This is a genomic window from Rhodococcus sp. HM1 (genome assembly GCF_023218075.1).
Taxonomy (GTDB): Bacteria; Actinomycetota; Actinomycetes; order Mycobacteriales; family Mycobacteriaceae; genus Rhodococcus.
Window position 1 is genome coordinate 173015 of the sequence record NZ_JALPTB010000001.1, and the last position, 56557, is coordinate 229571.

Annotated in this window: 58 protein-coding genes and 2 riboswitches (1 of these 60 only partly in view); of the genes, 42 read left to right on the forward strand and 16 right to left on the reverse strand. The window is 68.6% G+C overall.

The features are described 5' to 3' along the window. On the reverse strand, nucleotides 1-459 hold the 5' end (the start) of the coding sequence (locus tag M1M07_RS00785) for an FAD-dependent oxidoreductase (protein ID WP_248672982.1). The gene continues 939 nt to the left of window position 1, outside the view; only the first 459 of its 1398 coding nucleotides appear in the window; the start codon lies at nucleotides 457-459; the stop codon falls past the left edge of the window. Nucleotides 460-752: 293 nt separating this feature from the next. Here M1M07_RS00785 and M1M07_RS00790 point away from each other — a divergent pair, with 293 nt between their 5' ends. The 13 genes from M1M07_RS00790 (at nucleotide 753) to M1M07_RS00850 (ending at nucleotide 14230) form a co-directional block, all read left to right on the forward strand. Further along, nucleotides 753-1184 (forward strand): nuclear transport factor 2 family protein, encoded by a 432-nt coding sequence (locus M1M07_RS00790; protein ID WP_248672983.1) that lies wholly within the window; start codon nucleotides 753-755, stop codon nucleotides 1182-1184. Nucleotides 1185-1233: 49 nt separating this feature from the next. Then, on the forward strand, nucleotides 1234-1644 hold the full coding sequence (locus tag M1M07_RS00795) for a rhodanese-like domain-containing protein (protein WP_197250330.1): 411 nt from the start codon (nucleotides 1234-1236) through the stop codon (nucleotides 1642-1644). Beyond that, nucleotides 1641-2864: an O-succinylhomoserine sulfhydrylase gene (locus M1M07_RS00800; protein ID WP_248672984.1), complete on the forward strand. Its 1224-nt coding sequence runs from the start codon at nucleotides 1641-1643 to the stop codon at nucleotides 2862-2864. Before M1M07_RS00795 ends, M1M07_RS00800 begins: the two co-directional genes overlap by 4 nt. Nucleotides 2865-2885: 21 nt before the next feature. Further along, nucleotides 2886-3021: riboswitch (cobalamin riboswitch) on the forward strand. Between the two features lie 86 nt (nucleotides 3022-3107). Continuing rightward, nucleotides 3108-4007 carry an ABC transporter substrate-binding protein gene (locus M1M07_RS00805; protein ID WP_248673023.1) on the forward strand — a complete coding sequence of 300 codons (900 nt, stop codon included), beginning with the start codon at nucleotides 3108-3110 and terminating at the stop codon, nucleotides 4005-4007. Nucleotides 4008-4069: 62 nt separating this feature from the next. Beyond that, complete coding sequence (locus M1M07_RS00810) at nucleotides 4070-5032, forward strand: iron ABC transporter permease (RefSeq protein WP_231609838.1); 963 nt, start codon at nucleotides 4070-4072, stop codon at nucleotides 5030-5032. Further along, on the forward strand, nucleotides 5029-5808 hold the full coding sequence (locus M1M07_RS00815; protein WP_197250327.1) for an ABC transporter ATP-binding protein: 780 nt from the start codon (nucleotides 5029-5031) through the stop codon (nucleotides 5806-5808). The genes M1M07_RS00810 and M1M07_RS00815 overlap by 4 nt, the downstream gene beginning before the upstream one ends. Then, a complete protein-coding gene (gene cobU / locus M1M07_RS00820) occupies nucleotides 5808-7148 on the forward strand; it encodes a bifunctional adenosylcobinamide kinase/adenosylcobinamide-phosphate guanylyltransferase (protein ID WP_197250326.1) in 1341 nt (446 codons plus the stop codon). The genes M1M07_RS00815 and cobU overlap by 1 nt, the downstream gene beginning before the upstream one ends. Before the next feature lie 328 nt (nucleotides 7149-7476). Then, nucleotides 7477-8106, forward strand: a complete 630-nt coding sequence (locus M1M07_RS00825) for a SipW-dependent-type signal peptide-containing protein (RefSeq protein WP_248672985.1) — start codon at nucleotides 7477-7479, stop codon at nucleotides 8104-8106. Nucleotides 8107-8172: 66 nt separating this feature from the next. After that, a complete protein-coding gene (locus M1M07_RS00830; RefSeq protein ID WP_248672986.1) occupies nucleotides 8173-8751 on the forward strand; it encodes a signal peptidase I in 579 nt (192 codons plus the stop codon). A gap of 41 nt (nucleotides 8752-8792) precedes the next feature. Then, nucleotides 8793-10877, forward strand: coding sequence for a hypothetical protein (locus tag M1M07_RS00835; RefSeq protein ID WP_248672987.1), 2085 nt, complete (start codon nucleotides 8793-8795; stop codon nucleotides 10875-10877). A 25-nt stretch (nucleotides 10878-10902) separates the two neighbouring features. Next, nucleotides 10903-11598, forward strand: coding sequence for a hypothetical protein (locus M1M07_RS00840; protein ID WP_248672988.1), 696 nt, complete (start codon nucleotides 10903-10905; stop codon nucleotides 11596-11598). Nucleotides 11599-12683: 1085 nt separating this feature from the next. Next, nucleotides 12684-13433: an MspA family porin gene (locus tag M1M07_RS00845; RefSeq protein ID WP_197250322.1), complete on the forward strand. Its 750-nt coding sequence runs from the start codon at nucleotides 12684-12686 to the stop codon at nucleotides 13431-13433. A gap of 65 nt (nucleotides 13434-13498) precedes the next feature. Continuing rightward, nucleotides 13499-14230 (forward strand): MspA family porin, encoded by a 732-nt coding sequence (locus M1M07_RS00850; protein WP_248672989.1) that lies wholly within the window; start codon nucleotides 13499-13501, stop codon nucleotides 14228-14230. A 99-nt stretch (nucleotides 14231-14329) separates the two neighbouring features. Here M1M07_RS00850 and M1M07_RS00855 read toward each other — a convergent pair whose 3' ends face one another. Then, nucleotides 14330-15088, reverse strand: a complete 759-nt coding sequence (locus tag M1M07_RS00855; RefSeq protein ID WP_197250354.1) for an HAD-IIA family hydrolase — start codon at nucleotides 15086-15088, stop codon at nucleotides 14330-14332. Between the two features lie 85 nt (nucleotides 15089-15173). Then, complete coding sequence (locus M1M07_RS00860; protein WP_231609820.1) at nucleotides 15174-15422, reverse strand: hypothetical protein; 249 nt, start codon at nucleotides 15420-15422, stop codon at nucleotides 15174-15176. 31 nt (nucleotides 15423-15453) lie between these two features. On the opposite strand from M1M07_RS00860, the gene M1M07_RS00865 reads away from it, so the two are divergent. After that, nucleotides 15454-16440 carry an AvrD family protein gene (locus M1M07_RS00865; RefSeq protein WP_248672990.1) on the forward strand — a complete coding sequence of 329 codons (987 nt, stop codon included), beginning with the start codon at nucleotides 15454-15456 and terminating at the stop codon, nucleotides 16438-16440. A gap of 159 nt (nucleotides 16441-16599) precedes the next feature. On the opposite strand, the gene M1M07_RS00870 is transcribed toward M1M07_RS00865, so the two are convergent. After that, on the reverse strand, nucleotides 16600-17373 hold the full coding sequence (locus M1M07_RS00870) for a sulfite exporter TauE/SafE family protein (RefSeq protein ID WP_197250320.1): 774 nt from the start codon (nucleotides 17371-17373) through the stop codon (nucleotides 16600-16602). A 369-nt stretch (nucleotides 17374-17742) separates the two neighbouring features. Here M1M07_RS00870 and M1M07_RS00875 point away from each other — a divergent pair, with 369 nt between their 5' ends. From M1M07_RS00875 to M1M07_RS00900, 6 genes are read left to right on the forward strand one after another with little or no spacing between them, the layout of a single operon-like run. Then, nucleotides 17743-18714: an amino acid ABC transporter permease gene (locus M1M07_RS00875; protein WP_197250319.1), complete on the forward strand. Its 972-nt coding sequence runs from the start codon at nucleotides 17743-17745 to the stop codon at nucleotides 18712-18714. Beyond that, nucleotides 18711-19493 carry an amino acid ABC transporter ATP-binding protein gene (locus M1M07_RS00880; RefSeq protein ID WP_197250318.1) on the forward strand — a complete coding sequence of 261 codons (783 nt, stop codon included), beginning with the start codon at nucleotides 18711-18713 and terminating at the stop codon, nucleotides 19491-19493. Before M1M07_RS00875 ends, M1M07_RS00880 begins: the two co-directional genes overlap by 4 nt. A 34-nt stretch (nucleotides 19494-19527) precedes the next feature. Further along, on the forward strand, nucleotides 19528-20499 hold the full coding sequence (locus tag M1M07_RS00885; protein ID WP_197250317.1) for an ABC transporter substrate-binding protein: 972 nt from the start codon (nucleotides 19528-19530) through the stop codon (nucleotides 20497-20499). Between the two features lie 19 nt (nucleotides 20500-20518). Further along, nucleotides 20519-21649: an N-methyl-L-tryptophan oxidase gene (gene solA / locus M1M07_RS00890; RefSeq protein WP_197250316.1), complete on the forward strand. Its 1131-nt coding sequence runs from the start codon at nucleotides 20519-20521 to the stop codon at nucleotides 21647-21649. Beyond that, on the forward strand, nucleotides 21646-22134 hold the full coding sequence (locus M1M07_RS00895; RefSeq protein ID WP_197250315.1) for a GNAT family N-acetyltransferase: 489 nt from the start codon (nucleotides 21646-21648) through the stop codon (nucleotides 22132-22134). The genes solA and M1M07_RS00895 overlap by 4 nt, the downstream gene beginning before the upstream one ends. A 40-nt stretch (nucleotides 22135-22174) precedes the next feature. Further along, complete coding sequence (locus M1M07_RS00900; RefSeq protein ID WP_197250314.1) at nucleotides 22175-22543, forward strand: STAS/SEC14 domain-containing protein; 369 nt, start codon at nucleotides 22175-22177, stop codon at nucleotides 22541-22543. A gap of 179 nt (nucleotides 22544-22722) precedes the next feature. Here the strand turns inward: M1M07_RS00900 and M1M07_RS00905 are convergent, their stop codons facing one another. Next, the gene (locus M1M07_RS00905; RefSeq protein ID WP_231609835.1) at nucleotides 22723-23082 is read right to left on the reverse strand and encodes a transposase; all 360 of its coding nucleotides are present in this window, start codon (nucleotides 23080-23082) and stop codon (nucleotides 22723-22725) included. A gap of 12 nt (nucleotides 23083-23094) precedes the next feature. Then, nucleotides 23095-23304, reverse strand: a complete 210-nt coding sequence (locus M1M07_RS00910) for a hypothetical protein (RefSeq protein WP_231609818.1) — start codon at nucleotides 23302-23304, stop codon at nucleotides 23095-23097. Between the two features lie 146 nt (nucleotides 23305-23450). Here M1M07_RS00910 and M1M07_RS00915 point away from each other — a divergent pair, with 146 nt between their 5' ends. The 14 genes from M1M07_RS00915 (at nucleotide 23451) to M1M07_RS00980 (ending at nucleotide 39232) form a co-directional block, all read left to right on the forward strand. Further along, nucleotides 23451-25079 carry an ABC transporter substrate-binding protein gene (locus M1M07_RS00915; protein ID WP_197250353.1) on the forward strand — a complete coding sequence of 543 codons (1629 nt, stop codon included), beginning with the start codon at nucleotides 23451-23453 and terminating at the stop codon, nucleotides 25077-25079. Between the two features lie 3 nt (nucleotides 25080-25082). Next, nucleotides 25083-26096: an ABC transporter permease gene (locus tag M1M07_RS00920; RefSeq protein WP_197250313.1), complete on the forward strand. Its 1014-nt coding sequence runs from the start codon at nucleotides 25083-25085 to the stop codon at nucleotides 26094-26096. Nucleotides 26097-26166: 70 nt separating this feature from the next. Next, the gene (locus tag M1M07_RS00925) at nucleotides 26167-26985 is read left to right on the forward strand and encodes an ABC transporter permease (protein ID WP_248673024.1); all 819 of its coding nucleotides are present in this window, start codon (nucleotides 26167-26169) and stop codon (nucleotides 26983-26985) included. Further along, complete coding sequence (locus M1M07_RS00930) at nucleotides 26982-28577, forward strand: ABC transporter ATP-binding protein (protein WP_197250311.1); 1596 nt, start codon at nucleotides 26982-26984, stop codon at nucleotides 28575-28577. The genes M1M07_RS00925 and M1M07_RS00930 overlap by 4 nt, the downstream gene beginning before the upstream one ends. After that, complete coding sequence (locus tag M1M07_RS00935; protein WP_197250310.1) at nucleotides 28567-29673, forward strand: LLM class flavin-dependent oxidoreductase; 1107 nt, start codon at nucleotides 28567-28569, stop codon at nucleotides 29671-29673. The genes M1M07_RS00930 and M1M07_RS00935 overlap by 11 nt, the downstream gene beginning before the upstream one ends. A gap of 13 nt (nucleotides 29674-29686) precedes the next feature. Continuing rightward, complete coding sequence (locus tag M1M07_RS00940) at nucleotides 29687-31057, forward strand: NtaA/DmoA family FMN-dependent monooxygenase (RefSeq protein ID WP_248672992.1); 1371 nt, start codon at nucleotides 29687-29689, stop codon at nucleotides 31055-31057. Next, nucleotides 31054-31857 carry a DUF1684 domain-containing protein gene (locus M1M07_RS00945; RefSeq protein WP_197250308.1) on the forward strand — a complete coding sequence of 268 codons (804 nt, stop codon included), beginning with the start codon at nucleotides 31054-31056 and terminating at the stop codon, nucleotides 31855-31857. Before M1M07_RS00940 ends, M1M07_RS00945 begins: the two co-directional genes overlap by 4 nt. A gap of 2 nt (nucleotides 31858-31859) precedes the next feature. Beyond that, nucleotides 31860-33008 carry an LLM class flavin-dependent oxidoreductase gene (locus M1M07_RS00950; RefSeq protein WP_248672993.1) on the forward strand — a complete coding sequence of 383 codons (1149 nt, stop codon included), beginning with the start codon at nucleotides 31860-31862 and terminating at the stop codon, nucleotides 33006-33008. A 47-nt stretch (nucleotides 33009-33055) separates the two neighbouring features. Continuing rightward, the gene (locus M1M07_RS00955; protein ID WP_248672994.1) at nucleotides 33056-33532 is read left to right on the forward strand and encodes a cupin domain-containing protein; all 477 of its coding nucleotides are present in this window, start codon (nucleotides 33056-33058) and stop codon (nucleotides 33530-33532) included. A 43-nt stretch (nucleotides 33533-33575) separates the two neighbouring features. Continuing rightward, nucleotides 33576-34322 carry a hypothetical protein gene (locus tag M1M07_RS00960; RefSeq protein ID WP_197250305.1) on the forward strand — a complete coding sequence of 249 codons (747 nt, stop codon included), beginning with the start codon at nucleotides 33576-33578 and terminating at the stop codon, nucleotides 34320-34322. Then, entirely contained in the window at nucleotides 34319-34780 is a 462-nt protein-coding gene (locus tag M1M07_RS00965) for an RDD family protein (RefSeq protein ID WP_197250304.1), read from the forward strand. The genes M1M07_RS00960 and M1M07_RS00965 overlap by 4 nt, the downstream gene beginning before the upstream one ends. A 70-nt stretch (nucleotides 34781-34850) precedes the next feature. Further along, entirely contained in the window at nucleotides 34851-35864 is a 1014-nt protein-coding gene (gene fgd, locus M1M07_RS00970) for a glucose-6-phosphate dehydrogenase (coenzyme-F420) (RefSeq protein WP_197250303.1), read from the forward strand. A 68-nt stretch (nucleotides 35865-35932) separates the two neighbouring features. After that, nucleotides 35933-38011, forward strand: coding sequence for a phosphate acetyltransferase (gene pta, locus M1M07_RS00975; RefSeq protein ID WP_248672995.1), 2079 nt, complete (start codon nucleotides 35933-35935; stop codon nucleotides 38009-38011). A gap of 3 nt (nucleotides 38012-38014) precedes the next feature. After that, nucleotides 38015-39232 (forward strand): acetate kinase, encoded by a 1218-nt coding sequence (locus M1M07_RS00980; protein ID WP_248672996.1) that lies wholly within the window; start codon nucleotides 38015-38017, stop codon nucleotides 39230-39232. Nucleotides 39233-39331: 99 nt separating this feature from the next. Here the strand turns inward: M1M07_RS00980 and M1M07_RS00985 are convergent, their stop codons facing one another. Genes M1M07_RS00985 through M1M07_RS00995 form a run of 3 tightly spaced genes read right to left on the reverse strand, consistent with a single transcriptional unit; the run spans nucleotide 39332 to nucleotide 44036 of the window. Beyond that, nucleotides 39332-41686 carry a serine/threonine-protein kinase gene (locus tag M1M07_RS00985; RefSeq protein ID WP_197250301.1) on the reverse strand — a complete coding sequence of 785 codons (2355 nt, stop codon included), beginning with the start codon at nucleotides 41684-41686 and terminating at the stop codon, nucleotides 39332-39334. 11 nt (nucleotides 41687-41697) lie between these two features. Beyond that, entirely contained in the window at nucleotides 41698-42642 is a 945-nt protein-coding gene (locus M1M07_RS00990) for a glutamate ABC transporter substrate-binding protein (protein WP_197250352.1), read from the reverse strand. Nucleotides 42643-42659: 17 nt separating this feature from the next. Then, entirely contained in the window at nucleotides 42660-44036 is a 1377-nt protein-coding gene (locus tag M1M07_RS00995) for a hypothetical protein (protein ID WP_197250300.1), read from the reverse strand. A gap of 128 nt (nucleotides 44037-44164) precedes the next feature. Here M1M07_RS00995 and M1M07_RS01000 point away from each other — a divergent pair, with 128 nt between their 5' ends. Beyond that, a complete protein-coding gene (locus tag M1M07_RS01000) occupies nucleotides 44165-45013 on the forward strand; it encodes an NUDIX hydrolase (protein ID WP_248672997.1) in 849 nt (282 codons plus the stop codon). A 4-nt stretch (nucleotides 45014-45017) separates the two neighbouring features. On the opposite strand, the gene thiE is transcribed toward M1M07_RS01000, so the two are convergent. Continuing rightward, nucleotides 45018-45707, reverse strand: coding sequence for a thiamine phosphate synthase (gene thiE / locus M1M07_RS01005; RefSeq protein WP_248672998.1), 690 nt, complete (start codon nucleotides 45705-45707; stop codon nucleotides 45018-45020). 26 nt (nucleotides 45708-45733) lie between these two features. After that, nucleotides 45734-45848, forward strand: a riboswitch (TPP riboswitch). Between thiE and thiO the strand changes: the two genes are divergently transcribed. The 5 genes from thiO to M1M07_RS01030 all read left to right on the forward strand — a co-directional run bounded on the left by thiO (nucleotide 45846) and on the right by M1M07_RS01030 (nucleotide 49682). Next, entirely contained in the window at nucleotides 45846-46907 is a 1062-nt protein-coding gene (thiO, locus tag M1M07_RS01010) for a glycine oxidase ThiO (RefSeq protein ID WP_248672999.1), read from the forward strand. Its footprint overlaps the riboswitch before it by 3 nt. Further along, a complete protein-coding gene (thiS, locus tag M1M07_RS01015) occupies nucleotides 46907-47122 on the forward strand; it encodes a sulfur carrier protein ThiS (protein WP_197250297.1) in 216 nt (71 codons plus the stop codon). Before thiO ends, thiS begins: the two co-directional genes overlap by 1 nt. Further along, complete coding sequence (locus M1M07_RS01020) at nucleotides 47115-47900, forward strand: thiazole synthase (RefSeq protein WP_307845972.1); 786 nt, start codon at nucleotides 47115-47117, stop codon at nucleotides 47898-47900. The genes thiS and M1M07_RS01020 overlap by 8 nt, the downstream gene beginning before the upstream one ends. A gap of 76 nt (nucleotides 47901-47976) precedes the next feature. Continuing rightward, nucleotides 47977-48906 carry an ABC transporter ATP-binding protein gene (locus M1M07_RS01025; protein WP_248673000.1) on the forward strand — a complete coding sequence of 310 codons (930 nt, stop codon included), beginning with the start codon at nucleotides 47977-47979 and terminating at the stop codon, nucleotides 48904-48906. Continuing rightward, on the forward strand, nucleotides 48906-49682 hold the full coding sequence (locus M1M07_RS01030; protein WP_248673001.1) for an ABC transporter permease: 777 nt from the start codon (nucleotides 48906-48908) through the stop codon (nucleotides 49680-49682). The genes M1M07_RS01025 and M1M07_RS01030 overlap by 1 nt, the downstream gene beginning before the upstream one ends. Before the next feature lie 54 nt (nucleotides 49683-49736). Here the strand turns inward: M1M07_RS01030 and M1M07_RS01035 are convergent, their stop codons facing one another. After that, a complete protein-coding gene (locus M1M07_RS01035) occupies nucleotides 49737-50399 on the reverse strand; it encodes an enoyl-CoA hydratase-related protein (protein WP_197250294.1) in 663 nt (220 codons plus the stop codon). Further along, nucleotides 50396-51031 carry a helix-turn-helix domain-containing protein gene (locus tag M1M07_RS01040; protein WP_248673002.1) on the reverse strand — a complete coding sequence of 212 codons (636 nt, stop codon included), beginning with the start codon at nucleotides 51029-51031 and terminating at the stop codon, nucleotides 50396-50398. Before M1M07_RS01040 ends, M1M07_RS01035 begins: the two co-directional genes overlap by 4 nt. A gap of 86 nt (nucleotides 51032-51117) precedes the next feature. On the opposite strand from M1M07_RS01040, the gene M1M07_RS01045 reads away from it, so the two are divergent. Beyond that, nucleotides 51118-52587: a M28 family metallopeptidase gene (locus tag M1M07_RS01045; protein ID WP_248673003.1), complete on the forward strand. Its 1470-nt coding sequence runs from the start codon at nucleotides 51118-51120 to the stop codon at nucleotides 52585-52587. A 4-nt stretch (nucleotides 52588-52591) separates the two neighbouring features. Here M1M07_RS01045 and thiD read toward each other — a convergent pair whose 3' ends face one another. Then, complete coding sequence (gene thiD, locus M1M07_RS01050) at nucleotides 52592-53434, reverse strand: bifunctional hydroxymethylpyrimidine kinase/phosphomethylpyrimidine kinase (RefSeq protein ID WP_248673004.1); 843 nt, start codon at nucleotides 53432-53434, stop codon at nucleotides 52592-52594. A gap of 256 nt (nucleotides 53435-53690) precedes the next feature. Between thiD and M1M07_RS01055 the strand changes: the two genes are divergently transcribed. Then, complete coding sequence (locus M1M07_RS01055; protein WP_197250290.1) at nucleotides 53691-54041, forward strand: GNAT family N-acetyltransferase; 351 nt, start codon at nucleotides 53691-53693, stop codon at nucleotides 54039-54041. A gap of 33 nt (nucleotides 54042-54074) precedes the next feature. Here M1M07_RS01055 and M1M07_RS01060 read toward each other — a convergent pair whose 3' ends face one another. Genes M1M07_RS01060 through M1M07_RS01070 form a run of 3 tightly spaced genes read right to left on the reverse strand, consistent with a single transcriptional unit; the run spans nucleotide 54075 to nucleotide 56501 of the window. Further along, the gene (locus tag M1M07_RS01060; RefSeq protein WP_248673005.1) at nucleotides 54075-54878 is read right to left on the reverse strand and encodes an exodeoxyribonuclease III; all 804 of its coding nucleotides are present in this window, start codon (nucleotides 54876-54878) and stop codon (nucleotides 54075-54077) included. Between the two features lie 9 nt (nucleotides 54879-54887). Then, nucleotides 54888-55895: a GNAT family N-acetyltransferase gene (locus tag M1M07_RS01065; protein WP_248673006.1), complete on the reverse strand. Its 1008-nt coding sequence runs from the start codon at nucleotides 55893-55895 to the stop codon at nucleotides 54888-54890. Between the two features lie 9 nt (nucleotides 55896-55904). Further along, a complete protein-coding gene (locus tag M1M07_RS01070; protein WP_197250287.1) occupies nucleotides 55905-56501 on the reverse strand; it encodes a peptide deformylase in 597 nt (198 codons plus the stop codon). Between the last annotated feature and the right edge of the window lie 56 nt (nucleotides 56502-56557).

The window sequence follows — 56557 nt, forward strand, 5'->3', positions numbered from 1 at the left end:
CGCGACCTTCTCGGCCTCGAGCGGCCACTCGCGCGGCACGTCCGGGTGGCCGTCGTACCAGGACACGAAGTCGGCGGCGCCGTAGCTGCCGTCGAGGTCGATGCCGGGGATGTTCAGGGCCCGGTCGGCGTTGGCGCCGGTGGAGAAGATCACCGCGTCGTAGAACCGCTTCAGGTCCTCGAGGGTGAAGTCGGTGCCGTAGTCGAGGTTGCCGAGCAGGCGGACCTGCGGCTTGTCGAGCACCTTGTGCAGGGCGGTGATGATGCCCTTGATGCGCGGGTGGTCCGGGGCCACGCCGTAGCGGATCAGGCCGAACGGCGCCGGCATGCGTTCGAACAGGTCGATGCTGACCCCGGGATCCTGCGCAGTGTCGGACTTCATGAGCGCATCGGCGGCGTAGATACCGGCGGGGCCGGCACCGACGATGGCGACGCGAAGGGGACGAGTCTGATCGGTCATCAGGGGTCAACTACCTCTTCGGAGAACGGACGGACGTGATTCAGCTTAATTTAGGTTGCCCTCTGATGGGCCGACACGGTGCCGCGGCAGACGGGCGGCGAGTGCGTGCAGAACGCAGCTGGGTGGGGAATCGCTTCAGCGACAACACATATGGGCAGACACACGACAGAGGTCGACGGCGAGACGTCGAACGAGGTGTGCGTAGGCCATGAACCAATTCCTACCTCGAGAGGGTTTATTGAGGCAAATGCGCCCCGACCGGCGGCAATCGACCTCCACCTAGGATCGGGGGCATGGCAGACAAGCGACCCGCACCCGAACCGGACCCCGACGAGCCCGAACGCAGCACCGCCGGACCGTTCCTCGGGGCCCTCGCCGTCGTGGTCGTGCTCATCCTCGTCGTCGTCGCCGGGCAGGTCTTCGGACCGTCCGACGAGTCCCTGAGCGACTCCGATCTGGTGTCCCGGACGGTCGACGACTACGTGCGAGCGCACAACGCCGACGACGACGATGCGATGACGCGGCTTCGCTGCGCCGAGCTGCCCGCCGATCAGGCTCCGCTCGCCGACGTCGACGGGGAGGCCACGATCGACAAGTTCGGCACCGTCGACATCGAGGGAGACCGGGGCCGCGTCGAGACCCGCACCACCGTCGACGGAGAGCAGGACACGGTCGTCTGGTCGTTGACGCGCGTCGACGGCGACTGGCGGATCTGCACCGCCTGATTCCCCGCCCGCCTCGCAGGCCCCGACACGTCTGTGGAAAGCTGGTGCGGTGAGCTACGCAGGTGATATAACGCCGCAGCAAGCCTGGGAGCTGCTGCAGGAAAACCCGGATGCCGTGCTCGTCGATGTGCGTACCGACGCCGAGTGGAAGTACGTCGGGGTCCCCGAGACCTCGTCCATCGGTCGCCGCACCGTCTTCGTCGAATGGGTCGGCTACCCGAACGGTGCGCCCAACCCCCGGTTCGTCGACGAACTGCGCGAGGCCGGCATCGAAAAAGGGCCGGTCGTCTTCCTGTGTCGCTCGGGGCAGCGTTCCATCGGTGCCGCCGTCGCGGCGACCGCTGCGGGCCTGACCCCGTCCTACAACGTTCTCGAAGGATTCGAAGGCGCCCTCGACCCCGAGGGTCATCGCGGCGCCCAGGGCTGGCGGGCCGCGGGCCTGCCGTGGAGGCAGTCGTGAGTGCAATTCCCCAGGGTGGCGCGTTCCAGCGGCCACTGCCCGATTCGGTGCGCCCTGCCACGGTCGGTGTCCGCGGCGGCCTGCTGCGCTCCGGATTCGAGGAGACCTCCGAGGCGCTGTACCTCAACTCCGGCTTCGTGTACGAATCGGCCGAGGCCGCCGAGCAGGCCTTCACCGGTGAGGTCGACCACTTCGTCTACTCCCGGTACGGCAACCCGACCGTGAAGATGTTCGAGGAGCGGCTGCGGCTGCTCGACGGCGCGGAAGGCGCGTATGCCACCGCCAGCGGCATGTCCGCGGTGTTCACCGCGCTCGGTGCGCTGCTCGGCCAGGGCGACCGCCTCGTCGCGGCCCGCAGCCTGTTCGGTTCGTGCTTCGTGGTGTGCAACGAGATCCTGCCCCGGTGGGGTGTGGAGACCGTGTTCGTCGACGGCGAGGACCTCGACCAGTGGGAGCAGGCACTGTCGGTGCCGACCACCGCGGTGTTCTTCGAGACCCCGTCGAACCCGATGCAGACCCTCGTCGACGTCCGCAAGGTCTCGGAGATGGCACACGCTGCCGGCGCGAAAGTGGTGCTGGACAACGTGTTCGCCACCCCGCTGCTGCAGCGCAGCCTCGACCTCGGCGCCGACATCATCGTCTACTCCGGCACCAAGCACATCGACGGCCAGGGCCGCGTGCTCGGCGGTGCCATCCTCGGCCCGAAGGACTACATCGACGGGCCCGTGCAGCAGCTCATCCGCCACACCGGTCCGGCGCTGAGCCCGTTCAACGCCTGGACGCTGCTCAAGGGCCTCGAGACGATGCCGCTGCGCGTGCAGCGCTCGGTGGACACCGCGCTCGAAATCGCCCGGTTCCTCGAGACGCAGGACGCGGTGAACTGGGTCAAGTACCCGTACCTCGAATCGCATCCGCAGTACGAACTCGCCCGGTCGCAGATGAGCGGCGGCGGAACCGTCGTCACCTTCGAGCTCGCCGCCGCCGAGGGCGAAGGCAAGAAGAAGGCGTTCGAGCTGCTCAACAAGCTGCGGATCGTCGACATCTCCAACAACCTCGGTGACGCGAAGTCGCTCATCACGCACCCGGCGACGACGACGCACCGCGCGATGGGCCCGGAAGGGCGCGCCGCGATCGGCCTGGCCGACGGGGTGGTGCGCCTGTCCGTGGGACTGGAGGATCCCCAGGATCTCCTCGAGGATCTCCAGCAGGCGCTGTCCTGACCTGGTAAGCCGTGGGCTACGCTGCGGGTGTCCTGTCACGCCGACAGGGCACCCGCTGCGTTTTCGGTGAAGCCGGTGCGAGTCCGGCGCTGTCCCGCAACTGTGAATCCCGTACCTCGGGTGAGCCAGGTCAGCCGGCGTCGCGGGCCGTACGTACTGGTCCTCGGACGAAGGACGGTGGCGTGCCGCAACGCATCCGTTGCAGCCGTGCTGTTTTCGTCCTCCGAGCAACGGAGGATGGCTGTGCCCCTCGACAACACCCGACGGTTGTGCGCCGCCGGCATCACGGTATTCGCCCTCTTCGCCGCCGGGTGCTCCGGTGGCGACGACACCTCACCCGCCGGTGAGACCGACTCGGCTTCCGCCGACGTCCCGCAGGCCATCGTGTCGTTGAGCCCGACCAGCACCGAGATGCTCTACGCCATCGGCGCGGGCGACCAGGTGATCGCCGTCGACGACCGGTCCGACTACCCGGCCGAGGCACCCGTCACCGACCTGTCGGGCTTCACCCCCAACGTCGAGGCGATCCTCGGATACGAACCCGACCTGGTGGTCTCCAACGCCGACACGGCGGATCTCGTCGCCGGACTCGAACAGGCCGGGGTCGAAACCCTGATCCTTCCGGCCGCAGAGGACTTGGACGACACCTACGACCAGATCGAGCAGCTCGGCGCCGCCACCGGACACGTCGGCGAAGCGGCCGAACTCGTCGCGCAGATGAAGACGGACATCGACGAGACCCTCGCCGGCCTCCCCGAACGGGAAACTCCGCTCACCTACTACCACGAGCTCGACAACACCTTCTACAGCGTCACCGACGACACCTACATCGGGCAGATCTACGGGATGCTCGGCCTCAGGTCCATCGCCACCGGTGGCGACGGCTACCCGCAGCTGTCGAACGAGTTCATCCTCGAACAGAACCCCGACGTCGTGTTCCTCGCCGACGGGCAATGCTGCGGCGTGACGCCGGAAGTCGTCGCCGCGCGCGCCGGCTGGAACGAACTCAGCGCCGTGCGCGACGGTCGCGTCTACGTCCTCGACGAGGACATCGCCAGCCGATGGGGTCCGCGCGTCGTGGATCTCGTGCGCGAACTCGCCGCGATCGTCGCGGCAGCACCGGCAGCCCAGCCCACACCGTGACATCGACGCCGCGCCGCCGCGCCCTCGTGCTGGGTGGCGCGGCGCTCGTTCTCCTCGCCGCGATGCTCCTCGGGATCCTGGTCGGTCCCGCGGGGCTCACCGCGCGCGGCGTCCTGCTCGACATGGCCGATGCGCTGCCGTTCGTCGACGTCGACTCCGGGTTGTCCACGCGCCAGCAGGCGATCCTGTGGAACATCCGCATGCCGCGCGTGGTTCTCGGTGCCGTGGTCGGCGCGATGCTCGCGATCGCCGGAGCCGCCTACCAGGGCGTGTTCCGCAATCCGCTCGCCGACCCCTACCTTCTCGGAGTGTCGAGCGGTGCGGGTCTCGGGGCGACCCTCGCCATCGTCGTCGGCGGCGCAGCCGGATTCGCCGGGGTGCCCATGGCCGCATTCGCAGGCGGTTTGCTCGCGGTGGCCGCCACGTACATGCTCGGACGCTCCGTCGGCACCGGGCGCACCGAAGTGGTCATCATCCTCGCCGGTGTGGCCGTCGCTGCGTTCGCCAACGCCATCCAGACGTTCTTCATGCAGCTGCACGACGACACGCTGCGTCAGGTGTATTCGTGGATGCTCGGTCGCCTGTCCACCGACGGCTGGTCCGACGTCCTGACAATCCTGCCCTACGTGATCGTGTCGGTCGCTGTCATCGCGCTGCACCGGCGGACTCTCGACGTCATGTCGGTCGGCGACGTCGAAGCGTCGAGTCTCGGCATCGACCCGGCCCGCGTCCGTCTGGTTCTGGTGGGCGTGGCCACTCTCGGCACCGCCGCCGTGGTGTCCGCCAGCGGGCTCATCGGATTCGTCGGCATCGTCATCCCGCACGCGGTGCGCCTCGTCGTGGGTCCCGGCCACCGACTGTTGCTGCCGCTGTCGCTCATGGTGGGTGCGGCCTTCATCGTTCTCGCCGACATCGTCGCTCGCACCGCGATGTCACCGGCCGAACTTCCCATCGGTGTCGTCACCGCCGCGATCGGCGCGCCGTTCTTCCTGTTCGTCCTGCGTCGCAGCCGGGGTGTCGCATGACCGTGACGTGTAAGTCTGTGTCGGCCAAACGCGGAGGAGTCGAGGTCCTCCACGACATCGACCTCGTCGTGTCCGCCGGAACGTGGGTGTCGCTCGTGGGCCCCAACGGTTCGGGCAAGACGACACTGCTGCATTCGATCGCCGGACTGGTCGCCGCGACCGGCGACATCACCGTCGCCGGCGTGACGCCCCGCAAGTCCGGTCGACGCGCGGTGGCGCGGGCGGTCGCGTTGATGCCGCAGCGGCCGATCGTTCCCGAAGGGGTCACGGTGCGGGAACTGATCCGGCTCGGACGCACCGCCCACATTCCGCGTTTCGGCAGCGAGAAGCCGCATGATCTGGAGATCGTCGACCGGGTCATCGCCCGGCTCGAACTCGAAGACTTCGCGCCCCGCTCGGCAACCGAGTTGTCCGGCGGAGAACTGCAACGAGTGGTGCTGGCGCGCGCACTGGCGCAGCAACCCGACGTGCTCCTGCTCGACGAACCCACCAGTGCCCTCGACATCGGTCACCAACAGCAGGTGCTCGACCTCGTCGATTCCATGCGGTGCGAGGAGAACCTGACGGTGATCGCCGCGATGCACGATCTCACGTCCGCGGCCCAGTACGGCCAGCGCCTGGTCCTCCTCGACCGAGGACGCATCGTCGCCGACGGACCGCCCGCCGAGGTGCTCACCGCCGACCGGATCGCGCAGGTGTACGGGGCGCGGGTCGAAGTGCTCGACCGTCGTGACGGCCGGGCGGTACTGCCCCTGCGGGAACGGGAGGACGCGTGATGGAGGTCGTACTCCTCGGGACGGGTGCCGCCGACGGGTGGCCCAACCCGTTCTGCCGTTGCCTCTCGTGCCTCGACGCGGAGCGGCGCGGTGAAATCCGCGGGCAGACAGCGGCTCTCGTCGACGACGTGCTGATGCTCGACTGCGGGCCCGAAGCGCCGCGGGCGGCGGTGCGCGCGGGCCGGACGCTGGCCGGGGTGCGGCACCTGCTGCTCACCCATTCGCACGCCGACCATCTGGGACCCCAGGTGTTGTTGTTCCGGTCGTGGATCGAGGCGGGGCACGAACTCGAGGTGATCGGTCCGGTCGATGCGCTGGACGTGTGCCGTCCCTGGGTGGGGCCGGACGATCCGGTGCGCTTCGTCCCGGTGGCGGCGGGCGACCGTCTGGCGGTGGGGGAGTACGACATACGGGTCCTTCCAGCGCGCCACCGGGTATTCCGCGACGGCGATGCCGTGCTCTACGATCTCGCCGATGCGCGCGGGTCGCGACTGCTGTGGGCATGCGATACGGGAGTGTGGCCGGCGGAGTGGTTCGACGGCGTGCGCGGCGCGGGGTACGACGTGGTGTTCCTCGAGGAAACATTCGGTGACCGATCCGATCTGTCCGACGGGCATCTCGGGTTGCCGGAGTTCGCGACGATGGTCGAGGGAATGCGCGACGTCGGTGCGATCACGGACACGACGGATGTGGTTGCGGTGCATCTCGGTCACCACAATCCCGTGATGGCGGAGCTCGGGGAGCGGTTGCGTAGAAGTGGCGCCCGAGCCGGGCGCGACGGTGAGGTGGTGCACGTGGGCGGCGGCAGTCGGGGTGGGGGACATCGGACGCTGGTGCTCGGTGGTGTGCGGTCGGGGAAGTCCCGGCACGCGGAAGAGTTGTGTTCCAAGTTCCCGTCGGTCACGTACGTGGCGACGGGCGGTGTCCGCGAGGGTGACGCCGAATGGGCGCAGCGGGTGGCGCTGCATCGGGACCGGCGACCGGATACCTGGGCGACGATCGAGACGGTGGACGTGGCCGACGTATTGCGGTCGGCGACGACGCCACTGCTCATCGACTGCCTCGGTACGTGGCTCACCGCGCGCTTGGATCTGCACGGTGTGTGGGACGGAGCAGACGTCGCCGCGGTCGACGCGGATATCGACGAATTGCTCAGCGCGTGGCAGGCGTGTGCGGTTCCGGTCGTGGCTGTCACCAACGAGGTGGGTAGCGGTGTGGTTCCGGCGACGGCGTCGGGCCGGCTGTTCCGAGATCTGCTGGGCCGGCTCAATACCCGTGTGGCCGAGGTGTCGGACGCGGTAACCCTCGTAGTCGCGGGCATTCCTGTTTCCTTGCGCTGACCGCTAATACCATGGATGCGTCAATGGAGTCGAGATCTCTGATGTGATCTTGCTCCGTACCTTCGGCGACGTCTATGAAATCGTTATGTACATCGATCGTGCACAATACCCGGTCATTTTCCGAAATTTCTTGGGATAACTGTTCTTCGGGTGAGGATCTGCACCCCATTCGACCTGCGCGTATCTAGGAATCTAATTGTGCAAACGACTGTTTCTAGATTTCTGATACACGAAATATGAATGGCGTAACAAACGTGGCGTTTGTACGCATAATTCAAGCGTCCGTCAAACGCGCCTATTCGCGCTCCCATGAGAATGGAAACCCGATATGACCACAGCTGACCAGACTCAGAAGCGCCGCAAGGTCCGCGCAATCCTCGCTTCGGGCCTCGTGCTCGGCGTGGGAGCGGCCGTCACCCTCGCTGCCTGGAACGACTCCGTGTGGGGCAGCTCGATCTTCGGAACCGGTGACTCCCAGTGGAACCTGCAGGGTTACACCGAGGCCGCAGGTGACTGGGACGACTTCGCCATCGAAGGCGAGGCCGCAGCGATGACCTTCGTCCCCGACAACGAGGCTCTGGTGCCGGGGGTGCCGGTCTACAGCGTCTTCGGTCTGCACGAGGAGTTCGGCAACCTCGGGGCCACCATCGGCCTGTCGAAGGGCAACGTGACGGGAAGTACCGCCCTGGCCGGCCAGATCACCGTTACTGCAACCCTGGTGGACGGAGCGACCACTGCGTCCCCGGCGACATGTGACGGAACGACCACCGGCACACAGTTGTTCAGCGGCCTCCTGTCCTCGGCTCTGGCGTCGGACACGTCGGCGATCACGCTCGCTCCGGAGGGCTACGCCTGGGTCTGCTTCACGGCCGAGTTGAGCAGCGGCATCGCGGGTGATCTGACCCTGCAGAATCAGACCGCCACCGCCACCTGGGTCTTCAACGGCCAGAGCGTTTAACCCCCCAATGCTTGTGCCTCCCGGAGGGTGCCGGGAGGCACAAGCTGTCGTCTTCGTCTTCCTAGGATGGTCCGTACCGCCGTGCACGCCATGGTCGAACACAAGCCGCGCAGAACCGTCTGGTCGCGCATCGAGAACGCGCTGCTCAACCTGCTCGCCGCGGGTGGCGTGGTGTGCATCGGTTTGGTTCTCGCCGCGTTCTTCTTCGACATCTCGCTGATCCTGTTCAAGACGGGTTCGATGTCCCCGACCATCCCACAGGGCTCGATGTCTGTGGTGCAACGTATTTCGGCGGACGACATCAAGATCGGCGACATCGTCACCGTCGACCGCGAAGAAGGCGAACTGCCCGTCACGCACCGCGTGATCGCCGTGTACCCCCAGCGTCCGGGCGAGGCGCTCATCGAGATGCAGGGCGACGCCAACCCCAGCCCCGACCCTGGCCCCTACCGGGTTACCGAGGTCCGCAAGGTGCTGTGGTCCGTCCCCGGCGCCGCATCGGTCATCATGTGGTTCTCGGATCCGATGATCCTCGCCGCCCTCACCGTCGGCTGTGCCGCTCTGGTGCTGTGGGCGTTCTGGCCCCGGAAGAACGAGGCAACCTCTGCATCTGCTCAGCATGCCGATTCGAAGGAGCAGCAATGACGAACTCCAGGTCGCTGCGCCTGCTCGTAGCGGTACTCGGCGTGCTCACCGTGGCCGGCGCCGCGATCTTCAACATTGGATTCGTCGGGCAGACCCTCGCGAGCTGGACCGACCGCGTATTCGGGGGATCGACGTATGGGGTGAATGCAGCATCGTTGCAGGGTTATGCACATGCGCTGGGCGGTAGGTTCCAAATCAACCGTCTCGTGAGTTCGGAGACCGTGGGGGGTGCGACTGCGGAGAGATTCGCAACGAACACAGGGACAACGCAAACACCGGCCACGGGTTTCACCCAGTACCATAGCGACGGGCTACTCGGAATCGTTGCGACGGAACTCGACTCCGCAGTGTGCGCTTCCTACCTTTCTTCGTCGGATACCTGTGCGGACTACGGTTCGACTACCCCGCCGGTCCATTCGGTTGCCGTTGCGCGAAACCTCAAGACGAGCACGGGTGAATTTATTGGAGTCACCCGCTTCTTCTCCACGACCGGTGAACAATTCAAGACGACGGCCAGCTGCGTGCCGGGCACTGCCCCGACTGCCGGTGCGGTGCAATCGACCTCGGGTCGAATGTACGTGGGTGACAACACCAGCAACCCGATTGCCATTCCCATCGCGCCGTCCGGAGCCGGGACTCGGTCCCAATCGACGAGCAAGTCGTTCACATCCCTGGCTCGCTACGAGGTTGTGCTCACCCATACCAGAGTCCAGGAAGCCGACTACGCATCGTCGACTCTTCGGCTCAGAATGTCGGCCTATGCACTCGTGGTTGGTACTCATCAGTGGACACTCGATCTCGTGGTGCTCCACGCCGGTTGCGGGATCGGAACAGCAACGCAGCCGCTACCGAGCGTGAGCGCCGCTACGCCTGTTACGGCCTCGGCCGGCTTTGCGAGCGATACGCCACTGGCTTCGATGATGATGAGCCGGCAGACCGAAGCAACCACCTGTCCCACCGACGTCGACTCGACCGTTCCTGAGGACGAAGCGAACGTCGAGGAAGTTCACTTTGAGAACGTCGACATAACTCCGGTGGGTGGGGAGTCGGTCTCGGCAGAAGCGATTGATGCCGAACCTGTTGACAGCAGAGAAGTCCCGAATGAATCGGAAGCAGCCGACGACGTCACCGACAACACTACGGAACCGGTGTCTTGCGAGCCCGAGGGCGCAGATTCGACGGTGTTGTCGCCGGTCGACCTCCTTGTCGAGGAAGGAATCATCGGCGAAGCCGAACCCCAGTCGGAGCTCGCCCGTAGCGAGGAAGAAGGAGCCACGGACACCGAGATCCTCGCTGACGACGTCGACGCGCGCGACGTGGATGACGCCGGCGACGATGTGGAAGAGTCGGACAACTCCGAGGGCGATGCCGAACGGAGTGCCGAGGCGACCGACGAGGACAAGGCCGGCGAGAAGGGCGCAGACGTCGCGAAGGCCGACGGAGCGAAGGAAGCTGCGGACAGCGACAAGTCCGCAACGCGCGAGAGTTCGAAACCTGGCGACACCGAGGACGCCCCCGTCGCCGAAGGCACTCCGGAAACCGCCGCCCCGCTGAGTTCGACGAGTGCAGCTCCAGCTCCCGCCCCCGCGCCGGCTCCGGCTCCGAGCGGCCCCACCACCCCGAGCCGCGTGAGCACCGCCGCGCCGTTCACGATGGTCGCCACCGACGGCAGCGACGTCGGGGAGGCCACCGTCCGTGACATCTCGCGCACCGATGGTTGCGTCGCGGTGCTGCTCGACGTCACGACGTCCGACGGTTCCGGAACGACCACACTGAACGGTCTGCGTTCCAACGACTTCCGTGAGGTTCTCGCCGACGGCACCACCACGCCAGTCGGTTCCCCGACCGGGCCGTGCGCGGTGGACGCGCCGATGCCGACGTCGTTCGGGCCGAGCGCGACCTACTCGGGATGGGTGATGTTCGACGTCACAAACGGCGGCAACTCGGTGATGCTGCGGCCGGTCGGCACGGCAGGCTGGATCATCACCCTGCCGCCGGCACCGCCGTCGCCTGCGCCGGCACCGGTCGTCACCGCGACCCCCACTGCGGTCGAAACCGCGCCCGCCACCTCGACCCCCGCAACCACGGAGGAAACCGCACCAGCCGAAGAGCCCGTCGAGGAATAACGAGCCGAGCAGGAGGGGAGGGGCCATGCTTGCAGCTGCCCGTAGGGGAGGCCGCCTGATGGCGATCCTCGGCGTCGTCAGCACGGTCGCGGCGTGCAAGTACGGCTCCCACCTGCACCCGCAACCGAGCCAGGGTGGTATCCAGGCGAACTTCAGCACGAACCAGAGCGCGTCGGGGCCGTGGGGTGAGTACGCCACACAGCAGAGCGCAGGGCGCTTCGATTTCACGATCGACGCGCTCGCCCTGCAACCCGGCGAGCCGGTCTACGCGCCGATCGCGTTGCGCACCCTGCCCGCAGTAACCGCGCCGGTATCGGTCTCCCTGAGACCGCCGCTGACCACCCCCAACTCGGTCGCGGACGTGCTCAGGTACTCCGTTTCGGATGCGCCCGCTGCTTCGTGCAACGCCGCAGGTTTCGGGGTGGCGACGGTCGTCGACGACCTGCCGTTGTCGACGGGTAGCGGCACCTTCACGATGCAACCGAACACCATCCGCACCTTGTGCTTCCGTGTGGAAATCCCGGACGGCACAGCCCCACTCGACTTCGCCGGGCTGGCCGACACTGTGGCGGCGTGGGAGTTTCGAGTCCGAGGAGAGGATCCTCCGCGCCCGCCGAAGCCGGGCTTCGACAGATGCGGCGATCACCACCACTCGGCCTGGTTCGTCCGTAGTGGATTGCACTACGTGTACTGCTGGTCGTACTGGTGGAGGTGGTGGTGAGACTCTGTCTCGCCGAAGCGTGGGAAGGCCGCGTGGTGTGGGCCTGCTCGAGCGGCGGACTGGCGGGACCTCCGCGGCGGCAGTACATGGCGCGAAGTGGCTCGATCCGAAACTGCCTGCGGAACTCATCGGATCGGGCTCGCTGAGGTTTCGATCTTGCTCGTGGTGTCGACTTGGACCGGTGCATCCACCAGGCAGATTCCTTGTGTAACGCAAGCGGGCTGAAGATCCGTGAGATTGAATCCGTTGTGGTGCAACATAAGTGCGCACGGAATCTGGTGTCGAAGCGGAAGGAGCTGGAACTCGCGGATGGCGGTGCGCCGCCGGAGGCGCACACTCGTCTGCTGCTGATGCGTGCAGGGCGTCCGAGGTCGGAGAACCGGAGGACGGCGCGCATCATTGGACCGACCGGAAGCAGCGGACGCTCGACATCGACCGCTATGCGCTGTTGCCGAAGTTGGGGTGGGACGGTCATCCGCGTCGGCGCCGGCCTGTTGTACCACCGGCCGGCCGTTCTCGTCGAGCGGGTCCGCCGCGCCCTGCGTCGCACCGGTGCGTCCGTGTGACGCCGAGACCGGTGTTGGTTGCGGAATCCGGCGGACGATTGCATACAACCGGTACGACACGAAGTGTGTGCAACCGCAAGTAACATGGTTTTAACTTGTTGTGATGTGTCACTCTATAGGGCTTTGCTCTCCGGAGAGTGCCCAACGAGCACGAAAACAGCTACCGGACAGTAATATTCGCACTTCGGACACCGTTCCCGAGGCGAGTCGACTTGACCGGCTCTTTACGTAATTTTCACCGAAAGGTGATCTAGCTCACACCATGGAATTCATTAGTGGTGCTATTCACAACCCGTGTTATCGTTCGTCACGAACTGAGGCCGGAGGGTTCTGGGACGGCTACAGTGCCCTGTGGGGCGACAGTTGACCGCGCGTCGAAGTCCTTTGCGCAAGAGGACTATTCGCACGACGCGAAAAGCTGTGACACATACCAGTCGATCTCTGCTGCCCGGAGATCGGCGTGCTCGACCGTGCCCTCCGCGAGGACGGGCACCGCACACACCTGAGTAGGGGTACCAATTGAGCAAGAAGCACGCGTCCGGACTGCGCCGCGGCGCCCGGATCGGCAGCGTCGCCGCTGCCGCAGCCATCGCACTGGGGTTCCTGTCCGCAGGTGCGGCGAACGCCGATACCTTCGTTCCCCTGCCCGATGGTGAGATCGCCGATCCGGTCGGCAACGTCATCAAGCGCACGGAGGAGAGCGCACTGGTCTCGCCGTCCCTGGCCGGTAACGGCACGGGCCGCGTGGCGTGGGTGTCCGGCAAGGTCACGGTCGACGTCGCGAACATCAAGCTTCCGACCGAGGCCGGCAAGACCGACGGCAGCACGTCGAGCCTGCAGGGCACCAACAACTCCTCGACGCACAAGGTCTCGCGCATCAACACCGGCTACATCGTCGGCTGCCAGGTGGACATCAGCGGCCTGAAGGGCAACCTCGGGATCAACTTCAGCCTGGGTGGCACCGGCACCATGACCGGCAACCTGGTGACCGATGCGGTCACCGGTCTCACCTCGGTCGTCACCAACACGGTGAGCCCGTCCGCGTCGCTGTCGGTTCCGCTGCAGCCCGGCCAGGTCCGGTTCGTGCACATCGACGGCAAGGACATCACCAAGCCGAGCACCACCTACTCGATCCAGTACCAGGACGCCGAGCTCAGCCAGCAGGGTTGCGGCGGTCAGGCGCAGGCGCGGGCGTACACGGTCCTCGAGATCGTCGGCAACGACTACGTCAAGACCAGCCTGTACGGCCAGCCGTTCAGCATCGGCTGATCCTGCCGCCACCGGACTTTCCCGACTCCTCGCTCACGCGAGCAGCGACCCTCGAGAGAGAGAACATGAAGACCAGCGTGAAGAACGGCCTGCGCCGCGGCCTGAAGGCGGCCGGTGTCGGTGCCGCCATGGCCACCGCGATCGGTTTCGCCTCGGTCGGCGCCGCGAACGCCGACACGTTCGTGCCCCTGGAAGACGGCTCCATCACCCAGACGCTGCCGGACGGCACGACGGTCACCGTCAACCGCATCGGTGAGAAGGCGAACATCTCCCCGTCGCTCGGCGCCACCCCGACCCACCGCAACGTGTGGGTTTCGGGCCGTGCCGAGGTCAAGCTCGACGGACCCAGCGCCAAGGGCGGCCGGATCCAGCCCGGCTACGTCGTCGGCTGCCAGGTCAACATCACCGGTACCGGTGGCGCCGGCGCAACCGGCGGCACGACCGGCAACACCAACACGACCATGGACCCGAACACCGGTGCGATGACGGCGCAGACCGGCACGAGGAACGCCACCGGTGGTCTCAACGCCAACGTCGGTGTCACCCTGTCTCCCGGTCAGACCGTGAACTACCACGTGATCGACATCGAGCAGGAGAACGCGTTCGGCGACCGCGTCAACCGCCCGTTCATGACGTTCACCGGCAAGCAGGGCAGCGTCACCTGGGGTGACTCGACCCTCGGCATCACCGGTTGCGCCGGCCAGGCAGAGGCTCGCAGCTACGTGAAGGTCACCGTCACCTCCGACACTGCCAGCCAGCAGGTCACCCTGTGGGGACAGCCCTTCAGCATCGGCTGACAGGCACCTGACAGATAGTCGGCCCCGCCACCGAGAGCCTCATCCTCTCGGTGGCGGGGCGCTGTCGCCTTCCGGCCCGGTGGGGGCCGGAAGGCGACGTCAGAACGGATTCGTGGTGCGTCCCACCAGATCTGCGACGGATTCGATGATCCGCGTGGGCCGGTAGGGATACAAATCGACCGACGCGCGTGTCGAGATGCCGGTGAGTACCAGCAGTGTCTGAAGCCCCGCTTCCAGACCGGCGACGATGTCGGTGTCCATGCGGTCGCCGATCATCACCGTCGACGCCGAGTGCGCGCCGATCGCTCGCAGTGCGGACCGCATCATGAGTGCGTTCGGCTTGCCCACGAAGTACGGTTCACGGCCGGTTGCCCGCGTGATGAGCGCTGCGACGGCACCGGTCGCCGGAAGCGAACCCTCGAGCGACGGACCGGTCGGATCGGGATTCGTCGCTATGAACCGCGCGCCGCGCTCGACGAGCCGGATGGCCGTCGTGATCGCCTCGAACGAGTAGGTGCGGGTCTCGCCGAGCACCACGTAGTCGGGGTCGCTGTCGGTGAGCACGTACCCGATGTCGTGCAGCGCCGTTGTCAGACCCGATTCGCCGACGACGTACGCGGTGCCCTCCGGTCGCTGGTTCGCCAGGAACGTCGCGGTCGCGAGCGCCGACGTCCAGATCGACTCTTCGGGGATGTCGAGTCCCGTGCGCTGCAGCCGGGCGCGCAGATCGCGCGGAGTCCGGATCGAGTTGTTGGTCAGCACCATGAACGGCGTTCCGTTCGAACGCAGTTCACTGAGGAAGGCGTCCGCGCCCGGGATGAGCGCGTCCTCGTGGACGAGCACGCCGTCCATGTCCATCAGGTAGGTCCAGGCGGGGGCGGGGTTGACCTCGGGTGTGCTCACCGCCCTATCTTGTCATCTGTGGTCGCCAGGGCGCTGGGCGTCACGCAGGGCGAACGGACAGTCCTCGGATGAAGCTGCCGAGTGTGTGCTCGACGACGGCGCGGGTTTCCGGCGTCGGCTTGTCGGCGTACGAGACGAGACCGTAGAACCCCAGTTCGAGGATCATGCGCGCGGCGGTGTCCTCGTCGAGGCCGACCACGGTGCCGGACCGGGTCGCCTGTTCGAGCAGTTCCCGCACCACGGGCACGGACTTGCCGGCCTGGATCTCCCGTCGCCGGGCTTCACCCATCGCGCTGGTGGCCTGTTGGGAGTTCGATGGGGTGCCGCCGACCGTGCATCGGTCCCTCGACGAGGTGCTGGGTGCCGCCGACGGCCGCTATTTCGGACGCGGCTACAAGAACGTGAACCACGATCTCATCGACCTGGATCTGGGCCGATCCACCGGGCCGGGAACCGAGCACCGCGCCGTCGCGGTTCTCGACTACCCCCGAGGCTGGTCGGAGAAGGGTTCGACAGAACTCGTCCCGCACGTGTCGTTCGTCGACACGGTGGCACTGGCCGCGTCACTGCTCGAAGCCGGACTGAGCCATGCGCGCAGACTCGAACCGGACGAGCAGGCCCGCATCTGGGTGGCGCACGCCAAGATCACTGCCGGAAACGAGCCGGAGGAGGACCTGCGCCGCATCCCGGTCTCGGCGGTCGTGACCGGCGTCGCGCCGCCTCTGGACGGCACCGTCGCGACCACCGCGTCCTTCCGGGTCGGCCGGTTGCGGGGAACGATGACACTGGTCCACCCGGTCGGAGTCGGGGAGCAGTACGGCAGTGGTACGGACCGGGTACCCGGACCGTCGGCGGCGACGGTGTCGTCGTTCTATCTCGGCGGTTACAAGTCGCACACTCTCACCGCGCGGGACCTCACCGTCGAGGACGACTCCGTCACCGCGGCCGTGGAGATCGACATCGACACCACTACTGCCTTCGGCGGCGCCGAAACCGCGTGGCCTCGGTCGATTTCGGTGATCGATGCCGTACTCGGTGCCGCGCAGTTGTCCCAGGTGTTGCTCTACCGCCTCGACCGCACCACGAGCAACGCGCTGTGTCTGCGGAAACTGGAACTCTTCGCGGCCGGACCCGATCGCGACGCCCGCCGGCCGTTCCGCGGACAGGTGCGGGTGCGCCGGCTGTCGACGATCGATCGGGGAGATGCCATCTGGCGCAGTGCCGGTCTCGCGGTCACCCACTTCGGTGGTGTCACCGGCTCCTGTCTGCTCGCCCACCGGTTACCGACGCGAGGGGATCACTCGTGACTGCGCGGATCGCCGTGCTGGTATCCGACCCGACCCACGCAGCGGAGGAAGTCGCTCCGGCGGCGACTCGCCTACGCGCTCAGGTACTGACCGGCGGACGTCGGCACTTCGGCACTGGGGGGTGCCGAAGTGCCGACAGGGCGGACGGTTCCGCCGGGATCACGCGAGCAGGCGATACAACCCGATGAGGCCGACGACGACGATGACGCCGCGCAGCGCGGCCGGGGACAGTCGACGGCCGTAGCGTGATCCCAGCGCCCCGCCGATCAGCGAGCCGACCGCGATGACGCCGGCGACCCCCCAGTTGATCCGGTCGAACGCGACGAGCGTGTAGGTGGTCGCCGAGACGATGTTGACCAGCAGGGAGAGCAGGTTCTTCGCCGCGTTCTGCCGCTGGATGTTGTCGTGCAGCAGCGCCCCGAACAGTCCCATGAGCAGAATGCCCTGTGCCGCAGTGAAGTAGCCGCCGTAGACGCCGACCGCGAACGTCCCTGCGACGAGGATCGACAGGCGCACCGGGCCGATGTGCTCGTCGGCGGTTCCGCCCGCCCGCTTCAGCACCCACTTCTGCAGCTTCGGTTGCAGCACCACGAGTGTCAGCGCCAGCACCATGAGCACGGGCACGATCGTCTCGAATGCCGACTCCGGCAGGTGCAACAGCAACCACGCCCCGAGCATGGCACCCGACAGCGACGCGGGGATCTGCCACCGCAACCGCGGCCACTGCCCGCGCAGTTCGCGCCGATAGCCCCATGTGCTCGACACCCCACCGGCGACGAGCCCGACCGCGTTCGACATCGTCGCGGTCACCGGTGGTACCCCGAACGCGACGAGGGTCGGGAACGTGATGAGGGTGCCGGAGCCGACGAGGGCATTGATCGCGCCGGCACCCAGACCGGCCAGGGCGACGAGGAACAGTTCGAACGCAGTCACCGACCGCAGTCTACGGATGGGCTGCCGTCGACCTTCACCGTCCACCCCTGCACCCGGTGTCCTCATCCCGGGTGACGTGGACGAGGGGGTGAAATCCGGGGTGTGTTCGAATCATCCGGATTTCAATCAGTGACCCGGACGGCGCTCGGGCCCAATCTCTTGTTCTACGGTCGCCGCTCCCGAGGGGACCGAGGGAAGGTCCGACCATGAGCAGCAACGAACGCGCGTCCTGGCGCCGACGGCACATCGATCTGTGCCGCGGCGCCTCGTGCCGCTGTCGCTGACAGTCCGGTCCCCACATCCGACTTCCGGGATTCCGCCGTCCAGTTCGAAAGGCACCCCCATGTCTGCAGTGTCCGGCAGGCCGGCGTGAGCGCGCCGACCCGCAACCGTCCCGCGCCGACGCCGGCCGACGACGTCGACGACGGCGATCTCGTCGTCGCACGTACCCCGCATCCGTGGCGCTGGGTGATCAGCATCGCGGTGCTGGTCGTCGTCGCGCAGTTCCTGCACGGCCTCGCCACCAACCCCGGCTGGGACTGGGCGACCTTCGCCCGCTACTTCACCGCCGAATCCGTGCTGGCGGCGCTGTGGATGACGGTGAAGCTGACCCTGTGGGGCAGCATTCTGGGTTTCGGTCTCGGCGTGTTGCTCGCCGTCTCACGGCTGTCGAACAACCCGGTGCTGCAGGTCATTTCGTGGATCTACATCTGGGCGTTCCGCTCGATTCCCCTGATCGTGCAGCTGCTGTTCTGGTTCAACATCGCGTACCTGTATCAGACGCTGTCGCTGGGTATTCCGTTCGGGCCGAGCTTCTTCGAGTTCAACGTGACCGGCGTGATCTCCGGCTTCACCGCCGCGGTGATCGGCCTGGCCCTGCACCAGGCCGCCTACTCCGCGGAGATCATCCGCGCCGGCATCATCTCCGTCGATCACGGACAGATCGAGGCGGCCAACGCCCTCGGCATCCCGCGGTACCGACAGTTCGTCAAAATCGTCCTGCCGCAGGCGATGCGCGCGATCCTGCCCAACGCCGCCAACGAGGTCATCAGCCTGTTCAAGGGCACCTCGATCGTCTCCACGATGGCGATCGCCGAATTGTTCTACCAGGTCCAGGTGATCTTCGGGCGCAATGGCCGGGTGGTGCCGCTGCTCATGGTCGCCACCGTCTGGTACATCCTGCTCACCACCGTGCTGTCCATCATCCAGTACTACGTCGAGCGTCATTACGCCCGCGGCTCGGCGCGTGACCTGCCGCTCACTCCGCGTCAGAAGCTGCTGGCCAAGTACCGCGAGATCCGTGATGCCGGGATCGGCACGCCGAGGGGAGCGACCAAATGACCACGATCGAAGATCCGCAGGTCCACGCGGTCGACGTGCGCGGCGTCCACAAGTCCTTCGGCGCCCTCAAGGTGCTCGAGGGCGTCGACCTGCAGGTCCGCAAGGGCGAGGTGACGGTGATCCTCGGGCCGTCCGGGTCCGGGAAGTCCACGCTGTTGCGTACCCTCAACCACCTGGAGAAGGTCGATCGCGGCACCATCCGCATCGACGGTGAGCTCATCGGCTACCGCCGTCGCGGCAACAAGCTGCACGAGCTGCGTCCGCGCGAGATTCTGCGCCAGCGCTCCCGGATCGGCTTCGTCTTCCAGAACTTCAATCTGTTCCCGCATCTGACCGCGCTCGAGAATGTGATCGAGGCGCCGTTGTCGGCGCAGAAGCGTGAACGCGCCGAGGTGGAGGCCGAAGCCCGGGAACTGCTCCGCCGCGTCGGTGTCGGGGACAAGGTCCACGACTACCCGAAGCAGCTGTCGGGTGGGCAGCAGCAACGCGTCGCGATCGCGCGCGCGCTGGCGCTGCGCCCGGCGGTGATCCTGTTCGACGAACCGACTTCCGCGCTCGACCCCGAACTCGTCGGCGAGGTTCTCGACGTGATCCGCGACCTCGCCGCCGACGGTGCAACCCTCGTGATCGTCACCCACGAGATCGGATTCGCCCGCGAGGTCGCCGACACCATCGTGTTCATGGACGGTGGCGTCATCGTCGAGCAGGGCCCACCCGCAGACGTCCTCGAACGACCCAGCCACGACCGCACCCGGGCATTCCTGTCCCGGGTGCTCTGAAACCCCTTACACCGAAGATTTCCGGAAGGACACGATGTCAGCCCCCACCCGCCCCACGAGGCTGTTCGCCTCGGCCCTGACCGCCGTCGCCCTGTTCGCCGGCGCGGCGTGCAGCTCGGGTGACCCCGAGACCGACGCCGCGAGCGCGGCCGGATACAACCTCAGCGCGGACCAGAACCGCATCACCACCGACGAGGTTCCCGAGATCGCCGCGAAGGTCCCGCAGGCCATCCGCGACCGTGGCACCCTGATCGTGACCGGTTCCGCCGGCACGGCACCGCCCCTGCGGTTCTACGCCGACGACGACAAGACGATCATCGGCTCCGAGACGGACTTCGCGTACCTCATCGGCGACGTGCTCGGTCTGGAGATCGAACTGACCGCGGCGGACTGGGCGCAGAACTTCGTGCGCATCGACTCCGGTGAGGCCGACACCTTCATCTCCAACGTGACCGTCACCGAGGAACGCAAGGAGAAGTACGACTTCGCCACCTACCGTCTCGACAGCCTTGCCGTGGAGGTGAAGAAGGGCAGTGGCATCACGTTCGACGGCCCGAAGGACATCGCAGGTCTGAAGGTCGGTGTCTCGTCCGGCACCAACCAGGAGGAGCTGCTCGTCCAGTGGAACGAGCAGAACATCGCGGCCGGGCTCGAACCCGCCGAGATCCTCTACTACCAGAACGCCACGGACTACTACCTCGCGCTCGGCTCCGGCCGCATCGACGCGTACGTCGGGCCCAACCCGTCGTCGTCGTTCCACGCCATCCAGTCCGGCGAGACCGAGGTCGTCGGCACGTTCTCCGGCGCGGGAGACGCCCTGCAGGGTGAGATCGCGGTGCTGACGAAGAAGGACAACGGCCTGGTCGGCCCGATCAACGAGGCGTTGAACCACCTCATCGAGAACGGCACGTACGCGCAGGTTCTCGAACGCTGGGGCATTTCGAGCGAGGCGGTCGAGTCCTCGAGGATCAACCCGCCCGGCCTGCCGAAGAAGCCTGCGCAGTAGCGAGACCCGGAGGGAAGCGATGAGTCGCATTCAGGGCCGCGCCGACGTGGTGATCGTCGGCGGCGGTGTCATCGGGTCGGCAGCGGCCTGGCGCCTGGCCGAACGCGGCCGGTCGGTCGTGCTGCTCGAACAGTTCGGTCCGGGACACCGCCACGGCGCGTCGCACGGCAGTTCGCGCATCTACCGGCAGGCGTACGACGGGGAGTTCTACACCGGTCTGGCGGCGCGGGCGCTGCCGCTGTGGCGTGCCCTCGAGGACACCACGGGCACATCCGTTCTCACGCTGACCGGTGCCGTCGACCACGGGCTTCCCGCCGCGCTCGCGGCCAAGGCGAAGGCGTTGGCGGCGCTCGGGATCCCGCACGAGCTGCTGGATCCGGCCGAGGCGGGACGGCGTTGGCCCGGAATCCGATTCGACACCCGGGTCCTGCACCACCCGGACGCCGGCCGGTTGCACGCCGACCGGTCGGTGCAGGCTCTGAACCACGCGGCGGCGCACGTCGGCGCGGACATTCGGCACGACGACGTCGTTCGCGGAATCAGAAGTACCGCAACCGGTGTCGAGGTCGTCACCGACGGGACGACGATTGCGGCCGCACACGTCGTCGTCGCAGCCGGCGCGTGGACCCGATCGCTGCTCGCCGACGCGCAGCTCGACGTCGTGCCGGAACTGCCACAACTGCGCACCACGCAGGAACAACCCGCGCACTTCGTGCCGATCGTCGCGGACTGGCCGAGCTTCGTGCATCATCGTGGCGCCGGACTCACCGGAGAAGGCATCTACGGGCTCGGTTCCGAGGACGGCATCAAGATCGGTGAGCACGGTACGGGACCGGTGGTGGAACCCGAAACACGGGACTACAGGCCCGATCCCGCCGGTGTCGAGCGTCTCGTCGACTACGCGACCGCGTGGCTGCCCGGCGTCGACCCAAGCTCCGTCGTCGCTGACACCTGCCTCTACACGACCACCCCGGACAGCAATTTCGTCGTCGACCGGGTCGGTGACGTCACCGTGGCGGCCGGGTTCTCCGGGCACGGATTCAAATTCGCGCCGGTGATCGGGGAGCTCGTCGCCGATCTCGTCGACGGCAGGAGCCGAGCTCTCGAACCCCTCCGGTTCGGTGCCCGGCAGGCGGTGGCCGCGCGATGAGCGAAACCCGCCGCCTGCAGGTCCTTCGGGTGGCGCAGGACGACCCGCTCGCCCTGCCATTGCTCACCGAACTCGCCGTCGAGTACAGCACTCGCTACGAACGGCCGTTCGAGGAGCAGTTCGAGGACCTGACCACCCATCCCGGTGAGGAATTCGCGCCGCCGCACGGCGCGTTGCTGGTCCTCGTCGAGGACGGTGAACCCGTCGCCGGGGGAGCGTTCCGCCGCTACGACGAGCACACCGCCGAGCTCAAACGCATCTGGACCTCCGCTCGGCACCGGCGGCGCGGGCTCGGCCGTCTCGTCCTCGACGAACTCGAGGGCGAGGCGGTGCGGCGCGGCTATTCCCGCATCTACCTGACCACCGGGTGGCGCCAGCCGGAAGCGGTCGCGCTCTATCTGGCGGCGGGCTACACCGCCCTGTTCGACCCGTCCGTTCCGGCCGAGGAGATCGGCCCGCACCCGTTCGAGAAGTATCTGCGCTGATCCACCCAGGCGCCGGCGGCGGCAGCGGTACCGTCGAAACATGCTCGAACCGATCCGAGACCTGCCCGACGGCGTCCTCGGCTTCGAGGCCGTCGGACGAATCGAAGCGTCCGATTACGAGAACGTCCTGATGCCCGCGATCCGCGAGGTCTGTGACCGGGGAGAAAAGATCCGGATCGTCCTGGTGTTCGAGAGGTTCGACGGCCTGTCCCCCGGAGCAATGTGGGACGACTTCCGGCTCGGTGCCGAGCACGTCACCCGCTGGGAACGGATCGCGCTGGTCACGGACCTCGACTGGATGATCACCGTCATGTCCCTGTTCGGCTGGTTGACGCCCGGGGAGTTCAAGCGTTTCCCGCTGTCCGAGCGCGACGCCGCGATCGAGTGGGCGGCCGGAACCGCCGCCTGAACCCGGTTCGACGGCACGCAATTCGCGCCACCTCGAGAAAAAGGGGTGTTCGGGCTGTGCCGGGGCGTTCAGGTTCGGGCAAGAACCATCCAGAGCGACCGAGACACCTGGCTCGACGACGTCGCAGCAACCGTTGCCTTCTGGTGAGCAAACGTGAGCACGTCCTGTTTGCTTCGCCATCAGGCAGCCTCACCTTCCGGTGAGACAGTCCCGGTCCGACCGACAGTGTCGTGCCGGGTTGACGCTTCAACGCCTGCTGCCTTGTCCGCTCCCGCGGATCGGGTCTTGCGCGTGGCTCCACGTCCGTCCCCACCCGAATCGGTGGCGGCCGGGCTACTCCCGGTACCGGTCCCCGTATCACCCGTGCGGTGGGTCTCGCCGAGGCGGGCGAGGTTGATCGCAGCGTTGCGATCACGATCGATCGTCAGGCCGCAGTGCTCACACACATACGTCCGGTCCGCGAGGGTCAGGTTTGGTTGTCGCCTGCCACATCCCGAACACGTTTTCGATGAGGGGTACCAGCGGCCGGCCTCCACCAGCGTCGAGCCGTATCAACCGGTCTTGTAGCCGAGCATCCGCCGAATTTCGGCCAGGGCCGCATCGGCGAGCGCCCGGTTCAGGCCCTTCTTCCGGCTGCCACCGGCCGAACGCATCCCGGACGCGTTCAACGTCTCCACCACGATCACCCGATGGCGTTGCGCCAGCGCGGTGGTGGCCGCGACGGCAGTGACTGACTTTGTCGCCGAAAAGGTTTCGATCACCGTGACGGAAAGGGTATTCCGGGGATCGGGAGGTCGCTACCGTCTGCATCGACCGCTGAGATCCGCACCGAATCCACCTGCCTTCCGCCCGGCGGCATCGTTTGCGTCATGCCGCCGGAGCCATGTCCAGATCACGGAGCCCGTCGTTGTCCATCTCGTCCTCTTCTGCGTCCCGGCTCGTCGTCACGGCGGCCGCAACGGCCGTGCTGGGAGCAGCACTGACCGCGTGCGGCTCCGGCGCCGCGGCGAACTCGGAACCCACCGGGGATCCGCAGCCCGGCGGCACCCTGCGGTACGGACTGTCGCAGGCACCCACCTGCGCGGATCCTGCCCAGGCCGGCACGAACCAGACCATCTACGTCGCCCGGCAGGTCGTCGACTCGCTCACCGACCAGGATCCCGAAACCGGTGAGATCGTGCCGTGGCTGGCCGAGAGCTGGGAATCGAACGGCGATGGCACACAGTTCACCTTCCGCCTCAAGGAAGGCGTCACGTTCAGCGACGGCACCCCGCTCACCGCGGAATCGGTGAAGAAGAACTTCGACGCGATCGTGAACACCCTCGGCGGGGTCAAGGCACCGCAGGCCGTCGGCTATCTTTCCGGGTACACCGGCACCACGGTCGTCGACGACCGCACCGCACAGGTGACCTTCTCGGCGCCGAACGCGCCGTTCCTGCAGGCCACGGCCAGCCATCAGCTCGGTCTGCTCTCGGAGGCGGACACCGCAAAGAGCGCCGAGGAGCGCTGCGCGGGAGAGCTTTCCGGCACCGGGCCGTTCGTGTACGAGGACTACCAGCAGGACAAGTCCGCGACGCTCGTCAAGCGGGCCGGCTACTCGTGGGGGTCCGAGGCGTTCGGGCACGACGGTGAGGCCTACCTCGACCGCATCGAATTCACCGTCGTGCCCGAATCCGGGGTCCGCACCGGCTCGCTCGCCTCCGGGCAGCTCGACGCGATCTCCGATGCGCTCCCGCAGGACGCCCCGCAGATCGAAGGTGCCGGTGGCCGCATCCTCACCACACCGAACCCGGGCATTCCGTTCGGATTCCAGCCCAACGTCAGTCGCGGTGTCCTCGCCGATCCGGCCGTCCGGAGCGCAGTGATTCCGGCGATCAACCGGCAGGAACTCGTCGACACCGTCCTCGGTCCCGACTTCCGCCCCGCCACCAGCACCCTCGCGTCCGCGACCCCCGCTTACGTCGAGCTCGCCGACGTCACCTACGACCCGCAGAAGGCCGAGAAGATCCTCGACGACGCGGGCTGGGTGCCCGGCCCCGACGGGATCCGCGTCAAAGACGGGCAACGCCTGAGCTTCCCGGTGCTCTTCAGCTCCGTGTTCGCGGGCAACCAGGCCATTCTCGAACTGGTGCAGCAGCAGCTGCGCGCCGTGGGCATCGACCTGCAGCTCGACCTCGTCTCCACTCCGGAGACCACCGCCCGTCAGAACGCCGGCGACTACGAGGCGTCCTACTACAACAGCACCCGCGCCGACGGCGACATCCTGCGCACCGCCTTCGGGCTGCAAGGCCGCAACATCAACCAGCGTGGCCCGATCCCCGCGCTCGACGACGTGCTGAACCGTCAGCTGTCCACGACGGATCCGGCTGCTCGTGCCGAACTCATCGCGCAGGCGCAGCAGCTCGTGCTCGACAACGGCCTGTGGATCCCCACCGTCGAACTGTCGCAGGCGATCGGCGCCGGACCGAACGTGGCAGATCTGAAGTTCGAGGCCTCCGCCCGGCTGCAGTTCTTCGACACCTGGCTGAGCGAGTAGATCATGGTGCGCTACCTCGGGTTTCGCGTGCTCCAGGCGGTCGGTGTGCTGTGGGCTGCGTTCACGGTGTCGTTCGCGGTGCTCTACCTGCTGCCGTCCGATCCGGTGAGCATCGCGGCCGGTGCCGACGCCGGCACCCCCGTCGACGCCGCGGCGATCGAACAGCTCCAGGCGCGGTACGGTCTCGACCAGCCGGTCGCGGTGCAGTACTGGAACGCGCTGAGTCACGCGGTCCGAGGTGACTTCGGCATCTCCATCTCCACCGGGCAGCAGGTGACCGACGCGATCGCCGCCGCCCTGCCGAGCACTCTCGTACTGGCCGGCACCGCGTTGGTACTGGCCCTGGTGTTCGGCACGGCGGTCGCGTTCCTCGCCACCTACACCCGTGCGGGGTGGATACGGAGCCTGCTGTTCTCGCTTCCGCCTCTCGGTGTGGCGGTGCCGACTTTCTGGGTGGGCCTGATCCTGCTGCAGTTCTTCTCGTTCCGGCTGAAGTTGTTCCCCGCCTTCGGAGATCAGGGCATCGAACACGTGATCCTTCCGGCGATCACGCTCGCGTTGCCCACCGGCGCGGTGATCGCGCAGGTGCTCGCGACGAGTCTGCAGACGACCTGGCGGCAGCCGTTCATCGAGGCGGCACGGGCGAAAGGCGCTTCGCGGCTGCGCATTCAGACCCGGCACGCGCTGAGACTGTCGAGCATCCCGGCCTTCACGATCGCCGGCGTCATCGTCGGCAATCTGCTCGCCGGATCGGTGGTCGTCGAGACGGTGTTCTCCCGCGCGGGCATCGGGCGACTCACCCAGATGTCGGTGATGGCGCAGGACATTCCCGTCGTGCAGGGCATCGTCGTGTTCTCGGCGACGGTGTTCGTGCTCGTGAACCTCGCGGTCGACCTGCTCTACCCCCTCGTCGATCCGCGTATCACCCACGGCGGCAGCCGCGGTGGCACCGCCGCCGCGGCAGAGGAAGACCCGGCCCACGGCGACACCCTCCTGGAGGTGGAGGCACGTGTCTGACACGCTGATCCTCGAGACGGTACCGGCGACCTCGCCGAAGCCGGATCCGTTCTCGCACAGAACCTTCCGTATCCCGTCCGTCGTGACCTGGCTGCGACGCAATGCTGTGGTCGCGGTCTCCGCGGTCGTGCTGCTCCTCGCCGTCGGCTTCGCCCTGTTCCCTTCGGTTTTCGCCTCCGGGGACCCGCTGCGGGGAGTGCCGGCCGAGAAGCTGCAGGGACCGAGCGTCGCGCACTGGTTCGGCACCGACAATCTCGGCCGCGACGTCTACACCCGCGTCGTGCACGGCGCCGGGCTATCGCTCACCGCGACCCTCGTCGCCGTCGGGATCGCCCTGGTGGTCGGCTCGCTCGTCGGTCTGCTCTCGGGCGCCCTCGGTGGCGTCGTCGACGCGGTTCTCATGCGCATCGTCGACGTGCTGCTGTCGATCCCGGCCCTGCTGCTGTCGCTCGCGCTGGTGACGGCGCTCGGCTTCGGCACGATGAACGTCGCGATCGCCGTCGGTGTGAGCCTCGTGGCGAACTTCGCCCGGGTCATGCGCTCGGAGGTGCTGCGCGTCCGCAAGGCCCTGTACGTCGAGGCGGCCTTCGCGTGCGGCGTCCGGTGGCACACCGTGCTCCGCCGGCACGTGCTGCGCAACTCGTACGCACCCGTCACCGCGCTCGCAGCCGTGGAATTCGGCATGGCGGTGCTCGCCGTGTCGTCGCTGAGCTTCCTCGGGTTCGGTGCCGTCCCGCCCACTCCCGAGTGGGGGTCGCTCATCTCGGAGGGACGCAACTATCTCGCTGCGGCGTGGTGGATGACGACGCTGCCGGGCCTGGTCATCGTGGCCGTCGTGCTCTCCGCACACCGCGTCGGTCACGCCATCGAGGACAGGAGCGCGCGATGACCCTGCTCGAGGTCCGCGACCTGCAGGTCGCCTACGGATCGGCCCGCGAACCGGTGGTCGCGGTGGACGGCGTCGACCTCACCGTGGCACGCGGTGAGGTGGTCGCGGTGGTCGGCGAATCCGGTTCGGGCAAGTCCACGACCGCCCAGGCGATCATCGGGTTGCTCGCCGGCACCGGACGCGTCACCGGAGGATCGGTGACCTTCGACGGCACCCGGCTGAACGACCTGTCGGAGCGGGCCTTCGAACGCATTCGCGGCGCTCGCATCGGGTTCGTTCCCCAGGACCCCACGACCTCGCTCAATCCCGTCCTCCGCGTCGGCGACCAGGTCGCCGAGGTGCTGCGCATCCACGGTCTCGCCGACCGGCGCACCGCGAGGATCGAAACACTGCGCATCCTCGAGGAGGCCGGGCTCGACGATCCGGCGTTGCGCGCGAAGCAGTACCCGCAGGAACTGTCCGGCGGGCAGCGCCAGCGCGTGCTCATCGGCATCGCCCTCGCGTGCCGCCCGGACCTGGTCATCGCCGACGAACCGACCAGCGCGCTCGACGTGACGGTGCAGCGCCGCATCCTCGACCACCTCGACGCACGGATCGCCGAGACCGGGACGGCGGTTCTGCTCATCACCCACGACTTGGGGGTCGCAGCGGACCGCGCCGACCGCATCGTCGTGATGAAGAGCGGGAGGGTCGTCGAAACCGGACCTGCCGCACAGGTACTCGACGACCCGCAGCACGAGTACACGCGCTCGCTCATCGCGGCGGCACCGAGCCTTGCGGACGCGCCGCAACGCCCCGCGCTGCGCAAGGCCGCCCCGATCCTCACGGTCTCGAACGTGTCGAAGACGTTCCGCATCGACCGGAAGTCCGCGCTGCACGCCGTGCGCGACGTCTCGTTCGAGGTGCCTCGCGGCGGCACCCTGTCGCTGGTCGGCGAGTCCGGATCCGGCAAGTCCACCGTCTCGCGGATCGCGATCCGGCTCGAGACGCCCACCTCGGGCGAGGTGCGGTTCGACGGTGACGACATCACCGGCCTCCGCGGACACGCACTGCGGGCGTTGCGCCGCCGGGTGCAGATCGTCCACCAGAACCCGTACGCGTCGCTCGATCCGAAACTGCGGATCCGCGACATCGTCGCCGAACCGCTCGACGCGTTCGGCATCGGCACACGAGCCGAGCGCGCCCAACACGTCGCACGCCTCCTCGATCAGGTGGCACTGTCGACGGCGCACCTGAACCGCAAACCCGCGGAGCTGTCGGGAGGGCAACGGCAGCGCGTCGCCATCGCCCGGGCGCTCGCGCTGCAACCCGACCTCCTCGTGCTCGACGAACCGGTCTCGGCGCTCGACGTGTCGGTCCAGGCACAGATCCTCGACCTGCTCACCGCGCTGCAGACCGAACTCGGGCTCAGCTACCTGTTCATCTCGCACGACCTCGCCGTCGTCCGGCAGATCAGCGACACCGTCGCTGTGATGCGCGCCGGCCGGGTCGTCGAATACGGCTCCACCGCAGAAATTTTCGACAACCCACAGCGCGAGTACACCCAGACGTTGCTCGAGGCCATCCCCGGGAAGGTCCATCATGTCCGATAATTCAGAGTTGTTGCTGGCCGTCGAGTTCACCGGCACCGGTATCCACCCGTCGTCGTGGCGCCGCGACGATTCGCGCGCCGAGGAATTGTTCACCGCGCGCTACTGGGCCGATCTCGTCGGCGCCGCAGATCGCGCGGGTGTGGACTTCGCGTTCTTCCCGGACACCTTCGGTGTCACCTCGGACGCGAGCACCGTGCGCGGCCGGCTCGAAGCCGTCGGGCTCGCCGCGCGTCTCACCGCGGCCACCACCCGCATCGGGCTCGTCCCCACCGCGACCGTCACCCACACCGAACCGTTCCACGTCGCCAAGGCGATCCAGACCGTCGACCACACCACGCTCGGTCGCGCGGGCTGGGAGGTCGCGGTGACGCCGGGCGCCGGGCCGGTCGCGTTGTTCGGCCGCAAGGACGAGCAGGACACCGCGTCGCTGTGGGCCGAAGCCGCCGAGGCCGCCGAGGTCGCGGCGCGACTGTGGGACAGCTGGGAGGACGACGCCGAGATCCGCGACGTCGCCACCGGCCGCTTCATCGACCGGGACAAGGTTCACTACATCGATTTCGTCGGCGAGTACTTCTCCGTCAAGGGATCGTCCATCGTACCGAGGTCGCCGCAGGGGCAACCGTTGGTCGCGGTGACGGTCACCGGCGACGAATCGTTCGAATTCGCCGCGAAGCGAGCAGATCTCGTGCGCATCCGGGCAACGGATGCCGAGGCTGCGGCCGATCTCACCACCCGTATCCGGGCCGCTGCGGGGGACCGTCCGGTCCTCGTCCTGCTCGACGTCGACCTGCTGCTCGCCGCCACCGACGCCGACGCGGCCGCCGACCTCGCGCAACTCGAGGCGTGGGCCGGAGCGCCGTACGTCTCCGACACGATCGTCCACGTGGGCACCGCCGCCGGAGCCGTCGAGCTCCTGGGAGACATCCGGGGCGTGAACGGGGTGACGCTGCGACCGCTCGCTCTGCCGTCGACCCTGCCGCGGCTCGTCGAGAACGTCCTGCCCGTCATTCGTCCCGTGGTCGCGCCCGCAACCGGAACCCTCCGCGACCGGCTCGGTCTGCCCCGTCCCGCCAATCGTTTCGCTTCCGCTCACTGAAGGATCGATCACCTTGTCACGCAATATCGTTCGCAAGCAGATCCACCTCGCCGCCCACTTCCCGGGGGTCAACAACACCACCGTGTGGGCAGACCCGGCCTCGAAGAGCCAGATCGACTTCGAGTCGTTCGTGCACCTCGCGCGCACCGCCGAGCGCGGCAAGTTCGACTTCTTCTTCCTCGCCGAGGGATTGCGGTTGCGCGAACACCGCGGCCGCATCCACGACCTCGACGTCGTCGGCCGGCCCGACACGCTCACCGTGCTCGAGGCGCTCGCCGGCGCCACCACCCACCTCGGGCTGGCCGGCACGATCAACACCACCTTCAACGAACCGTACGAGCTGGCGAAGCAGTTCGCGACGCTCGACCACCTGTCCGACGGCCGCGCCGCGTGGAACCTGGTCACGTCGTCGGATGCGTTCACCGGCGAGAACTTCCGTCGCGGCGGCTTCCTCGACCATTCCCAGCGCTACGTCCGCGCGGCCGAAGTGGTCGACGTGGTGCGGGAACTGTGGGACGGCTGGTCCGAACGTGGGCCCGTGATCGACCGTGAGGCCGGAATCTTCGCCGCCGACAACGACATCGCGCCGTTCGACATCCACACCACCCAGTTCGACATCGCGGGGCGCTTCGAGGTGCCGCGCAGCCCCCAGGGGCATCCGGTCTTCCTGCAGGCCGGCGACTCCGACGAGGGACGCGAGTTCGGGGCCGCGAAGGCCGATGCGATCTTCAGCCGCCACGGCACCCTCGAGGAGGGGCGGGCGTTCTACACCGATGTCAAGAGCCGCCTCGCGAAATACGGCCGCAGTCACGACGACCTGAAGATCCTGCCCGCCGCGGCGTTCGTCCTCGGTGACAGCGCCGAGGACGCGGAAGAACGGGCCCGGCACATCCGGCTGCAGCAGGTCGGCCCGCAGACCGCGATCGCGTTCCTCGAGCAGGTATGGGGCCGCGACCTCTCGAACTACGACCCGGACGGGCCCCTGCCCGACGTCGACCCCGAGGACAACGTGACCATCACTCGCGGCCGCGTCCGCCACGCGAAGGATCCGCGCGCGATTGCCGAGGCGTGGCGCGCGAAGGCCGAGGCCGAGAACCTCAGCATCCGCGAACTCATCATCGAGGTCACCGCGCGTCAGCAGTTCGTCGGCACCGCCGAACAGGTTGCCACCGAGATCGACCACTACGTGCAGACCGACGCGAGCGACGGTTTCATCCTGGTGCCGCACCTGACCCCCGGCGGCCTCGACGAGTTCGTCGACACCGTCGTGCCGCTGCTGCAGGAACGCGGCAGTTTCCGCACCGAGTACGACGGCACCACCCTGCGCAGCCACCTGGGCCTGCGCCACCCGCACGAGACGAACGAAGGAGTCCGAGCATCGTGACCACAACACTCGACCACACCCGATTCCTCGAGGACTGGAAGCAGTGGCACGCCGCCCGCAACGACGCGCTGCGGCAACCGCTGGGCTGGCTCAGCCTCACCGCGCTGCACTGGCTCGACGAGACCCCCACCGAATTCGACGAAGCCCCGGGGATCTGGCATACCGCCGGTGACACGGTCGTGCACGTGCACGGTGACACGGTCGTGCACGTGCACGGTGACGAGACCGGTACCTACGAACCGGTCGAGGGTGCGCCCGGGCTCGAGGTGGAGTTCGACGGCGGTTACGTCGAGATCATCCGCCGCACCGGTCGTTTCGGGATCCGTATCCACGACCGGAATGCTCCCGCGGTCGCCGCCTTCACGGAAGTACCGGTGTACGAGCCGGATACGAAGTGGGTTCTCAACGGCCGTTTCGAAGCGTTCGACGAGTCGCGCACCGTGACCACCGGCGCCGTCGTCGACGGTCTCGAACATCATCACAGCGCAGCCGGGCTCGTCCGGTTCGACCACGACGGCAGCGAGCACACGCTCGTCGCGTTCGGCGAGGTCGGCGGGCCATTGCGGGTGTTGTTCACCGACGCGACCAGCGGGGTCACCACCTACCCGGCGGCACGCGCGCTCGACCTCGGTGTCCCGGACGAGAACAACACCGTCACACTCGATTTCACGCGGGCGGCGAATCTGCCCTGCGCGTTCACCGACGCCGCGACCTGCCCGATCGCGCCGGCCGAGAACCGGCTCCCGTTCGCCGTCGAGGCGGGCGAACGCAATCCCCGCACATCGCAGAATCCGGAGTGACCATGGCTGTGACGAATCCGGTTCCGCTGTCCGTGCTGGACCTGTCGCCGGTCAGCGAGGGAGCGACCGTGCCGCAGGCACTGCGCAACACGGTCGATCTCGCGCGGAAGGCCGAGGCGTGGGGTTACCGGCGCTACTGGGTCGCCGAGCACCACTTCGTCGCGGTGGCCTCGTCGTCCCCGGCGGTGCTGATCGGCGCGGTCGCCGCGGCCACGAGCACCATCCGGGTCGGGGCGGCGGCGGTGCAGCTCGGCCACAACACCGCCGCGGGTGTCGTCGAAGCATTCGGCACGCTCGACGCGTTCCATCCGGGGCGGATCGATCTCGGTCTCGGCCGTTCGGGCCAGCGGCGCGCGGAAGCGTTGAAGGCTGCCGCATCCGGTGTCGAGCCCCCGGCGCCGCGCGCCACCGAGATCCGGAACGGCCTGGTGATCCCGCCGCCGTTCCCGACCGGCCGGATCCTCGCCTCGCCGCGTCTCGCGGCCTCGTTCGCGGCGCTCCAGCAGCCCGGCGCGCAGTCGCCGGACTTCGACGAGCAGGTCGCCGACATCCTCGCGTTGCTCGACGGCACGTACCGCACCGCCGACGGAATCGAGCTGCACGCTCATCCGGGGGAGAACGCCGACGTCGAGGTGTGGGTGTTCGGGTCGAGTGCGGGCCCGTCCGCCGCCCTCGCGGGTCGGCTCGGACTGCCGTTCGGGGCGAACTATCACGTCGCACCGTCCAGCACGGTCGAGGCGGTCGAGGCATACCGGGCGGCGTTCCGTCCGTCGAAGTACCTGGCAGAGCCGTATGTGGTGGTCTCGGCGGACGCCGTCGTCGCCGACGACGACGCGACCGCCCGCGAGCTCGCGTCGACGTACGGGCACTGGGCCCACAGCATCCGCTCGGGTCAGGGCGCCGTGCCCTACCCGGACCCGGCGACCGCGGAACCTCTCACCGCCGAGGAACGGGAACTCGTCGACGATCGTCTCGTCACCCAGTTCGTGGGTTCCCCGGGCACCGTCGCCGAACGGCTCGACACGTTGCGCCGGGTCACCGGCGCCGACGAACTCGTCGTCACGTCGGTGACACACCGGCACGAGGACCGGTTGCGGTCCTACGAACTGCTCGCACGGGAATGGGGGCTTGCGGGGCTGCGCGCCGCCTGACCGTGTCCGGGCCGAATGTCACGGCGGTTCGGATAGGCTGAACCGCTGTGACATTCGGCGATGACGGCGAGGCGCAGGACCAGGAACTTCCGGAGTGGGCACGCGCTCTCGGGCTCGCGCCACATCCCGAGGGCGGCTGGTACCGGGAGACCTGGCGCAGCGACCTCGAGCTGCCCGCCACGGCCCTGCCCGGCTATCCCGCGTCCCGCAGCGCCGGAACCGCGATCCTGTTCCTGCTCGTGCCCGGGCAGCAGTCCGCGTGGCACACGGTGCGCGGTGCCGAGCTGTGGCTGTACCACCGGGGGAGTCCCGTGCTGCTCGAGATCGCGGAACCGGGACCGGAACCCGGTGAGATCACCGAATATCTCGTCGGTCCCGACTTCGCCGAAGGCCACCGGCCGCAGGTCGTGGTGCCGCCCGGCCACTGGCAGCGAGCCCGGCCGGCGGGAAGCGAACCGAGCCTGGTCGGGTGCGTCGTCGTGCCCGGATTCGACTTCGACGACTTCACTCTGGCCGGCAGCTGAACCGGCACGTGCATTTCGCCGGATTCGGGTCTTTGATGTGGGTATGAGTGTCGACAGGAGTGCGGATCCGCTGCGCTTGGCCGCGGGAGCCGCGACGGTGCTGGCCGGTGCGGTCGGGAGCGCGATGGGCGTGAGCATGGACCTCGCCCGCCGGTTGCCCGGCGTCGCGTCGGCCATCGACGGCCTCGAGGCGCGCGGCGACGCTGCCCTGCGCGCGGCGGATGCCGCCGTGGACCGCGTCCTGCGCGTCGTCGTGCGGAAGGTCGTACAGGCGGCGTTGCTCGAAGTGGACATCACCGCCGTCGTCCGCGACCACGTCGACCTCGACGCGATCGCCGAGGGCATCGACGTGGGCCGCATCGTCGACCGGGTCGACATCGACGGGATCGCAGAGCGGATCGACATCGACCGGATCCTCGACCGGGTGGACATCGACGGTGTCGCTGCGCGCGTGGACGTCGAGAAGATCATCGCCCGGGTCGACATCGACGGGATCGCCGCGCGCCTGGATCTGACGCCGATCCTGGACCGGGTGGACATCGACGCGATCGCGGCGCGGGTCGACGTGGACGCGATCATCCGGCGTGTGGACCTGATCGGTCTGGCCGGCACCGTCATCGAGGGCGTCGATCTGCCCGAGATCATCCGGGAATCCACCGGGACGATGTCCACCGAGGCCGTGCAGGGGGTGCGGACCCAGGGCATGCGTGCCGACGACGCGGTCTCCGGATTCGTCGGCCGCATGTTCGGGAGGCACCCCGAGCACCACGAGCACGAGGGGCAGGGGTGAGCGAGCATCGGCCCGCGGGCATCGTCACGCGGGGTCTCGCGGCGCTCCTGGATCTCGGCGTCGTGCTCGCCGGTATGGGCGGCCTGTACCTGTCCTGGGCGCTGATGCGGTTGCTGTTCTCGCCGCAGCAGTTCTCGTTCCCGGACGTGCAGGTCGTCATGTCGATCACGACCTGCAGCGCACTGTCGGTGCTGTACCTGGCGGCGTGCTGGGCGACGACCGGTCGCACCGTCGGCTCGGTCGTGATGGGCCTTCGGGTCGTCGGGCGCAACCGGCAGCTCATGGGCTGGCTCCGCGCGCTGATTCGGGCCGGGTTCTGCGTCGTGTTCCCGGTCGGGCTGATCGTGGTCGCCGTCGATCGGCGACGACGGTCGCTGCAGGACATCGTGCTGCGGACCACGGTCGTCTACGACTGGCAGCCCGATCCTCACCTCGCCGAGCCGCACGGCGGACAGTGAAAACTCCGCCGGAACACCGTTCCGGTCATACTCGAAGCAGATTGAGATCGAAGACATACAGGAGAACTCGGTGGCACAGGGCTTGAAGTTGGGATACAAGGCGTCCGCGGAGCAGTTCGGTCCCCGGGAACTGGTGGAGCTGGCGGTGCTGGCCGAGGAACACGGCATGGATTCGGCGACAGTGTCCGACCACTTCCAGCCGTGGCGGCACAACGGTGGGCACGCTCCCTTCTCGCTGTCGTGGATGACCGCGGTCGGCGAGCGCACGAAGCGCCTGCAGCTCGGCACTTCGGTGCTGACCCCCACCTTCCGGTACAACCCGGCCGTCATCGCGCAGGCGTTCGCGACGATGGGCTGCCTCTATCCGGGCCGCGTCATGCTCGGCGTCGGCACCGGTGAGGCCCTCAACGAGATCGCCACCGGCTACCAGGGCGAGTGGCCGGAGTTCAAGGAGCGGTTCGCCCGGCTGCGCGAATCGGTGCGGCTGATGCGCGCGCTGTGGACCGGCGACCGCGTCGACTTCGACGGCGAGTACTACACCACGAAGGGTGCCTCGATCTACGACGTGCCCGAAGGGGGCATCCCGGTGTACATCGCCGCGGGTGGGCCGGTGGTCGCCCGGTACGCGGGCCGCGCCGGTGACGGCTTCATCTGCACCTCCGGCAAGGGCATGGAGCTCTACAACGACAAGTTGCTTCCGGCGGTCGCCGAGGGCGCCGAGAAGGCCGAACGGGACGTCGCCGCGATCGACAAGATGATCGAGATCAAGATCTCTTACGACACCGATCCGGACGCGGCGCTCGAGAACACCCGGTTCTGGGCTCCGTTGTCGCTCACCCCGGAGCAGAAGCACTCGATCGAGGATCCCATCGAGATGGAAGCGGCCGCGGACGCGCTCCCCATCGAACAGGTCGCCAAGCGGTGGATCGTGGCGTCGGATCCCGACGAGGCGGTCGAGAAGGTCAAGGCGTACATCGACGCCGGACTGAACCACCTCGTGTTCCACGCGCCGGGTCACGACCAGAAGCGTTTCCTCGAGCTGTTCGAACGGGATCTGGCGCCGCGCCTCCGCGCGCTCGCCTGATACCGCGATCTTGCAGTGCGGGGTGTCTCACACGCGGAGTCGCCCCGCACCGCATTATGGTGGCTCCCATGAGTGCCGCTGCGGGATCCGTGTCGAGCATCTACATCGCGTCTCCCGAAGGCGACACCGGGAAATCCACGGTGGCGCTCGGCATCCTGCAGATGCTGTGCGCCTCCGCCGCCCGCGTGGGTGTGTTCCGGCCCATCGCACGCTCGGACGCCGACCGTGACTACGTTCTCGAGCTGCTCCTCGAACGCATCACCGTCGACCTCGACTACGACGACTGCGTCGGTGTCACCTACGACGAGGTGCACGCGGACCCCGATGCGGCCCTGAGCGAGATCGTGTCCCGATACCACGCGGTCGCCGACCGGTGCGACGCCGTCGTGGTCGTCGGCAGCGACTACACCGAGATCGCGAATCCCACCGAACTGTCGTACAACGCGCGGATCGCGGCGAACCTCGACGCGCCGGTCCTGCTCGCGCTGCGCGGGTCGCGCCGAACCCCCGCCGAGATCGCGCAGCTCGCCGCGGTCTCGTCCGCCGAACTCGCCGCTCACCATGCCCATCTGACCGGGATCGTCGTCAATCGCTGCAACCCGGACGAACTCGACGCCGTCGCCGCGCGGTTCGCCGGGCATCCCGTGCCGGTATGGACGCTGCCGGAGGTCCCGATCCTGGTGGCGCCGACGATGGCCGAACTGCAGGCCGTCCTGCACGGCGACCTCTACAGCGGCGATCCCGAACTGCTGCACCGCGAAGCGCTGCGAGTCGTGGTGGGCGACATGACCGCCGAGCACATCCTCGAACGTCTCACCGAAGGAGCGGCGGTCGTCGTGTCCGCCGACCGTTCGGACGCCCTGCTGGCCCTCGTCAATGCCGATGCTGCAGAAGGGTTCCCGTCACTGGCGGGCATCATCCTCAACGGCGGGCTGCGGCCCCATCCCGCGATCGCGCAGCTCGTCACAGGTCTCGAACCCACACTGCCCATCCTCACCACCGATCTCGGCACGTTCGATACCGCCTCCGCCGCGGACCGGACCCGCGGGCGCATGGTGCACGGTGCGCAGCGCAAGATCGACACCGCGGTCGCGTTGATGGAACAGCACGTCGACGCACCGACGCTCCTGGGCCGGCTGAGTCTTCCGCGCCCGACGGTGACGACCCCGCAGATGTTCGAATACCAGCTCATCGACCGGGCCCGCGCGCAACGCCGGCACATCGTGCTGCCCGAGGGCGACGACGACCGCATCCTCCGCGCCGCCGGCCGGGTTCTGCAACGCGGCATCGCCGACATCACGCTGCTCGGTGACGAACCGCAGATCCGCCGGCGCGCCGCCGCACTCGGCATCGACCTCGGGAAGGCGGAGACGATCGACCCGCGGACCTCCGAGCTCGCCGAGCGTTTCGCCGCCGAATACGCCCGGCTGCGTGCGCACAAGGGCATGAATCTCGATCGCGCCCGCGAGATCATGCGTGACATATCCTATTTCGGCACCATGATGGTCCACCTGGGGATCGCGGACGGCATGGTGTCGGGGGCGGCGCACACCACCGCGCACACCATCCGCCCGTCCTTCGAGATCATCCGCACCCGGCCCGGCGTCTCCACCGTGTCGAGCGTCTTCCTGATGTGCCTGGCGGATCGCGTTCTCGTATACGGCGACTGCGCGGTCGTGCCCGACCCGTCCGCCGAGCAGCTCGCCGACATCGCGATCTCCTCCGCGGAGACCGCGGCCCGTTTCGGCATCGAGCCGCGGGTCGCGATGCTGTCGTACTCGACGGGCGACTCCGGGATCGGCGCCGACGTCGACAAGGTGCGCAGTGCCACCGCGCTGGTGCGGCAGCGACGGCCGGATCTGCCGGTCGAGGGCCCGATCCAGTACGACGCCGCGATCGAGCCCACGGTCGCGAGCGCGAAACTCCCCGGGTCCGAAGTGGCCGGTCGCGCAACGGTATTCATCTTCCCCGATCTGAACACCGGCAACAACACGTACAAGGCGGTGCAGCGCAGCGCCGGCGCGGTGGCCGTCGGACCGGTGCTCCAGGGCCTGAACAAGCCGGTCAACGACCTCTCCCGAGGCGCGCTGGTCCAGGACATCGTCAACACGGTGGCGATCACCGCGATCCAGGCACAGGAGGACTGATCCATGACTGCCACCAACGGAGTGACCGCCGGAACCGTGCTGGTGCTGAACTGCGGTTCGTCGTCGATCAAGTTCCAGCTGATCCACCCGGAGACGGGGGAGTCGGTGGTGCACGGGCTGATCGAGCGGATCGGTGAGCCGGAGGGGCGGATCGTCTTCCGCCACGCCACCGGAACCGAAGAGAAGATCGGACCCATCGCCGATCACCGCACGGGACTTCGCATCGTGCTGGACATGGTCGAAGGGCTCGGACGGTCGCTGCACGAGGCCGGCATCATCGCGGTGGGACACCGGCTCGTGCACGGCGGCGGGCTCTTCTACGAGCCGACGCTCATCGACGACGCGGTGGTGCGCGCGGTCGACGACCTGTCCAGCCTTGCGCCCCTGCACAACCCGGCCAACGTCGTCGGCATGGAAGTCGCCCGCGCGGTGCTGCCCGACATCCCGCACGTCGGTGTGTTCGACACCGCGTTCTTCCACGACCTGCCGGCCGCGGCCGCGACGTACGCGATCGATCGGAAGATCGCGGCCGATCACGGCATCCGTCGGTACGGATTCCACGGCACCTCACACGAATACGTCTCGCGGCGGGCAGCGGAGTTTCTCGGCCGCGACTACTCCGAGCTCGGTCAGATCGTGTTCCACCTGGGGAACGGGGCGTCCGCGGCCGCGATCGCGGGTGGCCACCCGATCGACACCTCGATGGGGCTCACCCCTCTCGAGGGCCTGGCCATGGGAACCCGTTGCGGCGACGTCGATCCGGGTGTGCTCATGCACCTGAAGCGCAGCGCCGGTATGGATGTCGAAGCGATCGACGACATGCTGAACCACAGCTCGGGACTCAAGGGGCTGTGCGGTGTCAACGACTTCCGGGCGTTGATCCGGCTGATCGAGGAGGGATCCGCGGACGCGAAACTCGCCTACGACGTGTACGTGCACCGGATCCGGAAGTACCTCGGCGCGTACATGGTCGAACTCGGCGGCGTCGACGTGATCGTCTTCACCGGCGGGGTGGGGGAGCACCGGTCCGAGGTCCGGTTGGACGCGCTGGCGGGACTCGAACGGCTCGGGATCGTCGTCGACCCCGAGTCGAACGCGGCCGAGAGAGGGGACGAACGTCGCATCTCCGCGCCGGAATCGAAGGTGGAGGTGCTGGTGATCCCGACCAACGAGGAACTGGCCATCGCCCGGGCCGCGGCCGCGTTCGCAACAACCTCGTAGGGCTGACCGTCGGGTCCGCCGACGGACAAGACATCAGCGCGCTGTCGGCTGCGCGCGGATATCCCCCGGCTGCGCGGGTTCGGTTGACAGATGCCACGGTCAGAGGAGGCTGCGAGGGCGGATCGCGTTCGCCAGGTCGACGAGGGTGTACCGGTGCGTGCGCGCCGGTGCGCTGCGTGCCAGCGCCCGCAGCGCCGCCTCGGTGCCCCTCCGCAGACCCTTCTCGGTGAACGGGACCCCGAGGATCGGATCGAGGGACTTACGGGAGGCATGGCCGGCGCGCACCCACTCGAGGGCCGTGCCCAGCACCAGTGTGCGCATCTGCAGGGCGCGGCCCTCGTCGAGGGGCAGAGCGTCGACGCGGTGCGCGGCCTCGCGCAGTTCGGCCTCGGTCACGTCGTCGATCGGTCTGTCGTGCAACATGATCAGGATGCTCGTCATGCTGGCCACACTGTGGTGCCGAGACGTCGCGGGCACCTGGTCGAGGGTCGCGACCGCGCCGGCCAGGTCGTGACGGTCGGCGAGCTGACGGGCCAGTCCGAACGCGGCACTGACGATGTTGTGGTCGGTGCGCCACACCGTCCGGTAGTAGTTCTCGCAGAACTGCCGCCACGCCTCCGGATCGTCGCTCTCCCATTGCTGCAGAATGAGTTCCGCGGTCGCGGCCAGGGCGATCTTCGGGGCGGTCTCGCCGGGTAGCGCCTCGAGCACCCGTTCGAATCGGTCGAACGCCGTCTGGAATTCACCGAGCAGCAGCGCGGCGATCCCGGCGTGCCAGTCGATCCGCCAGTCCATGCCCAGGTCGCGTTCGAGATTGCGGAGGATCTCCTCGGCCCGTTCCCCGTGCCCGAGGTCGAGGTGGGCGCGGACCTCGGCGAGGGCGATCTCGCGGGAGAACGAGACGTCGGCGGTGCCCACGACCCGTTCGAGCCCGTTGTCGCGGGCGTGCCGCAGTGCGTCGAGTGTCTGCTGGGGCTCGCTGTGCACGGCAGCGGCGAGCAGCGCCGCGCTGGGGTCGTTCGGATCGATCAACGGAACCGGAAGGGCCCCGGCCACATCCCGCGCAGAGATGTTCTTGTCGCGGACGATGCCGTCGACGAACACGTCCGTCTGCGCGACGGCCTCATCGGTGCCGAAGGTGGTGCGCTGGCGACTGAACTTCGCCGACAGCCCGGGGTGCTCGGTGCCCGTCTGCTGGGACAGGACCTCGCGCAGCACACCGGTGAGCTGCCCGGCCATCTCGTCGGCGGACCGGAACCGCCGTTCCGGGTCGGGATCGGTGGCGCGCAACAGCAATCGATGGAACGAGTCGTACTCGGCGAGCAACGGTGCCTGTTCGGTCGTGGGCAGCCCGTCGACGTAGCGGCCCTTGTCGACGGGCAGGTCCAGCGTCAGCGCTGCCAGGGTCCGGCCGGCGGTGTAGATGTCGGTGACCGGAGTCGGTCCGGTGCGGACGATTTCGGGTGCCTGGTAACCCGGCGTGCCGTACAGGTAGCCGTAGTCCTCGATGCCCGAGACCGCCCCGAGATCGATCAGTTTGGTCTGCTCCTCGGTGACCATGATGTTCTCGGGTTTGAGGTCGTTGTAGACCAGTCCGATCTCGTGCAGATAGCCGAGCGCGGGCAGGACGTCGAGGATGTACGCGATGGCCTGCTCGATCGGCATCCGTTCCGGTTTGGTGTAGGTGTCGAGGATCTCGCGCAGGGTGTGCCCGCCGACGTATTCCATGACGATGTATCCCATCGGGACACCGTCCGGCCGCGGATGCTCGACGAAGTTGTAGATCCGGACGATGCTCGGGTGCGAAACCTCCGCGAGGAACTGCCGTTCGGCCATCGCGACCGCCTGCGCCTCGGCGTCGCCGGCGTGCAGCAGGCCCTTGAGCACGACCCAGCGATCGCTGACGTTGCGGTCGACAGCCAGGTAGATCCAGCCCAGCCCGCCGTGCGCGAGACAGCCCTTGATCTCGTACTGCCCGGCGACCAGATCTCCGGGGGCGAGATTCGGGGTGAACTCGAACGGCGTGCCACACGACGGGCAGTTGCCCGAGGAGGGTCCGGGACCGGAGGCGGTGCTGCGCCCCACCGGTTTTCCGCACTTCCAGCAGAACCGTTTGCCCTCGGCGACCCGAGGATCGCGCAGGACGACACTCGCCGGATCGAGCGGCGCCGGAACCGGGACGTCGACGAGACCGGCGATGCGCCGGCGCAGCAGTCCACGGGGACGCGATCGGCGGCTCGAGCCGCGCTGCGACGGCCCGGTCGGCGGGAGGGAGGCACGCCGGGTCGACTCCGTGGACTGCGCCGCGCCGGGGCGTGGGCTGCGCTGGGTCGACTCGGTGGGCTCCGCCGCGTCGGGGCGTGGGCTGCGCTGGGTCGACTCGGTGGGCTCCGCCGCGTCGGGGCGTGGGCTGCGCTGGGTCGCCGGTCCGCCGGGGAGTTCGGTATCGGCCATCGGATCGTCCCTCAATCCACATACGTCGCGGTGGGCGGTGCCGGTGTCGGCCCGAGGACGGAGAGCCACCTGTCGTACAACTCCGCCCAGGTGCCGTCGCGGCGGATTCGTTCGAGTGTGCCGTTCACGAACCGCACGAGATCGTCGTTGCCCAGGGTGATGCCGACACCGTACGGCTCCACACCCATCGAGGCGCCGACGATCTCGAGATTGGGATCCTGGGATGCGAGACCCGCGAGGATGGTGTCGTCGGTGCTCACGGCCTCGACCTGCCCCTGCTGCAGGACGACGAGACAGTCCGCCCACGCCGGCACGGTCAGGATCGACGCCGACGGCTGCACCTGCTGCATGCGGGTCAGCGAGGTGGTTCCGCGCACGATACAGACCCGCCGGCCCGCGAGATCCGCGGCATTGCGGATGTCCGATCCCTTGACCACCAGGACCCGCTGCTGGGCCAGGAAGTATGTCGACGAGAAGTCGACGCGTTCCCGGCGGGCGCACGTGATCGACATGGTCTTGGCGACGATGTCGACGGTGGAGTCCTGCAGCGCCTGCTCGCGGTCGGCAGAGTTGAGGATCCGGTAGTCGATCAGGTCGGGATCCCCCAGCAGATCGCGCGCGATCTCCCGGGCGATGTCGACGTCGAAACCGGCGATGCGGCCGGTGGCCGGATCACGGAAGCTCATCAGATTGCTGCCGGTGTCGAGACCGACCACCAGCCGGCCGCGGGCACGGATCGCGTCGAGTGTCGGTCCGGTCGTCGCGCCGTCGGGCCGCAGGCTCGCGGTCGGATCCCCGCAGTCGGGCATTTCCGGTTGCGCAGTGGGGGAGGGCGCCAAGGTGGCGCGTTCGGGCAGCGGCACCTCGCTGTAGGGGACCTCGACCCGGGGCAGCGGGGACACCGGCGTCGACGCGCACCCGGCGACGGCGACGACACTGCACAGTGCCGCCACCATCAGCGCCACGCGGCTCCTCACTGGTACTCCCGAAGTCGAGGCCACAATCCGATGGTGACACCGATCAGCGACACCAGGGTGAGCACCACCGCGGCAGGTGCCAGCGCGGACAAGAGCTGGGAGGCGCGGTCCTCGTTGGAACGCAGCTGGGAGCGCGCCGCCTCGATGCCTTCGGCCAGGGCGTCGTCGACGACGGCGAACTGGGCCGCCGATTCGTTCGGACCCGGACCGACCGCCAGGACCGCCGCTGCGGTGTAGTCACCGCGCTGCAGAGCGGCCACCGTCCGTTCGTGCGATTCCATCCATTCGTTGCGGGCGGCGATCGCACGGGCCACGGCATCGTCGGTGACAGCGTCTCCACCCGGGTGGGATTGCAGTAGCTCGCCGAGCCGGGCCATGGACTGTCGGAACGCGGCATCGTATTCGCCGGTGCTGTCCCGCCGGGCCAACAGCAGCGTCTCGGCGGTGCGGGACTGCTGGGCGGTGATGCGGGCCGCGGCGACCGTCCCGAGCGGCTCGGCGCCGTCACTGATGGCGCGTTGCGTCGCACTCGACGACACCAGCCCCGCGACGAGCAGCCACACCAGCAGCAGGCCGGTCGCGGCGATCGACAGGAGCAACCCGGGATTGAGGGCACGCCGGCTGATGCGGGAGATGATCAGGTGGATGCCGCCGAGCGCGGACACTGCGGCGATGAGCAACCCGATCGAGAACCACGGTGGCCGGACCGCGGCGTGCTGGGTGTCCATGACGGCACGGACACCGAGCATGTGCAGTTCCTGTGCCATCGGCAACAGCGAGGTCTGCATGAGGTTCGACGCTTCGCCGAGGTACGCGCTGCCCACCGGATTGCCCGAGCGGTTGTTGGCCCGGGCCGTCTCGATCAGGCCCGTGTACACGGTCAGCCGCCCGGAGATCCCCGACAGGAGGCGGGCACTGTCCGGGTCGTCATCGGCACCGATGGCCGCCGCGACCAGCTGCGCCGACGCCTCCGCCACGGCCTGCTCGTACCGCTCGCGGACGGCCTTCGGTTCGATGCCGCCGGAGATGAACCCGGTGACCGCCGCCGCGTCGGCGACGGACAACGCGCTGTAGAGATCCTGGGACGCGTCCGCCAGCGGCTCGATCGTCGACAGCAGATGATCGTGCGTGGCCTTGCGGCTGCTCACCGTCTGGGTCGCGACGAACCCCGAGATCGCCACCAGGATCGACACGAGCGTCCCGAGCACGATGAGCTTGGCGGGTGTCGAGCGCAGCACGGCACCCAGATCGTCGGGCACCTGCGGGCCGCTCGACCGTCCCTGCTCGAAAACCCGGGCGGTCCGTGTCTCGGGGGCCCGCTGCTCGGCGTGGTCGGGGCCGGGGTCGATCGTGGGGTGTAGGCGAGGGTCCACCAATCGCCCCTTTCGGTGTTGCACAGTCCTTGGCGAGCATATAAGCAGTACGAACAGGAATGCGCTGCGCGAGTGCGTCGGAACAGGGGTTCGACAGCCCGCGGCGGCCGGTAGGGAGGACGGACACGATGCGCGGTGACGGTGACGGATGGGCCGTCGGCCCCGACGGCGATCGCCGGTGGGGCAAGCACGGTGCGGCCGGGCTGTTGTTGCGTGCGCCTCTGCCCGACGGCCGGCCCGCGGTGCTGCTGCAACACCGCGCCGCGTGGAGTCACCAGGGCGGAACCTGGGCGCTGCCCGGCGGCGCCCGCGACAGCCACGAAAGCACCGTCGACGCCGCGGTACGCGAAGCGCACGAGGAGACCGGCATCGACGTGTCGGTGGTTGCGGTCCGAACCGAGCGCGTCACCGCCGGGGTCGTCGGCGGCTGGACCTACACGACCGTCGTCGCCGACGCCGGGATCCCGCTGGCCACCGTCCCCAACGGCGAGAGCACCGAACTGCGATGGGTGCCGGAGGTCGAGGTCGAGGCGATGGCGCTGCACGCGGGGTTCGCCGCGTCCTGGCCGACGCTGCGCACCCGCGTGGTCCGGGTCCTGCTCGACACCGCGAACGTGCTCGGCTCCCGCCCGACCGGCTGGTGGCGCGACCGGCCGGGAGCGACCGGGGCACTGCTGAACGAGCTGGCGGCGGTGCTGCCCCGGACCCTCGAACTGCCCGACGGCGGGTTCGGCTGGGTGACGCAGATCGAGGCCGTGCTCGAAGGCCAGGCCCGGGACGCGATCGTCGAGGACGCCCGCATCCCGGTGCACGCCGCCACCGGAAGCGGGGACGACGAACTGGCCCGCCTCGCCGGGGCGACCGCCACCCTCACGTCGGAGGTGACGGTGGTCGTGACCGCCGACCGCGGGCTACGGGAGCGCCTGCCCGATTCGGTGATCGCGTTGTCGCCCTCGACCGTCCTCGACTGGCTGTAGACGGTTACGCAGGTAGACCGGCCTTCAGCGCAGCGGCCGCGGCACGCGGATCGGCGGCCTTCGTGATCGCCCGAACCACCGCGACACGGGTGGCGCCGGCGGCGACCACCTCGGGCAGTCGCTCGATGTCGATCCCGCCGATCGCGAACCACGGACGGGTCGGATGCGACTGAGCGACCTCCCGGATGACCTCCAGACCCGCCGCGGTGCGGCCCGGCTTGGTCGGGGTGTCCCATACCGGGCCGGACGCGAAGTAGTCGACACCCTCCTCGATCTCGGCGAGGGACGCCTGTGCGCGGCTGCCCGTGGATCGGCCGATGACGATGTCCGGACCGAGGATGTTGCGGGCGTGGGCGACCGGCAGATCCCCCTGACCCAGATGCAGGATGTCCGCGCCCGCCGCCAGTGCGATGTCGGCGCGGTCGTTGACGGCGAGCAGTGCGCCGTGGCGCCGGCACGCGTCGGCGAGGATCTCGAGCGCGGCCAGTTCGTCGCGTGCCTCGAGGCGGCCGAACTTCTTCTCGCCCGCCGAGTCCTTGTCACGCAACTGGATGATGTCGACTCCGCCGGCGAGGGCTTCCTCCGCGAATCGAGCCAGGTCGCCGGTGTCCCGGCGGGCGTCGGTGCACAGGTACAGACGCGCGTCCGCGAGTCGTTCCCGAGGTGAAGGATGGTTGCCACGATAGGAAGTCACAGCCCAGACGGTAACCTCTGAGGGAGAGATGACAACACGGGAGTCCCGGGGAACGCGGGGCTGAGAGGGGGCCTGCCGGCCCCGACCGTTATGACCTGACCCGGATCATGCCGGCGCAGGGAGTGAGGTGGACGCAGGATGGGAACGGTAGCCGTCGTCGGTGGCGGTGTCATCGGGTTGTCGATCGCGTGGCGCGCGGCGAGCGCCGGCTGGGACGTGACAGTGCACGACCCGACCCCCGGAGCGGGCGCATCCTGGGTCGCCGGTGGCATGCTCGCGCCGCTGTCGGAGGGCTGGCCCGGCGAGGAACACGTCCTGGAACTGGGCGCGGCGTCACTCGCGCGCTGGCCGGAGTTCGGGGACCGGTTGCAGCGCGCGACCGGGTGCGACCTGTTCACCTCGGACGGGTCGCTCACTGTCGCGCTGGATGCCGCCGACGCCGCCGACCTGCGCACCGTCGCGGAATGGGTGCAGGCGCAGGGCCACGAGATGCGGGTGCTCACCCGTGCCGAGATCCGGGAGCTCGAGCCGTCGCTCGGCCCGCGGATCCGCCTCGGGTTGCTCGCCCCGACGGAACTGGCCGTGGACAACAGGATCCTCGTCGACGCCCTGCATCGCGCCTGCGTCGAGGCCGGGGTGCGGTTCGTCGCGACCGCGGTCGATTCGCTCGACGCGCTGCCCGCGGACCGGGTGGTGCTCGCGGCGGGTTCGGCGTCGGCCCGGTTGTGGCCGGGCCTTCCGGTGCGGCCCGTCAAGGGCGAGATCCTGCGGTTGCGGGCCCGGCCCGGTGTCACCCCCGCCCCGAGCCGCACCATCCGCGGCAGTGTGCACGGCCGGCCGGCCTATCTGGTGCCGCGCGGCGACGGTCTCGTCGTCGGCGCCACCCAGTACGAGGCCGACGACACGCAGGTGACGGTCGCCGGGGTGCGGGACCTCATCGCCGATGCGGAAGCGCTGCTGCCGGCGATCGGCGAGTACGAGCTGTACGAGGCGACGGCGGGACTGCGGCCGATGAGCCCGGACAACCTGCCGTTGATCGGGCGGCTGTCCGAACGGGTCGTCGCCGCGACCGGGCACGGACGCAACGGGGTCCTGTTCACCCCGATCACCGCGGACGCCGTGCTCGCCGAACTCGCCGACGATCCGCTCGCCGAAGCGAAAAACGCCGACCCGCAAAGATTTTCGAAGGAAGGGCTGTGATGACGAACCCGATCTCGGTGGGGATCACCGTCAACGGTGAGGACCACTACTTCGCCGAGGCGCCGACGGTCGCCGAACTGCTGGTGCAGCTGGGGCTGCCGGAGAAGGGCATCGCGATCGCCGTCGACGGCGCGGTGTTCCCGCGCGGGCGGTGGTCCGAACCGGTCGGAAAGGGCTGGCAGATCGAGATTCTCACGGCGGTCCAGGGTGGCTGAGCTCCGTGACCCGGCACACGACCTGCCGCAGCTGACCATCGCCGGACGCACCTTCGCGTCGCGGTTGATCACCGGCACCGGCGGCGCCGCGAATCTCGCGGTGCTCGAGGAAGCGCTCGTCGCCTCGGGTACCGAACTGACCACCGTCGCCATGCGACGCGTCGACGCCGCCTCCGGCACCGGGGTGCTCGACCTGCTGCGCCGCCTCGACATCACCCCGCTCCCGAACACCGCGGGCTGCCGCGGCGCGAAGGAAGCGGTGCTCACCGCGCAACTGGGCCGCGAGGCCCTCGAAACCGATTGGGTCAAGCTCGAGGTCATCGCCGACGAACGCACCCTGCTGCCCGACGCCATCGAATTGGTCTCGGCGGCAGAGCAACTCGTCGACGACGGGTTCGTGGTCCTGCCGTACACGACGGACGATCCGGTCCTCGCGAAGCGCCTCGAGGACGTCGGATGCGCGGCGGTGATGCCGCTCGGCTCGCCGATCGGCACCGGACTGGGCATCGCCAACCCGCACCACATCGAGATGATCGTCGAAGCCGCCGGTGTCCCGGTGGTGCTCGACGCGGGCATCGGCACCGCGTCCGACGCCGCCCTCGCGATGGAACTGGGCTGCGACGCGGTGCTGCTCGCGACCGCGGTGACCCGGGCCAAGGACCCGGCGCTCATGGCGTCGGCGATGCGGCACGCCGTCGAAGCAGGTTTCCGGGCCCGGCACGCCGGACGGATCCCGAAGAGGTTCTGGGCGCAGGCGTCCTCGCCGCTCGAACCCTAGGGCCGGTGTCGGATCCGGCGGCTGCTCGTCGGGCGTGTCCCTGCACATTCCGGATGGATCGGGCAGGGTAGGGGTCATGATCGAAGTGACGGGACTGACCAAGACCTTCGGATCGACGACGGCAGTCGACGACGTGACGTTCACGGTCCGGCCCGGCATCGTCACCGGCTTCCTCGGTCCGAACGGTGCCGGTAAGACCACGACGATGCGGCTGATCCTCGGTCTCGACCGGCCCACTGCCGGCACCGCCCTGATCGGCGGGCGACCCTACCGGGAGTTGCAGCGGCCGCTGCGCACCGTCGGGGCGCTGCTCGACGCGAAGTGGGTGCATCCGAACCGGTCGGCCCGCGCGCACCTGCGGTGGATGGCCGCGTCGAACGGGCTGCCCGCGTCGCGGGTCGAGGAAGTGCTGCGTCAGGTGGGCCTGACCGAGGTCGCGAACAAACGCGCGGGTGGGTTCTCGCTCGGCATGTCACAGCGTCTCGGTCTGGCCGGGGCCCTGCTCGGCGATCCGCAGGTGCTGTTGTTCGACGAGCCGGTCAACGGGCTCGATCCCGAGGGGATCGTGTGGATCAGGCGGTTCATGCAGGCACTCGCAGCCGAGGGCCGGACCGTTCTGGTGTCGAGTCACCTGCTGTCGGAGATGGCGCAGACCGCCGACCACCTGCTGGTGATCGGGCGGGGCCGGCTCATCGCCGACACCTCCGTCGACGCATTCGTCGCGCAGGCCTCCGAAGCGGTGGTGCGGGTGCGCAGCCCCCAACTCGACGTCCTGCGGGCCGCGCTCGTCGAGCGCGGGCACGCCGTCCACGACGACGACGGTGCGCTCGTGGTCACCGGCGCGACCGCGGCGGAGGTCGGAGAGCTCGCCGCCGCCCGGTCGGTGGTGCTGCACGAACTCGCCGGACAGCAGGCCTCGCTGGAAGAGGCGTTCATGAAGATGACCGGTGGCGACGTGCAGTTCCACGGCACCGGCGCCGATTCCGTGATGAAGGGTGGCCTGTGATGAGCGTGGCGATCGACACGTTGCGAGCCGAACGTATCAAGCTGACGTCGGTGCAGTCGCCGTTCTGGTGCACCGTGGTGATCGTCGCGCTCGGTCTGGGCCTGGCCGCGATCCTCGGTGCGGCGGCGAAGGCGTCGATGTCCTCGGACGACGAAACGGTCCGCTTCTATCCCACCGTCGACGTCGCCGTCAGCGGTGTGACCGGTTTCGGTGTGCTGGTGTTGATGATCCTGGCGGCGCTGTCGGTGACCAGCGAATACCGGTTCGGCGTGATCCGCTCCACGTTCCAGGCTCTGCCGAACCGCACGGTCGTCCTCGCCGTCAAGGCACTGCTGATCGGTGTGCTCGGCGCGGTCCTGACCGGGGTGCTGGCGTTGGCCGCGGTCTATCTGACGAAGGCGCTCGCCGGGTCGGAGGCCGGACGGGACCTCGTGCTCGAGGGGGCGAAGTGGCGGACGATCTACGGCACCGCGCTGTTCGCGCTGCTCGCGTCCATCCTGGCGGTGGGGGTGGGCGCCCTGCTGCGTCAGTCCGCCGGCACCATCGCGATCCTGCTGCTGTGGCCGATGCTCATCGAATCGCTGTTCGGGCTGTTCGGGTCGTTCGGCCGGAACGTGCAGCCGTTCCTGCCGTTCGCGAACATCAACTACTTCCTGGGCACCGACCAGGGCATCGGTTTCCATTGGGGCCCGTGGGGTGCGCTCCTGTACTTCGCGGTGTTCGTGCTGGTGGTGTTCGGCGCCGCCGTGGCGGTGGTGAACCGGCGCGACGCCTGATGCGGTTCGCTCGGACCCCGGTGGCCCGGGGTCCGAGCGGATCCGTTCCGACGGCTACGACTGCGGGGTCGTGAGGGCCGCGATCGTCGACGCGTACATCGTCGACTTGATGGCTCCGAGCGTGCCGGGGTCCTTTCCGACCAGCGGCGCGACCGTGCCCACGGCCGAGGTAACCAGGGCGGATTCCTCGGCGGTGGCGTCGACGATGCCGGCGGCGAGCGCGTCGGGTCCGCCGAATCGTCGTCCGGTGGTCATCGCTGCGGTCGCGGTGCGCGGGGTGGTCTTGGCCTGGACCAGCGCGGCCATCCCGGGCGTGAACGGGATCCGGATGTCGACCTCGGGCAGGCAGAAGAAGCCGCGGTCGGTGCGCATCACCCGGAAGTCGTGGGCCAGCGCGAGCATCGCGCCGGCACCGAACGCGTGCCCGTTGATCGCCGCGATCGTCGGCACCGGCAGGGTGAGGACACGCGCGAACAGTCCGTGCACCCGGTCGACGTACCACTGGGCCTTCTCGCCGTTCGCCGAGAGCCATTCCAGGTCCAGGCCGTTGGAGTAGAACTTTCCGTTCGCGACGGTCACCAGCGCGGTGGGCTCTCCGGCCTCGATCTCGTCGAGTGCCGCATCGACGCGGTCGAGCCAGTCGGGGGAGAAGCGGTTCTCGTCGTCGCCGAGGTTCAGGACGGTGACGGTGTCGTGACGGGTCGTGGTGACGGTCATGGTCTGCCTTTCGGGGTGTGGGTTTCGGGGCCGAGTGCCAGCACCGCGCGGACCGCGGCGGCGAGTCGGCGACGAGCAACCGGATCGCGATATCTGTTGGTGTGCAACAAAAGTCCGGTGGGCAGGGCGACGATGCAGGAGTGCACGACGTCGACGGCGGCGCCGTCGTGCCGATTCCACAGGGCCGTGGCCAGTTCCGCCATCAGTTCGCCGAGTTCGTGGTCGAGGCGGAACAGGTCGCGGGCCAGGTCCTCGGGCAGTGAGGCTCCGAGCAGGTCGGTGCGGCGCACGGTCAGCACCAGCCGCGCCGACGTCGGGTGGCGTTCGGCGAAGACGGCGGGTGCGTCGGCGGCGGCGACGACGGCCTCGACCGCCGGGGCGTCGGCGTCGCGGTCGGCCAGGGCGGCGTCGACGGCCTCGCGCTGGACGTCGAGGAAGCGGCGCCCGGCGCGCAGCCAGGCCTGCCCGACGACGCCGAGACGTGACCCGAAGGCGTGATAGATCGCGCCGTTCGACATGCCGGTGGCGTCGGTCAGGGCCCTGAGTGTGACGGCCGCGGCACCGGATTCGGCCGCGATGCGCTCGGCGGCGTCGAGCAGGCCGTCGAGGTCGTAGGTGCGGGTGCGGGCCATGCGCACACCATAACAGAGCAAGTGCTCTGTTATCGGTACGGTGTCGTCCACCGGGTCGGAGAAGGTCGTGTGGGTATCCTCGCCGGATGGGGTGGACCGTGGCGAACGCGAGGAATCTGACCGGGATCGTGATCGTCGCCGCGGCGCTGGGGGCCGGCGCCTGCTCGAACGCATCCGCTCCGCCCGCGCCGCCCGCGCCGCCGCTCGACGGACCGGCACTCGCCGAGGCGGTCGAGCTCGACGCGGTCCTCGGGCACCTGCAGGAACTCGAACGCATCGCCACCGAGAACGACGGCAACCGGGCCCTGGGGACCCCCGGCTACGACGCCAGCGTCGACTATGTGGCCGGAAAGCTCCGCGACGCCGGGTTCGATGTGCAGACACCGGAATTCGACGTCACCTCGTTCGACGTCGAGAATGCGTCGCTGACCGTGGACGGCGCACCCGTCGAACTGCGGGTTCTCGCGATGTCGCCGTCGACCGGTCCGGACGGGATCACCGCCCGCCTCGTGCGGGTTCCCGCCGACGACACCCCGGGCTGTGAGGCCACCGACTACGACAACCTCGACGTAGCCGGGGCGATCGCCGTCGTCGACCGGGGTGTGTGCCCGTTCTCGGACAAGCAGAAGGCCGCCGCCGAGCGCGGGGCCGCGGCGCTCCTCGTCGTCAACAACGAACCCGGACCGCTCGCCGGCGGCACCCTCGGGGAGGACGGCGACCGGTTCATACCCGCGGCCGGTGTCAGCGGCGACGACGGTGCCGCGCTGGCTACGGGTACGAGCGCGACGCTGATCGTCGACACCGTCGTCGAGGACATCCGCTCGCGAAACGTGATCGCGCAGAACGCAACCGGCGACACCGACAACGTGGTCGTCGTCGGCGCGCACCTCGACAGCGTCCCGGAAGGCCCCGGCATCAACGACAACGGCAGCGGTGTCGCCGCGGTGCTCGAGACCGCGCTGCAACTCGGCCCCGACCCGAACGTCGCCAACGCGGTGCGGTTCGCGTTCTGGGGCGCCGAGGAGATCGGCCTCGTGGGCTCGACGCGGTACGTCGAATCCCTGTCCGACGACGAGCGCAACGCGATCGCGCTGTATCTCAACTTCGACATGCTGGGCTCCCCGAATCCCGGATATCTCGTCTACGACGGCGACGACTCGGATGCCGTGGGGTCGGGTCCGGGTCCGGAGGGCTCGGCCGGTATCGAGCAGACCTTCCGGTCGTTCTTCGAGTCCCGCGGCGTCGCCGCCGACGGCACCGACTTCGACGGCCGGTCGGACTACGGCCCGTTCGTCGAAGCCGGGATCCCGGCCGGTGGTGTGTTCAGCGGCGCCGACGAACGCAAGTCGCCGGACCAGGCGGGCAAGTGGGGTGGTGAGGCCGACACGCCGTTCGACCCGAACTACCACTCGCCGGAGGACACCCTCGCCAACATCGACCGCGACGCGTACGCGGTCACGGCGGCGTCGGTCGGCTACGGCGTCGGTATCTACGCGCAGTCGCTCGACGGCGTGCCGACCGGGGACGCGCGGGATCAGGAGCGATCCGGCAACTGACCGATCAGGCCTGTAGTCGCCACAGCGGATTGACCGGTCCGTGCCCGCCGCCGAGGTCGTACGACCACTCGAGGCACTTGGTCACCCACTCCTTCGCGAACGCGACCGCATCCGGCACCGACCAGCCGTGCGCGAGTGCCGACGCGATCGCCGCGGCGAGGGTGTCGCCGCCGCCGTGATCGTTGCCCGTGTCGATGCGCGGGCTGGTGAACTCGAGGAAGCGGTCGCCGTCGAACAGCAGATCGGTGCTGTCCGGCGAGGTCCGCAGGTGTCCGCCCTTGACGATTGCCCACTGGGCGCCGAGCACGTGCAGGGCTTCGGCGGCTCGTCGCGCGGTGGGATCGTCGACGACCTCGATGCCCGTGATGAGCCGGATCTCGTCCAGATTCGGTGTCACGACGGTGGCCTGGGGGACGAGCACGGTGCGCACCGCGTCGAGGGCCTCGGCGTGCAACAGCGGGTCGCCGTGCATCGACGCGCACACCGGATCCACCACGAGCGGAATCTGCCGTCCGTGCCCGATGCCGACCTCCGTGCACACCTGCGCGACCGCCTCGATGATCGCGGTCGACGCCAGCATCCCGGTCTTCGCCGCCGTCACACCGATGTCGTCGACGACGCAGCGCACCTGCGCGGCCACGGTCTCGGGGGGGATTTCGTGGAAGCCGCTGACGCCCAGCGAGTTCTGGACCGTCACCGCCGCCACCGCGACGCAGGCGTGGACGCCGCACATCGCCATCGTGCGGGAGTCGGCCTGGATCCCCGCGCCTCCGCCGGAATCGGTGCCGGCGATGGTGAGGGCCCGGATCGGGGTCTGGCCGCGCGGGGCCAACGGCAGCAACTTCACGCGCGTGAGCCTACCGGGGTCCTCGAGCACTGCCGGACCGCGAGGGTGCGTACCGGTGAGAGCGGCCGGATTCCGGCGAATGTCCTGGTTGCGAGGGTCGTTCGGCCTATCCCGGCGGCCGCTCGATGTGGAGCATCATGTAACCGGACCTTCCGGATCGAGGTGGGTGAGAAATCCGGGAGGGGTTACCTACAGACGGCATGTCGTGCTCTATAGTGGCGTGCGTCACATTTGTTCCAGGTACGACGGAGGGTTCATGGTCACCAACTTGCCGCATGCCGAGGTGTCCGACAATGCGGATCAGAACCGCTTCGAACTCCGGCTCAACGGCGATCTCGTGGGCATCCTCGGCTACTTCGACGCCGCCCGCCCGTCGGGTGTTCCGGGGCAGAACCATCCTGTCGTCGACTTCCTGCACACCGTGATCGTCGAGGACTTCGGTCATCAGGGACTCGCGGGCATCCTCGTCGGACGGTCGCTGGACATCGCCCGCCGTCGCGGCTGGAAGGTCCGCCCGGTCTGCACGTACGTGCAGCGATTCCTCGGAACCAACCCCGAATACCGCGACGTGATCGTGCCGCTCGAACCGGTGCGCCGTCGTGCGTGACCGGTAGGGGCTGGGTGGCCGGCAGAGGAAAGGTCAGTCCGTCAGATCCACCACGACGGGAGCGTGATCGCTGGCGCCCTTGCCCTTGCGTTCGTTCCGGTCGATCTCCGCACCGCTGACGCGCGCGGCGAGCGCCGGCGAACCGAGGACGAAGTCGATCCGCATGCCCTGCTTCTTGGGGAAACGCAGCTGCGTGTAGTCCCAGTACGTGTAGATGCCCGGGCCGGGCGCGTGCGGGCGCACCACGTCGGTGAAGCCGCTGTCGAGGAACGCGGTGAACGCGTCGCGCTCCGGCTGGGAGGTGTGGGTCTTGCCTTCGAAGAAGGCGGGATCCCAGACGTCCTCGTCGGTCGGCGCGATGTTCCAGTCGCCGACGAGCGCGATCGGAGTGTGCGGGTCCGCGGCGAGCCAGCCCTGTGAGTCGGCGCGCAGCTTCGCGAGCCAGTCCAGCTTGTAGGTGTAGTGCGGATCGGTCAGCTCGCGACCGTTCGGGACGTACAGGCTCCACACCCGCACACCGCCGCAGGTCGCGCCGATCGCGCGTGCCTCCTGCGCGGGCGCGGCCTCGGGGTCCTTCGTGAAGCCGGGCTGGTCGTCGAAGCCGATCTGCACGTCGTCGAGTCCGACGCGGGAGACGATCGCGACACCGTTCCACTGACTCAGCCCGACGTGCGCGACCTGGTAACCGAGTTCCTCGAAACGCGCGTACGGGAACTGCTCGTCCTTGCACTTGGTTTCCTGCATGGCCAGCACGTCGGTTCCGGTTCGCTGCAACCAGTCGACGATCCGGTCGGTCCGGGCACGGACGGAGTTCACATTCCAGGTAGCAAGACGCACACCGACACTCTAGGCGAGCGGTCCGACAGGCTCGGTCCCGTACCGGTAGCGGTGGTGATCGACGAACGCCAGCTCCCGGTACATCGCCCGCGCCGCGGTGTTGTCCTCGGCGACCTGCACGTAGGCGTGCGTCGCGCCGCGTCCGCGGCCCCAGCGCAGCAGCGATCCGCACAGCAGGGTGCCCAGGCCGTTCCGGCGGTGCTCGGGGGCGACCTCGACCGCGGTCAGCCCCACCCAACGCCGGCCGTCGGAGGCGTCGGTCACCGCGGCCCGGCCGATCGCGACCGGTTCGGTGCCGGGCGCCCCGATGCGGCCGAAGCCGAGCACACCGCGCGCGACCGCGCCGAGCACGCCCCGAGCCTCGTCGGGCAGTGCCCCGCCGCGGTACCGCGACAGCCACTCCGGGTCCGTCCGGGCGGTCACGACGACCGGCGTCGGCCCCTCCGGCAGCGGCACGTTCTCGAGATCTGCCGCCATGACCTGCACGTCCTCGCTCACCGACCAGCCCTCGGGAACCCGGGCGAGCCGATCGGGAACCAGCAGACGGAGCGGAAGCCCCCGCTCGGCGAACCAGTCGGCGAGCCGTGCGCGGACGTCCGGGTCGGCGGGGTCGGCGACGGTACCGGGATCACCGAGCGGAATCGCCGAGTTGGCCCGGCGGGTGAATCCGGCCCCCGCGCGTAGCAGCCAGCCGTCCACCCATTCCATTTCGAGTCCGGGCCAGGCCGCGACGGCCGCGACCTCGAGCGCGCGGATCTCGCGGGTCCGGATCGGTCGCGCGGCCAGCGCCTTGAGCGCGACCACGGCGTCCGGCGCGACCTGCACGACCTGCCGCGTCTCGGTGCGCACCACGACCGCGGGTTCCAGGGCCACGAGCTCGCCGATCACATCGGTCATCGGGTGGCTGTAGCCGGCGGGCAGGCGGTAGCGCAGCACGACCCGGGTGCCCAGCGGAATCGCGCCCGCCGGCACCGCCGGCCCCGAAGGCCCGGAAGGCTCGCCTGGATCGGAAGGCATGCCGCTGCGTCAGTCCTCGTCGTCGTGGCCGAACGGATCCTCCACGGATCCCGGCAGCCACGTGAGTCCCGGCACACCCCAGCCGGCACGCTTGATCGTCTTCTTCGCGGCGCGCGCGTTGCGGCCGATCAGGACGTCGATGTACAGGAAGCCGTCGAGGTGTCCGACCTCGTGCTGGAGCATGCGCGCGAAGAAGCCGCGGCCCTCGATCTCGACCGGGTTGCCCTCGGCGTCGGTGCCGGTGACCTTCGCCCACTCGGCACGACCCGTGGGGAAGTTCTCGCCGGGAACGGACAGACAGCCCTCGAGGTCCTCGTCCGGGTCGGGCATGGTCTCGGGGATCTCGGAGGTCTCGAGGACCGGATTGACCACCACACCGCGGCGGCGGACGACGTTGCCGTTCTCGTCGCGGTCCGGGCAGTCGTAGACGAACAGACGCTTGGCCACCCCGACCTGGTTCGCGGCGAGGCCGACTCCGTTGGCCGCGTCCATCGTCTCGTACATGTCCGCGATCAGCTGGGCGAGTTCGGCGGGCGACTCGGTCACCGGCTCGGTGGGGTTGTGCAGAACCGGGTCGCCGGTGATCACGATGGGAAGGATGGCCATGGAGGAACAGAATAGTGCGCCGGACTCGCCTGATCGACGAGCCGGTACCTGTCGCC

Excerpts from the sequence above, each read along its gene's own strand:
- M1M07_RS00790 (WP_248672983.1), top strand. The coding sequence starts at position 753 with ATGGCAGACAAGCGACCCGCACCCGAACCGGACCCCGACGAGCCCGAA.
- M1M07_RS00810 (WP_231609838.1), top strand. The coding sequence starts at position 4,070 with ATGCTCCTCGGGATCCTGGTCGGTCCCGCGGGGCTCACCGCGCGCGGC.
- M1M07_RS00815 (WP_197250327.1), top strand. The coding sequence starts at position 5,029 with ATGACCGTGACGTGTAAGTCTGTGTCGGCCAAACGCGGAGGAGTCGAG.
- cobU (WP_197250326.1), top strand. The coding sequence starts at position 5,808 with ATGGAGGTCGTACTCCTCGGGACGGGTGCCGCCGACGGGTGGCCCAAC.
- M1M07_RS00825 (WP_248672985.1), top strand. The coding sequence starts at position 7,477 with ATGACCACAGCTGACCAGACTCAGAAGCGCCGCAAGGTCCGCGCAATC.
- M1M07_RS00830 (WP_248672986.1), top strand. The coding sequence starts at position 8,173 with ATGGTCCGTACCGCCGTGCACGCCATGGTCGAACACAAGCCGCGCAGA.
- M1M07_RS00840 (WP_248672988.1), top strand. The coding sequence starts at position 10,903 with ATGCTTGCAGCTGCCCGTAGGGGAGGCCGCCTGATGGCGATCCTCGGC.
- M1M07_RS00850 (WP_248672989.1), top strand. The coding sequence starts at position 13,499 with ATGAAGACCAGCGTGAAGAACGGCCTGCGCCGCGGCCTGAAGGCGGCC.
- M1M07_RS00855 (WP_197250354.1), bottom strand. The coding sequence starts at position 15,088 with ATGGACATGGACGGCGTGCTCGTCCACGAGGACGCGCTCATCCCGGGC.
- M1M07_RS00860 (WP_231609820.1), bottom strand. The coding sequence starts at position 15,422 with ATGGGTGAAGCCCGGCGACGGGAGATCCAGGCCGGCAAGTCCGTGCCC.
- M1M07_RS00880 (WP_197250318.1), top strand. The coding sequence starts at position 18,711 with ATGACCACGATCGAAGATCCGCAGGTCCACGCGGTCGACGTGCGCGGC.
- M1M07_RS00885 (WP_197250317.1), top strand. The coding sequence starts at position 19,528 with ATGTCAGCCCCCACCCGCCCCACGAGGCTGTTCGCCTCGGCCCTGACC.
- solA (WP_197250316.1), top strand. The coding sequence starts at position 20,519 with ATGAGTCGCATTCAGGGCCGCGCCGACGTGGTGATCGTCGGCGGCGGT.
- M1M07_RS00895 (WP_197250315.1), top strand. The coding sequence starts at position 21,646 with ATGAGCGAAACCCGCCGCCTGCAGGTCCTTCGGGTGGCGCAGGACGAC.
- M1M07_RS00900 (WP_197250314.1), top strand. The coding sequence starts at position 22,175 with ATGCTCGAACCGATCCGAGACCTGCCCGACGGCGTCCTCGGCTTCGAG.
- M1M07_RS00920 (WP_197250313.1), top strand. The coding sequence starts at position 25,083 with ATGGTGCGCTACCTCGGGTTTCGCGTGCTCCAGGCGGTCGGTGTGCTG.
- M1M07_RS00930 (WP_197250311.1), top strand. The coding sequence starts at position 26,982 with ATGACCCTGCTCGAGGTCCGCGACCTGCAGGTCGCCTACGGATCGGCC.
- M1M07_RS00935 (WP_197250310.1), top strand. The coding sequence starts at position 28,567 with ATGTCCGATAATTCAGAGTTGTTGCTGGCCGTCGAGTTCACCGGCACC.
- M1M07_RS00950 (WP_248672993.1), top strand. The coding sequence starts at position 31,860 with ATGGCTGTGACGAATCCGGTTCCGCTGTCCGTGCTGGACCTGTCGCCG.
- M1M07_RS00960 (WP_197250305.1), top strand. The coding sequence starts at position 33,576 with ATGAGTGTCGACAGGAGTGCGGATCCGCTGCGCTTGGCCGCGGGAGCC.
- pta (WP_248672995.1), top strand. The coding sequence starts at position 35,933 with ATGAGTGCCGCTGCGGGATCCGTGTCGAGCATCTACATCGCGTCTCCC.
- M1M07_RS00980 (WP_248672996.1), top strand. The coding sequence starts at position 38,015 with ATGACTGCCACCAACGGAGTGACCGCCGGAACCGTGCTGGTGCTGAAC.
- M1M07_RS00985 (WP_197250301.1), bottom strand. The coding sequence starts at position 41,686 with ATGGCCGATACCGAACTCCCCGGCGGACCGGCGACCCAGCGCAGCCCA.
- M1M07_RS00990 (WP_197250352.1), bottom strand. The coding sequence starts at position 42,642 with ATGGTGGCGGCACTGTGCAGTGTCGTCGCCGTCGCCGGGTGCGCGTCG.
- M1M07_RS01000 (WP_248672997.1), top strand. The coding sequence starts at position 44,165 with ATGCGCGGTGACGGTGACGGATGGGCCGTCGGCCCCGACGGCGATCGC.
- thiO (WP_248672999.1), top strand. The coding sequence starts at position 45,846 with ATGGGAACGGTAGCCGTCGTCGGTGGCGGTGTCATCGGGTTGTCGATC.
- thiS (WP_197250297.1), top strand. The coding sequence starts at position 46,907 with ATGACGAACCCGATCTCGGTGGGGATCACCGTCAACGGTGAGGACCAC.
- M1M07_RS01025 (WP_248673000.1), top strand. The coding sequence starts at position 47,977 with ATGATCGAAGTGACGGGACTGACCAAGACCTTCGGATCGACGACGGCA.
- M1M07_RS01030 (WP_248673001.1), top strand. The coding sequence starts at position 48,906 with ATGAGCGTGGCGATCGACACGTTGCGAGCCGAACGTATCAAGCTGACG.
- M1M07_RS01035 (WP_197250294.1), bottom strand. The coding sequence starts at position 50,399 with ATGACCGTCACCACGACCCGTCACGACACCGTCACCGTCCTGAACCTC.
- M1M07_RS01040 (WP_248673002.1), bottom strand. The coding sequence starts at position 51,031 with ATGGCCCGCACCCGCACCTACGACCTCGACGGCCTGCTCGACGCCGCC.
- M1M07_RS01045 (WP_248673003.1), top strand. The coding sequence starts at position 51,118 with ATGGGGTGGACCGTGGCGAACGCGAGGAATCTGACCGGGATCGTGATC.
- M1M07_RS01055 (WP_197250290.1), top strand. The coding sequence starts at position 53,691 with ATGGTCACCAACTTGCCGCATGCCGAGGTGTCCGACAATGCGGATCAG.
- M1M07_RS01065 (WP_248673006.1), bottom strand. The coding sequence starts at position 55,895 with ATGCCTTCCGATCCAGGCGAGCCTTCCGGGCCTTCGGGGCCGGCGGTG.
- M1M07_RS01070 (WP_197250287.1), bottom strand. The coding sequence starts at position 56,501 with ATGGCCATCCTTCCCATCGTGATCACCGGCGACCCGGTTCTGCACAAC.